The 55,275-nt window shown below is 60.2% G+C and carries 60 protein-coding genes and 1 tRNA gene (2 of these 61 running past the window's edge); 28 read left to right on the forward strand and 33 right to left on the reverse strand.

Annotated features, from left to right (window positions below; genetic code table 11):
• Positions 1-862, reverse strand: partial view of a COX15/CtaA family protein gene (locus tag CV013_RS08170; RefSeq protein WP_102154781.1) — the 5' portion only. The gene continues 215 nt to the left of window position 1, outside the view; only the first 862 of its 1,077 coding nucleotides appear in the window; it begins with the start codon at positions 860-862; its stop codon lies off the left edge, out of view.
• A 105-nt stretch (positions 863-967) separates the two neighbouring features.
• On the opposite strand from CV013_RS08170, the gene CV013_RS08175 reads away from it, so the two are divergent.
• The 4 genes from CV013_RS08175 (at position 968) to CV013_RS08190 (ending at position 3,774) form a co-directional block, all read left to right on the forward strand.
• Positions 968-1,399 carry a MerC domain-containing protein gene (locus CV013_RS08175; protein ID WP_102154782.1) on the forward strand — a complete coding sequence of 144 codons (432 nt, stop codon included), beginning with the start codon at positions 968-970 and terminating at the stop codon, positions 1,397-1,399.
• Complete coding sequence (thiS, locus tag CV013_RS08180; protein ID WP_102154783.1) at positions 1,371-2,363, forward strand: sulfur carrier protein ThiS; 993 nt, start codon at positions 1,371-1,373, stop codon at positions 2,361-2,363. Before CV013_RS08175 ends, thiS begins: the two co-directional genes overlap by 29 nt.
• Before the next feature lie 397 nt (positions 2,364-2,760).
• On the forward strand, positions 2,761-3,105 hold the full coding sequence (locus tag CV013_RS08185) for a POTRA domain-containing protein (protein ID WP_102154784.1): 345 nt from the start codon (positions 2,761-2,763) through the stop codon (positions 3,103-3,105).
• Between the two features lie 141 nt (positions 3,106-3,246).
• Positions 3,247-3,774: a hypothetical protein gene (locus CV013_RS08190; protein ID WP_102154785.1), complete on the forward strand. Its 528-nt coding sequence runs from the start codon at positions 3,247-3,249 to the stop codon at positions 3,772-3,774.
• 24 nt (positions 3,775-3,798) lie between these two features.
• Here the strand turns inward: CV013_RS08190 and CV013_RS08195 are convergent, their stop codons facing one another.
• The 3 genes from CV013_RS08195 to CV013_RS08205 form a co-directional block, all read right to left on the reverse strand.
• Positions 3,799-5,604 (reverse strand): AMP-dependent synthetase/ligase, encoded by a 1,806-nt coding sequence (locus CV013_RS08195; RefSeq protein WP_102154786.1) that lies wholly within the window; start codon positions 5,602-5,604, stop codon positions 3,799-3,801.
• 88 nt (positions 5,605-5,692) lie between these two features.
• The gene (gene ggt, locus CV013_RS08200; RefSeq protein ID WP_102154787.1) at positions 5,693-7,510 is read right to left on the reverse strand and encodes a gamma-glutamyltransferase; all 1,818 of its coding nucleotides are present in this window, start codon (positions 7,508-7,510) and stop codon (positions 5,693-5,695) included.
• Between the two features lie 11 nt (positions 7,511-7,521).
• Positions 7,522-8,562: a quinone-dependent dihydroorotate dehydrogenase gene (locus CV013_RS08205; protein WP_102154788.1), complete on the reverse strand. Its 1,041-nt coding sequence runs from the start codon at positions 8,560-8,562 to the stop codon at positions 7,522-7,524.
• 436 nt (positions 8,563-8,998) lie between these two features.
• On the opposite strand from CV013_RS08205, the gene CV013_RS08210 reads away from it, so the two are divergent.
• From CV013_RS08210 to CV013_RS08260, 11 genes are all read left to right on the forward strand, one after another.
• The gene (locus CV013_RS08210; protein WP_102154789.1) at positions 8,999-9,409 is read left to right on the forward strand and encodes an SUF system Fe-S cluster assembly regulator; all 411 of its coding nucleotides are present in this window, start codon (positions 8,999-9,001) and stop codon (positions 9,407-9,409) included.
• A complete protein-coding gene (gene sufB, locus CV013_RS08215; RefSeq protein WP_102154790.1) occupies positions 9,406-10,887 on the forward strand; it encodes a Fe-S cluster assembly protein SufB in 1,482 nt (493 codons plus the stop codon). The genes CV013_RS08210 and sufB overlap by 4 nt, the downstream gene beginning before the upstream one ends.
• A 71-nt stretch (positions 10,888-10,958) precedes the next feature.
• Positions 10,959-11,468, forward strand: a complete 510-nt coding sequence (locus CV013_RS08220) for an endonuclease domain-containing protein (RefSeq protein WP_102154791.1) — start codon at positions 10,959-10,961, stop codon at positions 11,466-11,468.
• Positions 11,465-11,860 (forward strand): hypothetical protein, encoded by a 396-nt coding sequence (locus CV013_RS08225; RefSeq protein ID WP_223805173.1) that lies wholly within the window; start codon positions 11,465-11,467, stop codon positions 11,858-11,860. Before CV013_RS08220 ends, CV013_RS08225 begins: the two co-directional genes overlap by 4 nt.
• 19 nt (positions 11,861-11,879) lie before the next feature.
• Positions 11,880-12,623: a Fe-S cluster assembly ATPase SufC gene (gene sufC / locus CV013_RS08230; protein WP_102154792.1), complete on the forward strand. Its 744-nt coding sequence runs from the start codon at positions 11,880-11,882 to the stop codon at positions 12,621-12,623.
• Entirely contained in the window at positions 12,620-13,036 is a 417-nt protein-coding gene (locus CV013_RS08235; protein WP_102154793.1) for a hypothetical protein, read from the forward strand. Before sufC ends, CV013_RS08235 begins: the two co-directional genes overlap by 4 nt.
• Positions 13,033-13,791, forward strand: coding sequence for a SufD family Fe-S cluster assembly protein (locus CV013_RS08240; RefSeq protein ID WP_102154794.1), 759 nt, complete (start codon positions 13,033-13,035; stop codon positions 13,789-13,791). The genes CV013_RS08235 and CV013_RS08240 overlap by 4 nt, the downstream gene beginning before the upstream one ends.
• Positions 13,788-14,975, forward strand: coding sequence for an aminotransferase class V-fold PLP-dependent enzyme (locus tag CV013_RS08245; RefSeq protein WP_102154795.1), 1,188 nt, complete (start codon positions 13,788-13,790; stop codon positions 14,973-14,975). The genes CV013_RS08240 and CV013_RS08245 overlap by 4 nt, the downstream gene beginning before the upstream one ends.
• The gene (locus CV013_RS08250) at positions 14,972-15,451 is read left to right on the forward strand and encodes an SUF system Fe-S cluster assembly protein (RefSeq protein ID WP_102154796.1); all 480 of its coding nucleotides are present in this window, start codon (positions 14,972-14,974) and stop codon (positions 15,449-15,451) included. Before CV013_RS08245 ends, CV013_RS08250 begins: the two co-directional genes overlap by 4 nt.
• A complete protein-coding gene (locus tag CV013_RS08255) occupies positions 15,448-15,951 on the forward strand; it encodes a GNAT family N-acetyltransferase (RefSeq protein ID WP_190276456.1) in 504 nt (167 codons plus the stop codon). The genes CV013_RS08250 and CV013_RS08255 overlap by 4 nt, the downstream gene beginning before the upstream one ends.
• A complete protein-coding gene (locus tag CV013_RS08260; RefSeq protein ID WP_102154797.1) occupies positions 15,948-16,310 on the forward strand; it encodes a HesB/IscA family protein in 363 nt (120 codons plus the stop codon). The genes CV013_RS08255 and CV013_RS08260 overlap by 4 nt, the downstream gene beginning before the upstream one ends.
• 76 nt (positions 16,311-16,386) lie before the next feature.
• Here the strand turns inward: CV013_RS08260 and CV013_RS08265 are convergent, their stop codons facing one another.
• Positions 16,387-16,830, reverse strand: coding sequence for a hypothetical protein (locus CV013_RS08265; RefSeq protein ID WP_102154798.1), 444 nt, complete (start codon positions 16,828-16,830; stop codon positions 16,387-16,389).
• The gene (locus CV013_RS08270) at positions 16,827-17,525 is read right to left on the reverse strand and encodes an EI24 domain-containing protein (RefSeq protein WP_102154799.1); all 699 of its coding nucleotides are present in this window, start codon (positions 17,523-17,525) and stop codon (positions 16,827-16,829) included. The genes CV013_RS08265 and CV013_RS08270 overlap by 4 nt, the downstream gene beginning before the upstream one ends.
• 121 nt (positions 17,526-17,646) lie before the next feature.
• On the opposite strand from CV013_RS08270, the gene CV013_RS08275 reads away from it, so the two are divergent.
• The 3 genes from CV013_RS08275 (at position 17,647) to CV013_RS08285 (ending at position 20,728) form a co-directional block, all read left to right on the forward strand.
• Entirely contained in the window at positions 17,647-18,657 is a 1,011-nt protein-coding gene (locus tag CV013_RS08275; RefSeq protein WP_102154800.1) for an adenosine kinase, read from the forward strand.
• A 134-nt stretch (positions 18,658-18,791) separates the two neighbouring features.
• Positions 18,792-19,919 carry a GNAT family N-acetyltransferase gene (locus CV013_RS08280; protein WP_123639896.1) on the forward strand — a complete coding sequence of 376 codons (1,128 nt, stop codon included), beginning with the start codon at positions 18,792-18,794 and terminating at the stop codon, positions 19,917-19,919.
• Positions 19,916-20,728: a proline dehydrogenase gene (locus CV013_RS08285; RefSeq protein ID WP_123639897.1), complete on the forward strand. Its 813-nt coding sequence runs from the start codon at positions 19,916-19,918 to the stop codon at positions 20,726-20,728. The genes CV013_RS08280 and CV013_RS08285 overlap by 4 nt, the downstream gene beginning before the upstream one ends.
• Here CV013_RS08285 and CV013_RS08290 read toward each other — a convergent pair.
• Both CV013_RS08290 and purD read right to left on the reverse strand, forming a co-directional pair.
• Positions 20,725-22,026: an MFS transporter gene (locus CV013_RS08290; protein ID WP_232806571.1), complete on the reverse strand. Its 1,302-nt coding sequence runs from the start codon at positions 22,024-22,026 to the stop codon at positions 20,725-20,727. The two genes, CV013_RS08285 and CV013_RS08290, sit on opposite strands and share 4 nt — an antisense overlap.
• 19 nt (positions 22,027-22,045) lie before the next feature.
• Entirely contained in the window at positions 22,046-23,329 is a 1,284-nt protein-coding gene (gene purD / locus CV013_RS08295) for a phosphoribosylamine--glycine ligase (protein WP_102154803.1), read from the reverse strand.
• Here purD and xseA point away from each other — a divergent pair.
• From xseA to CV013_RS08315, 4 genes are read left to right on the forward strand one after another with little or no spacing between them, the layout of a single operon-like run.
• Positions 23,328-24,827 (forward strand): exodeoxyribonuclease VII large subunit, encoded by a 1,500-nt coding sequence (xseA, locus tag CV013_RS08300; protein ID WP_102154804.1) that lies wholly within the window; start codon positions 23,328-23,330, stop codon positions 24,825-24,827. The genes purD and xseA overlap by 2 nt on opposite strands.
• A gap of 18 nt (positions 24,828-24,845) precedes the next feature.
• Positions 24,846-25,046: a DUF2093 domain-containing protein gene (locus tag CV013_RS08305; RefSeq protein WP_102154805.1), complete on the forward strand. Its 201-nt coding sequence runs from the start codon at positions 24,846-24,848 to the stop codon at positions 25,044-25,046.
• Positions 25,043-25,981 carry a M23 family metallopeptidase gene (locus CV013_RS08310; RefSeq protein ID WP_223805174.1) on the forward strand — a complete coding sequence of 313 codons (939 nt, stop codon included), beginning with the start codon at positions 25,043-25,045 and terminating at the stop codon, positions 25,979-25,981. Before CV013_RS08305 ends, CV013_RS08310 begins: the two co-directional genes overlap by 4 nt.
• Before the next feature lie 32 nt (positions 25,982-26,013).
• On the forward strand, positions 26,014-26,994 hold the full coding sequence (locus CV013_RS08315; RefSeq protein WP_223805244.1) for an esterase-like activity of phytase family protein: 981 nt from the start codon (positions 26,014-26,016) through the stop codon (positions 26,992-26,994).
• A 118-nt stretch (positions 26,995-27,112) separates the two neighbouring features.
• On the opposite strand, the gene rpmB is transcribed toward CV013_RS08315, so the two are convergent.
• Positions 27,113-27,400 (reverse strand): 50S ribosomal protein L28, encoded by a 288-nt coding sequence (gene rpmB, locus CV013_RS08320; RefSeq protein WP_102154807.1) that lies wholly within the window; start codon positions 27,398-27,400, stop codon positions 27,113-27,115.
• A 98-nt stretch (positions 27,401-27,498) separates the two neighbouring features.
• Here rpmB and tadA point away from each other — a divergent pair, with 98 nt between their 5' ends.
• Complete coding sequence (tadA, locus tag CV013_RS08325; RefSeq protein ID WP_102154808.1) at positions 27,499-27,954, forward strand: tRNA adenosine(34) deaminase TadA; 456 nt, start codon at positions 27,499-27,501, stop codon at positions 27,952-27,954.
• A gap of 22 nt (positions 27,955-27,976) precedes the next feature.
• Here tadA and CV013_RS08330 read toward each other — a convergent pair whose 3' ends face one another.
• From CV013_RS08330 to CV013_RS08345, 4 genes are all read right to left on the reverse strand, one after another.
• Positions 27,977-28,687, reverse strand: a complete 711-nt coding sequence (locus CV013_RS08330; protein ID WP_102154809.1) for a ribonuclease T2 family protein — start codon at positions 28,685-28,687, stop codon at positions 27,977-27,979.
• A gap of 8 nt (positions 28,688-28,695) precedes the next feature.
• Positions 28,696-29,559: a carboxylating nicotinate-nucleotide diphosphorylase gene (gene nadC, locus CV013_RS08335; RefSeq protein ID WP_102154810.1), complete on the reverse strand. Its 864-nt coding sequence runs from the start codon at positions 29,557-29,559 to the stop codon at positions 28,696-28,698.
• Between the two features lie 83 nt (positions 29,560-29,642).
• On the reverse strand, positions 29,643-30,440 hold the full coding sequence (locus CV013_RS08340) for a LytR/AlgR family response regulator transcription factor (protein WP_102154811.1): 798 nt from the start codon (positions 30,438-30,440) through the stop codon (positions 29,643-29,645).
• Entirely contained in the window at positions 30,437-31,663 is a 1,227-nt protein-coding gene (locus CV013_RS08345) for a sensor histidine kinase (protein WP_102154812.1), read from the reverse strand. Before CV013_RS08345 ends, CV013_RS08340 begins: the two co-directional genes overlap by 4 nt.
• Positions 31,664-31,763: 100 nt before the next feature.
• On the opposite strand from CV013_RS08345, the gene CV013_RS08350 reads away from it, so the two are divergent.
• Positions 31,764-32,369: an HD domain-containing protein gene (locus CV013_RS08350; protein ID WP_102155147.1), complete on the forward strand. Its 606-nt coding sequence runs from the start codon at positions 31,764-31,766 to the stop codon at positions 32,367-32,369.
• A 25-nt stretch (positions 32,370-32,394) separates the two neighbouring features.
• Here the strand turns inward: CV013_RS08350 and CV013_RS08355 are convergent, their stop codons facing one another.
• From CV013_RS08355 to CV013_RS08390, 8 genes are all read right to left on the reverse strand, one after another.
• The gene (locus CV013_RS08355) at positions 32,395-33,393 is read right to left on the reverse strand and encodes a PDZ domain-containing protein (RefSeq protein WP_102154813.1); all 999 of its coding nucleotides are present in this window, start codon (positions 33,391-33,393) and stop codon (positions 32,395-32,397) included.
• Complete coding sequence (locus CV013_RS08360) at positions 33,390-34,103, reverse strand: DsbA family protein (RefSeq protein WP_102154814.1); 714 nt, start codon at positions 34,101-34,103, stop codon at positions 33,390-33,392. Before CV013_RS08360 ends, CV013_RS08355 begins: the two co-directional genes overlap by 4 nt.
• A 9-nt stretch (positions 34,104-34,112) precedes the next feature.
• Positions 34,113-35,489, reverse strand: coding sequence for a M48 family metalloprotease (locus CV013_RS08365; protein ID WP_102154815.1), 1,377 nt, complete (start codon positions 35,487-35,489; stop codon positions 34,113-34,115).
• A gap of 74 nt (positions 35,490-35,563) precedes the next feature.
• A complete protein-coding gene (locus CV013_RS08370) occupies positions 35,564-37,309 on the reverse strand; it encodes a PAS domain-containing protein (protein ID WP_102154816.1) in 1,746 nt (581 codons plus the stop codon).
• Positions 37,310-37,431: 122 nt separating this feature from the next.
• Positions 37,432-37,848: a DUF2141 domain-containing protein gene (locus CV013_RS08375; protein ID WP_223805176.1), complete on the reverse strand. Its 417-nt coding sequence runs from the start codon at positions 37,846-37,848 to the stop codon at positions 37,432-37,434.
• A 17-nt stretch (positions 37,849-37,865) separates the two neighbouring features.
• Positions 37,866-38,579 carry a sterol desaturase family protein gene (locus CV013_RS08380; protein WP_102155149.1) on the reverse strand — a complete coding sequence of 238 codons (714 nt, stop codon included), beginning with the start codon at positions 38,577-38,579 and terminating at the stop codon, positions 37,866-37,868.
• A 33-nt stretch (positions 38,580-38,612) separates the two neighbouring features.
• Positions 38,613-39,137, reverse strand: a complete 525-nt coding sequence (locus CV013_RS08385; protein WP_102154818.1) for an MmcB family DNA repair protein — start codon at positions 39,135-39,137, stop codon at positions 38,613-38,615.
• 74 nt (positions 39,138-39,211) lie between these two features.
• Positions 39,212-39,652, reverse strand: coding sequence for a hypothetical protein (locus tag CV013_RS08390; protein WP_232806572.1), 441 nt, complete (start codon positions 39,650-39,652; stop codon positions 39,212-39,214).
• Positions 39,653-39,717: 65 nt separating this feature from the next.
• On the opposite strand from CV013_RS08390, the gene CV013_RS08395 reads away from it, so the two are divergent.
• Positions 39,718-39,794 (forward strand) — tRNA-Arg (locus tag CV013_RS08395).
• 64 nt (positions 39,795-39,858) lie between these two features.
• Here the strand turns inward: CV013_RS08395 and CV013_RS08400 are convergent.
• From CV013_RS08400 to CV013_RS08425, 6 genes are all read right to left on the reverse strand, one after another.
• On the reverse strand, positions 39,859-41,259 hold the full coding sequence (locus CV013_RS08400; RefSeq protein ID WP_190276457.1) for an MFS transporter: 1,401 nt from the start codon (positions 41,257-41,259) through the stop codon (positions 39,859-39,861).
• 78 nt (positions 41,260-41,337) lie between these two features.
• Entirely contained in the window at positions 41,338-41,568 is a 231-nt protein-coding gene (locus tag CV013_RS08405; protein WP_102154820.1) for a hypothetical protein, read from the reverse strand.
• Between the two features lie 189 nt (positions 41,569-41,757).
• Complete coding sequence (locus CV013_RS08410; RefSeq protein WP_102154821.1) at positions 41,758-42,174, reverse strand: hypothetical protein; 417 nt, start codon at positions 42,172-42,174, stop codon at positions 41,758-41,760.
• Between the two features lie 115 nt (positions 42,175-42,289).
• Positions 42,290-43,153: an AraC family transcriptional regulator gene (locus tag CV013_RS08415; protein WP_102154822.1), complete on the reverse strand. Its 864-nt coding sequence runs from the start codon at positions 43,151-43,153 to the stop codon at positions 42,290-42,292.
• Positions 43,154-43,280: 127 nt separating this feature from the next.
• On the reverse strand, positions 43,281-44,822 hold the full coding sequence (locus tag CV013_RS08420) for a PepSY-associated TM helix domain-containing protein (protein ID WP_102154823.1): 1,542 nt from the start codon (positions 44,820-44,822) through the stop codon (positions 43,281-43,283).
• Positions 44,819-45,364 carry a hypothetical protein gene (locus CV013_RS08425; protein WP_123639898.1) on the reverse strand — a complete coding sequence of 182 codons (546 nt, stop codon included), beginning with the start codon at positions 45,362-45,364 and terminating at the stop codon, positions 44,819-44,821. The genes CV013_RS08420 and CV013_RS08425 overlap by 4 nt, the downstream gene beginning before the upstream one ends.
• A gap of 368 nt (positions 45,365-45,732) precedes the next feature.
• Between CV013_RS08425 and CV013_RS08430 the strand changes: the two genes are divergently transcribed.
• Positions 45,733-46,191 carry a hypothetical protein gene (locus tag CV013_RS08430; RefSeq protein WP_102154825.1) on the forward strand — a complete coding sequence of 153 codons (459 nt, stop codon included), beginning with the start codon at positions 45,733-45,735 and terminating at the stop codon, positions 46,189-46,191.
• 55 nt (positions 46,192-46,246) lie between these two features.
• On the opposite strand, the gene CV013_RS08435 is transcribed toward CV013_RS08430, so the two are convergent.
• On the reverse strand, positions 46,247-48,601 hold the full coding sequence (locus CV013_RS08435) for a TonB-dependent siderophore receptor (RefSeq protein ID WP_102154826.1): 2,355 nt from the start codon (positions 48,599-48,601) through the stop codon (positions 46,247-46,249).
• Between the two features lie 208 nt (positions 48,602-48,809).
• Here CV013_RS08435 and CV013_RS08440 point away from each other — a divergent pair, with 208 nt between their 5' ends.
• Together CV013_RS08440 and CV013_RS08445 are read left to right on the forward strand one after the other, a co-directional pair.
• Entirely contained in the window at positions 48,810-48,959 is a 150-nt protein-coding gene (locus CV013_RS08440; protein ID WP_102154827.1) for a DUF736 family protein, read from the forward strand.
• Positions 48,960-49,109: 150 nt separating this feature from the next.
• Positions 49,110-49,529, forward strand: coding sequence for a hypothetical protein (locus tag CV013_RS08445; protein WP_102154828.1), 420 nt, complete (start codon positions 49,110-49,112; stop codon positions 49,527-49,529).
• Positions 49,530-49,588: 59 nt separating this feature from the next.
• On the opposite strand, the gene CV013_RS08450 is transcribed toward CV013_RS08445, so the two are convergent.
• The 5 genes from CV013_RS08450 to CV013_RS08470 form a co-directional block, all read right to left on the reverse strand.
• A protein-coding gene (locus tag CV013_RS08450) for an IS5 family transposase (protein WP_102154829.1) occupies positions 49,589-50,346 on the reverse strand; the annotation gives its coding sequence in 2 pieces (ribosomal slippage) (positions 49,589-50,010 and positions 50,010-50,346; 759 coding nt in all).
• 156 nt (positions 50,347-50,502) lie between these two features.
• Complete coding sequence (locus CV013_RS08455; protein ID WP_102154830.1) at positions 50,503-52,077, reverse strand: aldehyde dehydrogenase (NADP(+)); 1,575 nt, start codon at positions 52,075-52,077, stop codon at positions 50,503-50,505.
• Positions 52,078-52,106: 29 nt separating this feature from the next.
• Positions 52,107-53,246 (reverse strand): fumarylacetoacetate hydrolase family protein, encoded by a 1,140-nt coding sequence (locus tag CV013_RS08460; protein ID WP_102155155.1) that lies wholly within the window; start codon positions 53,244-53,246, stop codon positions 52,107-52,109.
• A gap of 35 nt (positions 53,247-53,281) precedes the next feature.
• Positions 53,282-54,577, reverse strand: coding sequence for an MFS transporter (locus CV013_RS08465; protein ID WP_102154831.1), 1,296 nt, complete (start codon positions 54,575-54,577; stop codon positions 53,282-53,284).
• A gap of 67 nt (positions 54,578-54,644) precedes the next feature.
• Positions 54,645-55,275, reverse strand: partial view of an FGGY family carbohydrate kinase gene (locus CV013_RS08470; RefSeq protein ID WP_102154832.1) — the final stretch only. The gene runs 905 nt beyond the window's last position; the window shows 631 of its 1,536 coding nt (coding positions 906-1,536); its start codon lies beyond the right edge, outside the window — the gene reads right to left on this strand; the stop codon is at positions 54,645-54,647.

Consider the following 55,275-nt stretch of genomic DNA (forward strand, 5'->3'; position numbering starts at 1 on the left):
CGATCAGGAAGCCCAGAACGCCCCATGCCCACCAGCGATGGAGGAAGTGAATCAGGAACGGATCATGCGCCGCCGCCCACAACACACCATGAACATTATTGAATTCAGGAATGAAACGCCCTTGCATCAGTGGCCAAGTATCTGAAGCAAGGCCAGCATTCAGCCCGGCAACCCACGCGCCCAGCAGCAACTGGATAAACAGTGCGACCGCAGCCGCCGCGCCCAGCATAGTCATGCGAGCTGGCTGAGCATTCGGGTTACGCGCCAGTGCGCGCAGATCGAGTGCGGTCCACACAAGACCTGCCAGTGTGAACAAAGCTGTCAGCAGGTGGATGGAAAGCCAGAAATGGCTGACATCGGTGACCTGTTCCGACAGGCCGGAGCGGACCATATACCACCCGAAAACGCCCTGCAGTCCGCCCAGAGCAAGCAGCGCACCCAACCGCCAGGTATAGCCACGTGGGATCTGCCGCCGGATTGCAAACCATGCGAACGGGACGGCGAAGGCCAGCCCGATCAATCGGCCAAGCAGCCTGTGGCTCCACTCCCAGAAATAGATGAATTTATAATCCGCCAGCGTCATTCCGGCGGGGCCGTTGATCTGCTTGTACTCACCAATCTTCTGATAGTTGGCGAATTCCGTCTGCCATTGCGCCTCGCTCAAAGGGGGGAGGGCGCCGGTCACGGGTTTCCATTCTGTGATGGACAATCCTGACTCAGTTAACCGGGTTACTCCACCGACGACGACCATCGCAATCACCAGCGCAGCGACGAATAGCAGCCAACGGGAAATAGCCGCCGGACGCGGATTGCGGGCAGCGGCTGCGGCAAGCCGGGGCGAAGGGGATGCTGTTGCGACCATAAGGCGCGATTTTGCGGCGAATAGGCGTGTTTCGCAAGCAGGAACTGAATTTGGCGCGGCAAGCCTTGCGAAAGGATATGCTATAACATAAATGGCAGACCACAGATGACCAGCCTTTCCCTTTCTTCGATTCGTGCGGCGATATCCGAACGCATAGACCGCGTAGGCGTTATCCTGTCTGCGCTGTGCGCGGTCCACTGTCTTGCCAGTATCGTGCTTGTCTCTGCATTGGGAATCGGCGGGGAATTTCTGCTCGCACCTGCTATTCATGAAGTCGGTCTCGCGCTGGCGATGGTAATCGCAGCAGTGGCCATAGGGGCAGGGGCGTTGCGTCATCGTCGCGCGGCGCCTTTCGTTACTGCGATGACCGGGCTTTCGTTCATGGGCGCCGCGCTGGCGGTTGGGCATGGGTTTGAAGAAGCTGTGTTGACCATCATCGGGGTCGCATTGGTATCTGTCGGACACATACTGAACTTGCGTCGTTGTAGCTGTTCGCTATCTGGCGGGCATGACTGCTCCCAAAACGCTGACCGTTAACGGCGAGTCTCGCCGTACTTCCGCTCCGACCATCGCGGCACTTGTCCGCGAACTGGATCTTGTTCCTGAAAAGGTGGCGGTGGAACGGAATGGTGCAATCGCGCCGCGTTCGCAACTCGAACAGATCGTGCTGAACGATGGCGATTCACTCGAAATCGTGCACTTCGTCGGGGGGGGCGACGATGGCAATACATGGGGCGACACATGGAGTGTGGCAGGGCGCACGTTTCGCAGTCGGCTGATCGTGGGCACTGGCAAGTACAAGGATTTCGCGGAAAATGCGGCTGCATTGGAAGCGTCCGGGGCGGAAATTGTCACGGTTGCCGTGCGCCGGGTGAACGTCAGCGATCCCAAGGCGCCGATGCTGACCGATTTTATCGACCCGAAAAAAATCACTTATCTGCCAAACACCGCAGGGTGCTTTACGGCCGAAGACGCCATTCGCACTCTTCGTCTGGCCAGAGAAGCTGGGGGCTGGGATCTGGTCAAGCTGGAAGTGCTGGGCGAAGCGCGCACACTTTACCCCGATATGCGCGAAACCCTGCGCGCAACCGAAGTATTGGCCAATGAAGGCTTCCTGCCAATGGTCTATTGTGTGGACGATCCCATCGCGGCCAAGCAACTTGAAGATGCCGGGGCGGTTGCGATTATGCCGCTTGGCGCACCGATCGGCAGCGGACTGGGTATCCAGAACAAGGTTACTATCCGGTTGATTGTTGAGGGGGCCAAGGTGCCTGTTCTGGTCGATGCAGGTGTTGGCACCGCCAGCGATGCGGCCGTGGCGATGGAACTCGGCGTCGATGGCGTGTTAATGAATACAGCCATCGCAGAAGCGAAAGATCCGATTCGCATGGCCCGCGCGATGAAGCTGGCAGTGGAGGCCGGGCGCGATGCTTATCTTGCCGGGCGCATGGCTACTCGCAAATATGCAGATCCCAGCAGTCCGCTTGCCGGGATGATCTGATGGCATGCAGGCCATTACCTTCGCGGAGCACCGCGGGCTGAAGGGCGCTTAGGTGGGCTGACAATGATTAATTTTAATAAAACGTAAATAACGATATCGATCTGAAATCGCTATTTGACATAATGGCCGTAATCATAGTACATATGCGTATTATGAGAAATATTTCAAGTAAAAATGATATTTTTTTGGGCTTGCATTTTTTCTGTCAGCTGGATTAATTTACTTTCCCGCTTCTGCCCAGAATTCCTCTGTATCAAATGTCGACGCAATTTTAAAGAAGAGCGAAGACATAAAGAGGGGCGAAAATATAAAGAAGGGCATAGAGAAGACTGTAGTTGACCCTCAGCCGCCGCAGAAGTCGCCTCCAACCTTTTTTGCGAAAGATCCTACCGACGGGATGAAGCGCGAACTCCGAAGTGAGCGCTATTTCGACAACAATTACTGGCGGGATGACTCTGTTCCGGTTTTCGTGGGTGGTGGCGATTGTAATCAATTGAAAGGTGCACGAATAGTGGGCATGACTCACTATAAGGCGAGGGAATTTTCCAGCGTGCTGAAACGGTTGAAGGGTTCGTGCGTAAAAGCCGGCACTATTCAGTTGGCGCTTGAGGATATCACGCAGCGGTTCCGGGCTGATGGCAATCAGGATTGGCGCGCAGTTGTGCTTCCTGACAGTATTGATGACGCCGGTATCATCACTATCACCGTGCGTGAGGGGGAAGGGCAAACTGTTCAGCAATAGAATTAGCCCACATTGCGGATGATTCCATTATTGGCCAGTCGCCAAGGCTGAAAATAGCGAAACAAGTTCCATTTTTCCTTATGGGTAACTCGGAATTAACCATCATGGTGGAAGCTCGTCTCTGCAACAGGGGACGATGTTATGGCCACCACGGGAATTGCTTCGCTAACGATTAATGAGATGCGGGAGTTCGCGGGCTTCACCGGTGCCGAGCAACGTTATATCCGCCGCAGTCTGGACATCGGGCTCGGCCGACAGGATGCGTTCAAGCTGTGGGCGCGCGATGCTGACGAAAACGCTGCAATCCGTAGCCAGTATGTCGCCTATCAGGATCTGAAGGTGCTGCGTTCGGCGATACCGGAAGAAACCGGCTTCGAATGCGTTGAGGCGTTTATCGGCAAGCTGACGCGGGTGGCGGCATTCGATCTGGCGCAGGAGCGCATCGATTGCTTCTCGGCCTTTCGGTTTCTCTATGAGCGTCTGCTGGGCCCCGATGTCCGCCCATGGTTGCCAAGCGGATTTTGTGCGGCCAGTGCGTTGCCTCAGATCAAGCCAGGACGTCGCAAAATGTTGCTGCAGAGCCTCAGCGAAGCTGCGGCTACTGCGCCGGGGTGGAGCGACCGGCCGCCTGTATTCTTTCCGGAATTCATCGACGAAGACGCGCCCTGAACAGGGGTGGGAACGTAGCCCCGCCTAGGTTTTATATAGTCCGTCGAGGCGATCGCCGTATCGTTCGCGAATCTTGTGCCGACGGATTTTCATACTGGGCGTCATTTCTTCATTTTCGATTGTGAATGGTTCGTCGGCAAAAGTGAAGCCGCGCACCTTCTCGACTACCGAGAGCTCGCCATTCGTTCTGTCGATTGCGTCACGCACTGCGCTGCGAAATGGTGGCAATTCCATCAGCGCGCTGAGGTCGCATTTTTCGCCATGTGCCTTGGCCCATTCGGCGGCCCATTCTGCATCGGGAACGATCAGCCCCACCAGATAGGGGCGCTTGTCTCCGCTCACCATCGCCTGCCCGATCTCCGGCTGCAATGTCAGCATGCCTTCCACTTTTTGCGGGGCCACATTGTCGCCTTTGTCATTGACGATCATGTCTTTCTTACGATCGGTTATAACGATGCGCTCGCGCTCGTCGATGTGGCCGATATCGCCGGTGTGCAGCCAGCCATTCTGCAACGTGCGCGCTGTTTCGGCGGGATTGTGCCAATAGCCGTGCATCACCAGTTCGCCGCGACACAGAATCTCGCCATCTTCCGCAATCTGGATTTCTACACCTCTCATCGGCGGGCCGACGGTATGCATCGCGATCCCTGCGGCAGGTCGGTTGCAACTGATGACAGGGCCGGCTTCGGTCTGTCCGTAACCTTGCAACATGGTCAGGCCCATCGCCTGAAAGAACACGCCGACTTCCGGGTTCAGAGGCGCTCCCCCCGAAACCATAGCCTTGATGCGACCGCCGAATTTGGCCCGGATTTTGGGGCGCAGCAGCCGTTCGAGCATAAAGTCGAGGGTCTTATCGCCAACGCGATAGCGCCCTTCCGCTTTTCTTGCGCCCAATGCGAGGGCACGGTCCATCAGCTTTTGCGCCAGCCCACCCTGCTTGGCCACCTGCTTCATGATCCGTGTGCGAAGCACTTCGAACAGGCGGGGAACCACGACCATGATCGTCGGGCGCACCTCTTCGATATTGCTGGCAAGCTTTTCCAGCCCTTCCGAATAGAAGATTTGCGCGCCAACGCTGATCGGCAGAAATTGTCCGCCCGTATGCTCGTAAGCGTGGGACAGGGGGAGGAATGAAAGAAAGCGCTCGTCTTCCTCCAGCCCGAAATCGTCGTTGAGGATTTCGGCCGCTCCGGCAGAGTTGCACAGGATTGCACCGTGGTGTTGCAACACTCCGCGTGGGGCGCCGCCGGTGCCGCTGGTGTAGATGATGCAGGCCGTATCATCGCGCCCGATATTCGCGATGCGGGCTTCGACAGCCTGGCGCGCTTCAGCAGGGCTGCCTTCCAGCATCGATTCCCAGGTGTGAATCGTGTGGTTCCCGCTTTGGTGCGCGCGTACGCTATCGATCGCGATGAGGTGTTCCACCAACCCGGTGTGAAGGATGGCCGGGATCAGCGGAACTGACAGTTTGTCGTTCGAAACGATGACTGCCCGTGCCCCCGAATTATCGAGGATGTGGACGTGATCGCGCTCGGTATTAGTGGTATATGCCGGAACTGTGACACACCCTGCGGCCATGATCGCAAGGTCCGCGATGCACCATTCGGGCCGGTTTTCCGACACCAGAGCAACCCGGTCGCCCGATTCCAGCCCCAGCTTACGGAGGTTTTGGGCCAGCAGGCAAACCTGATCGGCAACTTCGCGCCAGCTTTGCGTAACCCATTGCCCGTCGCGTTTGGCGCCGAGGAAAGGCGCATCGGCCCGCGCATCGGCGCGACTGAGAAATAATGCGACGAGGTTATGGACCGTATCAATGTCGCTTAGCTGCAAGGCTTCACCTGTTCCTGATCCCAAGACTTCTGATAACTCTTATGGTTATCTATAGTTTAAGGCTGGCCGGCCGTAGCGGCAAGCGGTCTTATTCGACGATGGCCACCCCTTCGCTGCGCGGGTCGCCCGCACCGGTCCAGCCATTGGCGGTGAGCAGGGCTGCATTGGCCTTCAAGGGGAGTGGGCGGACGGTAACCTGCTTATGACCGAGTCGCTTCAACTCCGGAATCATGGCTACCAGAGATGTGTCGGGTTCAATTGCGACGATATCGCCGGGCGAAAACAGCACCGGCAATGCCAGAGCTTTGTCGATCGGCAGACGGAAATCGATCACTCCGATGATCGCACGCGTCGTTTGCACCGGGATTGTCGCCCCTCCCGCAGCACCGACTGCCATCAGCAATTTGCCATCGGGTGAGAATACCAGTGTGGGCGCCATCGAACTGCGCGGACGTTTGCCGCCTTGCACGCGATTGGCAACAGGTTGGCAATCCGTGCCAACGGCCATTTCCAGCTTCCCATCGGCAATGTCGTCCATCCGAGCTTTTGAGGAACCGTCCGCACGGTCACCGCAGTTTTCCCGTGGAGTCATGCTGAAATCGGTCAGCTCGTTGTTGAGATAGAACCCGCCAAACATGTTGCCTGATCCGAACACACTTTCGATGGTCGATGTGTAGGATACGGCGTTGCCCCATTTGTCGACGGTCACGAAATGGGAGGTGCCATGTTCATCCGGTTCCTGCCCGTCGGGCGGCGGAAGTGGCAGGCCTGGCTTTACCTTAGCCATTGTGGAAGTCGGGCTGATCAGCGCGCCGCGTTTGGTCAGATATGCATGATCGGTAAGCGCCTTGACCGGCACCGGGAAGAAATCGGGATCGGCAAGGAACCGTTCGCGATCGGCATATGCCAGTCGCTGCGATTCGGCGAACAAGTGCCAGAATGTGGGCGAATTTGGGCCGAGTGCCGACAGGTCGAACCGCTCGAGCTGATCGAGCATCGCGATAACGGTTGTTGCGCCCGATGACGGCGGGCCCATCCCGCAAATCTTGTAGGTGCGATATGTGCCGCAAACCGGAGCGCGATCGGCGGCGCGATAGCTTTCGATATCAGCGACTGTCATCTTGCCATCGCTGGGGGTGTCGTCGGCAATCGTCTTCGCTAATGCGGCGGCAGTTTGCCCGGTATAGAGCCAGCTTGACCCGTGCGTAGCGATCTGTTCCAGCGTATTTGCCAATTCAGGGTTTTTGACCACTGTGCCAACAGGCTTGGGATTGCCAGCCGCATCGTAAAACAGTGCCAGTCCGGCCTTTGTCCGCGCGCCAGTGCTTTTGGCGCTCTTCAGCGAGTTGTACAGGCGGGGCGTAATCTCGAAACCATTGCGGGCAAGGCGGATCGCGGGTTGGAAAACATCGGCCCATGCCAGCTTTCCGTCGCGCTTCATCGCGTCTTCGGCCAGACGCAGGCTACCGGGTACACCGATGCTCAGCCCGCTTTCGACAGCGGTGCGGAAGTCCATCGGTTTACCATCAGGGCCGATGAAACGTGTAGGGGTGGCAGCCATCGGCGCCTTTTCCCGACCGTCCACTGTGTCGACAGTGCCGTTGGGATCGGTGTGCAGATAGAACCCGCCCCCGCCGATGCCCGAGCTTTGCGGCTCGACGACAGTAAGCGCGAGCATGACTGCGATGGCGGCATCGGTCGCGCTGCCGCCTTTACGCAACATGTCGATGCCTGCCTGTGCGGCACGCGGATCGGCGGCGCTGACAATCCCGTGTTCATAGCGAGTTTGTGTCGCCGGTGGCGGTGCTGCGGTAGCAACCGTCTCGGCGGGGACCGTAGCGCAGGCTCCCAGCGCGAGGGGGAGAGCCAGGGGAAGGGCGAACGATATGGAAAAGCGCTTGAGCATGGCGCTATCAGCTAACCGCTCCCGACCGCCTCGGCAATCGTCGAAAACCCTTCGGCGCGCATTCGTTGCTCCAGCCCACGGACAATTCGCCGGGCGAGGCCCGGTCCTTCATAGACCATCGCACTGTAAAGCTGGACTAAACTTGCTCCGGCTTTGATCCGCTTCCAAGCGTCGTCCGCATCGGCAATTCCGCCGACTCCGACCAGAGGTAAAGCGCCGCCTGTGGCAGAGCGGAAGTCCTTGAGGCGTTGAAGCGCGAGATTCTTGAGTGGTTGACCGGATAGCCCCCCACTTTCCCCGGCATCCCGAGAGACAAGGGGCGGGCGCGAAATAGTGGTATTCGACACGATCAATGCGCCCAGTTTCTTCTCAATGGCAATACGGGAAATCGCATCGATATCCGTGGGTTCGAGGTCAGGGGCGACTTTCAGGAAAATTGGCGGCCGGGCATTGTTTTCGCTTTCGTCGCGGGCCGCAATCACTGCATCGAGCAGAGCGATTAATGCGCCTTCGTCCTGCAAGGCGCGCAGGCCGGGCGTATTCGGGCTGGAGATATTCACCGCGAGATAGTCGGCCAGCGGAGCCATTGCCCGGGCCATCGTCGCATAATCTGCGATACGATCGGTGGAATCCTTGTTCGCACCGATATTTATGCCAACCACGCCGGGTCTGCCCGCGCGTTGAGACAACCGGCGATGCGCGGGTTCCAATCCGCCATTGTTGAAGCCCATGCGATTGATAACCGCACGGTCTTCTTTCAATCGGAAAAGCCGGGGCCTGGGATTGCCCGCTTGCGGCAAGGGGGTGATCGATCCGACTTCCGCAAAACCGAAGCCAAGCCCCAGTAAAGCATCGGGAACTTCCCCGTCTTTGTCGAAGCCTGCCGCCATGCCGAGCGGGTTAGGGAATGAAATGCCTGCAACGGTCGATGTCAGCGGCCCAGGGCTGGCGGGCCTGCCGGCAGGGCGCAATTTCAGCGCTCTGAGTGCAAGCCCGTGTGCGATTTCGGGGTCGATGGCAAACAGGGCGGGGGAGAGCAGACGGTAAAGCATCGTGGCGCGCTATGGCGCGGTAACGGATCGCTGTCGAGACTGTCCCAGTTTGGTCAGGAAAGTATGAAAGGCGCTCAAAAGGCGTGAAAAATTGCCTGAAATTGCGCCAGATTGCCGCAAATCCGACTGAACTGACGTGATGCGTCGATTTCCTACAATTGGCGAATCGACTCATCGTGTATCAAACAAGGGCGACCCGAAGGGCTCGAAGCTTTTGGCAACGAGTACCTCTACTTAACAGGCGGCCCCGGATAATCTGGGGCTGCCTGTTTTTTCATTGAGCATCCAGCGTCCCGCATTTTCAGCTTGTAACTGCCGGAATTGTACAGATAGGCGCCCGGAATAGCGTGACAGATCGCTTTGGCCCCTTCGGCGTGCTTGAAAAGATCGCAAACCCCTCCTAGGTGCAATTCGGAATGAATCGGTCCGAATAGAAATGCGTCTGTCCAATCTTGCTGACTATGCCGTGGTCGCGATGGCCGCTGCCGCGCGTCGTTGCGGTGGCGGGCGTGTGTCTGCCGGCGAGCTGGCGGCGGAAACCGGACTGCCTGCGCCGACAGTCGCGAAACTGGTCAGCAAGCTGACGGCGGCGGGACTGTTGCGGTCGATGCGCGGGGCGCATGGCGGCTTGCAACTGGCCCGACCGGCAGCTGCGATCACCCTGGCCGACATCGTGGAAGCGGTGGAAGGTCCGATTGCACTGACTGCCTGCGTCGAAGGCGATAGCTGCGCGCTCGACCACGATTGCACCGTTCGCGCGCACTGGCCCGTGGTCAACGAAGCGGTGCGCGGGGCATTGGCGGGGATCACTTTGACGCAGTTGGCATCGAGACGAGAAATAGCATGAGCGAAGACATACAGGTGACCGATCGCGCTGCCCGCGATGCCGCTGCGAAAGCGGCAGAGTACGAATTCGGCTGGTCGAGCGAGATCGACACCGAATTTGCGCCCAAGGGACTGAACGAGGACACCGTTCGCTTCATTTCCGCCAAGAAGGGTGAGCCGGAATGGATGCTCGAATGGCGGCTCAAGGCGTTTCGCCTGTGGCAGACGATGGAAGAGCCTGATTGGGCCAAGCTCGGCTATCCCCCGATCGATTATCAGGATGCCTATTACTACGCCGCTCCGAAGAAGAAGACAGAGCTGGAATCGCTCGACGAACTCGATCCCGATATCAAGGCGACCTACGACAAGCTGGGCATCCCGCTGGCCGAGCAGGAAGTGCTCGCCGGGGTGAAGGGCGCACGCAAGATCGCGGTGGATGCTGTGTTCGACAGCGTTTCGGTGGCGACCACTTTCCGCAAGGAACTGGAGAGCGCGGGCGTCATCTTCCGCTCGATCAGCGAGGCGATCCGCGAATATCCCGATCTGGTGAAGAAGTGGCTCGGCAAAGTGGTGCCGCAGCACGACAACTACTTCGCCACGCTGAACTGCGCGGTCTTTTCCGATGGCACCTTCGTGTACATCCCCGAAGGGGTGCGCTGCCCGATGGAACTGAGCACGTATTTCCGCATCAACGCGGAAAATACCGGACAGTTCGAACGCACGCTGATCGTGGCGGAAAAGGGTAGCTATGTCAGCTATCTGGAAGGATGCACCGCGCCGATGCGCGATGAAAATCAGCTCCATGCTGCCGTAGTCGAACTGGTCGCGCTGGAAGATGCGGAGATCAAGTATTCGACCGTGCAGAACTGGTATCCCGGCGATGCCGACGGCAAAGGCGGGATCTACAACTTCGTGACCAAGCGAGCGCTGTGTCAGGGTGCGCGCAGCAAAGTGAGCTGGACCCAGGTCGAAACCGGCAGCGCGGTGACGTGGAAATATCCATCCTGCGTGCTGAACGGCGAAAATTCGGTTGGCGAGTTCTACTCGGTAGCGGTGACAAACAACCACCAGCAGGCCGATACGGGAACCAAAATGATTCATAACGGCAAGGGCAGCCGCAGCACGATCATTTCCAAGGGGATCAGCGCGGGCAAGTCGAACAATACCTATCGCGGATTGGTGCGCGTGGCGGCCAATGCCGACGGGGTTCGCAATTTCACGCAGTGCGACAGCCTGCTGCTGGGCGATACCTGCGGCGCACACACCGTGCCCTATATCGAAGTGAAGAACCCCTCCGCGCAGATCGAGCACGAAGCGACCACCAGCAAGATCAGCGACGATCAGCTGTTCTACGCGATGCAACGCGGGCTGGGCGCGGAAGAGGCGGTGGCACTGATTGTCAACGGCTTTGCCAAGGAAGTGCTGAAGGAACTGCCGATGGAATTCGCGGTAGAGGCGCAGAAACTGCTGGCGATCTCGCTGGAAGGAAGCGTCGGATGACGATCCTCTCCCCCTTTTCCCCTGTCTCTAACGCCCTTGGTGGCTTCGTGGCCCTCGTGTGAACCAACCCTATGACCGACCGTAAAACTCTCCAGCTCCGCACTCCGTCCGAAACGGCGGACACCCCCGCGCTCAAGAAAAAGGGCCGCGGCTGGGAAATTTCCGAAAAGCGGCTCGATGCTCTGCACGAACGCGCGCGCGATATGCGCCGCCATTCGAGCGAAGCACACAAGGCGCTGGCGGAACGCTTCGCCAAGGCCGATCTGGGCCGGTACAAGTTCACCCGCCATGCTGTCGTCGGCAGTGCGATCGTCGATTTCAACTGCCACCTCCTCGGCATGGCGATCGCTATTGACGAAGACGGCGCAGACGAAACGCTGGCCAAGCGCCGCGACAAGAGTCTGGAAGCGGTCGGCATCCGGGTGATGCGGATCAAGGCGCGGGACATTATCGACAATATCGACGATGTGCTGGCGCGCATCACTGCGGGCATGCGGATGCGTATTGCCGACAAACAGGACGCGCGCCGCGCCCATCGCGTCAATTCCGCCCCTCGGCGGCCACGGCGGGACGACGCATGACAACGTCCACCGCGCCTGTTTTTGCAATCGCAGCGATTGCCGCGACGGCGATGCTGGCGCCGGTTGCCCCTGCCCGTGCCGCGCCTGAGCAACTGACCACGGCGCAGGCGATCAAGCGGCTCGACGCATGTCTGACGAGCGGAGCGCCCGGCGCGCCGCGCAGCAGCCTTCAGGCGGCGGTGATCGCATTGCGTACTCTATGCCGCCCCCAGATCGATCGTGTGCTGGATCATCGCTATGCCGAAATCGATACCGCTTACGGTCTTCCGGGCGCGAAGTTGACGCAAAGCCAGCAGGCCGATCGGACAAAACGCCGCGATGCGGCCCGGAAATTGCTCGACCGCCAAATCGCCGTGGCGGTTTCGCGTTACACCCAACTCCTCCCGAACTGACCCGGATCGACCAGATAATATGCTGATAATCGATAATCTTCACGCCGAAATCGACGGCAAGAAAATCCTCAACGGCCTTTCGCTGACTGTGAACGCAGGCGAAGTTCATGCGATCATGGGGCCGAATGGCGCCGGCAAATCCACGCTGGCCTATGTGCTCGGTGGCCGTCCGGGGTATGAAGTGACCGAGGGATCGGTCATGTTTGCCGGGCAGGATCTGCTCGCGATGGAACCGCATGAGCGCGCTGCGGTCGGCCTGTTTCTCGGTTTCCAGTATCCAGTGGAAATTCCGGGCGTTTCGAATGTCCAGTTCCTGCGCGAAGCGCTCAATGCCCAGCGCATTCAGCGGGGGGAAGAGCCGCTGACCGGCGGCGAATTCCTCAAGCTGGCGAAAGAGAAAGCCGCTCTGCTGCGGATGGATATGGAAATGCTCAAGCGGCAAGTGAACGTCGGCTTCTCCGGCGGGGAGAAGAAGCGGGCCGAGATGGTTCAGATGGGCATTCTCAACCCGTCGCTGGCGATCCTCGACGAAACCGATTCCGGGCTCGATATCGATGCGCTGCGGGTGGTTGGCGAAGGTATCAACGCGATCATGCGCGCACCGGACAAGGCGGTGGTACTGATCACCCATTACCAGCGCCTGCTCGATTACGTGAAGCCCGACCGGGTCCATATCCTCGCCAAAGGGCGCATCGTCAAAAGCGGCGGCCCTGAACTGGCGCTGGAACTGGAGCGTGAGGGGTATGACGAGGTGATGGCATGAAGCGCCTCACAACATTTCTGTCCTTCGCCGCTCTGATTGCGATGAGCACTGCACCTGCTCAGGCCGCGCCGCAGCAACGCCAAGTGCCGCCTGCCGTGGCCAAGCAAGTGCCGATCATCGCGGGCAAGCTGCGTAACTGGCGCGGGGTGTGGGGCGCTGTCGATGGCAAGCTGGCCTGCAAGACGGTGAAATCGACCGGCGATAAGGACATCGACAAGATCGGCTGCGCCGCGCTCGTCGCCTGTATCAAGCCGCATTACAAACAGCTCAAGACAATCGCTGACAGCAAAGCGAGCGAAGCGGATAAGAAGCGCCGCATCTCGGCCAGGCTCAAAACGCTCGACCCGTGCCTGCACGAACATCGCGGCAATGGGATCGCGGCGCTGGCCGTGGCGCGGGGGACAGGGAAGTGACTTTGATTGCACGTCCGACTAATCGAGAAGAGGACTGGCGGTATGCCGATGCCGCATTCCTTTCGACCGCCCCTATCGACACGTTTGACGACTGGCGCACCGTCACGGTCGCGCCGGGCGATGTGCTGCGTGAAACCGTGCAGGCCGACGACGCTGCGCCATCGGCCGTGGCGCGGTGCCGCGTGCATGTAGGCGCCGGTGGACGGTACGAATATTTCGCCACTATCGTCAGCGGCCCCTATCGGCGGATCGAACTGGAAGTGACGCTGGAAGAAGGCGCGCATTTCGAATTTGGCGGGGTAACGCTGGGCGGCGATAACAAAGTGCAGGAATTCGTGACCCGCGTTATTCATGCCCAACCCGGCGCGACCAGCAATCAAGTCGTGCGCGCGGTCCAGTGGGGCAAATCGACCGGCAATTTCCTTGGCCGGATCGAAGTCGTGCGCGATGCACAGAAAACCGATGCGGCGCAGAACTTCCGCGCGATCCTGCTGGAAAAGGGGGCGAGCGCCAACACCAAGCCGGAACTCGAAATCTTCGCTGACGATGTGAAATGCGCCCACGGCGCAGCGATCGGTGCGCTCGATCAGACGGCTGCATTCTACATGGCTGCACGCGGCTTATCGCCGGAAAAGGCGCGGGCGTTGCTGGTGCGGGCATTCATCGCCGATGCCTTCGCTGCCATCGATGACGAAACGCAGCGCGAAACCATGCTGGAAGATGCACTGGCTCATCTGGACGAGGGCGCGTTATGACCGACACAGCAACGCTTTCGCGCAAGGCCGACTTTCCCGGTTTGCTGAACGATACCGGGCAGGTGTGGCACTATCTCGATACTGCCGCGACCGCGCAGAAACCGCAGGCAGTGATCGACGCCTGCAGCCGCGCGATGGGCGCGGATTATGCCACCGTGCATCGCGGGGTCTATTCGCGCAGTGCGGATATGACACTGGCTTACGAAGCGGCGCGGCGGCGGGTGGCGGCATTTATCGGCGGGGCGGAAGCGGAAATCGTCTTCACCCGCGGAGCGACCGAAGCGATCAATCTGGTCGCCTATTCCTATCCGAACAAAGGGCGGGTTCTGCTCAGCCAGCTGGAACACCATTCCAATATCGTGCCCTGGCAACTGGCCGGGTGGCAAGTCGATGTCTGCCCGTTGACCGAAGACGGACGGATCGATCTCGATGCTGCGGAAGCGATGCTGACGCCGGATCACACGATGGTGGCATTCGCGCATGTGTCGAACGTGCTCGGCTCCACTCTGGATGCCGCACGTGCGGCGCGTCTGGCCCATTCGGTAGGCGCAAAGCTGTTGCTTGACGGATGTCAGGCAGTGCCGCGGTTGCCGGTCGATGTCGCGGAAATCGGATGCGATTTCTATGCTTTCTCCGGCCACAAGCTCTACGGTCCGACCGGGATCGGGGCGCTGTGGGGGCGGGCCGATCTGCTCGATGCCATGCCCCCGTGGCAGGGTGGCGGATCGATGATCGATCAGGTCACGTTCGAACGCACGACCTATGCCCCGGCGCCGCAGCGGTTCGAAGCGGGCACCCCGGCGATTGTCGAGGCACTCGGACTGGCGGCAGCCTGCGACTATGTCGCGGCTATCGGGCTGGACGTGATCCACGCGCATGAGGCGGCTTTGGTCGCTCGCTTGCGCGATGCCCTGCAACCGATGAATGATGTGGCGGTGTTTGGCCCGGAAGACAGTGCCGGCATCATCAGTTTCGCGATGCAGGGTGTCCATCCGCACGATCTGGGCACCATTCTCGATGAAGAGGGCGTGGCGATCCGTGCCGGGCACCATTGCGCGCAACCTCTGATGGCGCATCTGGGTGTGCCGGCAACTGCGCGCGCCAGTTTCGCGCTCTACAGTGACGACAGCGATATCGATGCGCTCGTGAAAGGGATCGAGCGCACGCGGAGGATTTTCGGATGAACGAAGAACGCAATATCTCGGTTGAGGAAGTCGATACGGTCGATAAACCGCGCCGCGCCAGCGTGGACGATGCCCAGCAGGAAAGCCCGGCGGAGAAGCTGGAGCGTAAGCGCGATTATCTCGAAGGATTCCTCGCGCAGAAGCCGCAGCCAACTCACGAGGGAGAGCCGGGCGGTGCCGTGTATGAATCGATCATCAGTGCGCTGAAAGAGATCTATGATCCCGAAATTCCGGTCAATATCTACGATCTCGGCCTGATTTACGCAGTTGAAGTGACCGACGATGGCGATGCCAAAGTCACTATGACACTGACGACTCCGCATTGCCCGGTAGCCGAATCGATGCCTGGCGAAGTGGAGCTGCGTGTCGCCACGGTACCCGGAGTGCGCGATGCCGAAGTGGCGCTGGTGTGGGATCCGCCGTGGGGGCCGGATAAAATGACCGACGAGGCCCGGCTCGAACTGGGCATGTTGTGAGCGTTTCTGTCGTCCCCGAAGTGGCGATCGCGATCGTCGACTATCGCAATTCGGTGGATGCGGCAGCTATTGTTGCGCTGCTCGATGCCTATGCCCGCGATCCGATGGGCGGTGGCACACCGCTGGCCGAAGATGTGCGCGAACGGCTGGTTCCTGCGCTGGCTGAACAGCCCGGCGCATTCACACTGATCGCGCGGGTAGCGGGCGAGCCTGCCGGGCTGGCCAATTGCTTCACCGGGTTTTCGACTTTCGCTGCGCGGCCGCTGGTCAATATTCACGATATTGCGGTTCTGCCGCAATATCGCAGCAAAGGCGTGGGCCGTGCGCTCCTTAATGCGGTCGCGCAGGAGGCGCATGCGCGTGGTGCGTGCAAGATCACGCTGGAGGTGCTGTCGGGCAACGAGCCCGCCATCGCAGCATACCGGCAGGCCGGATTTGTTCAGTATGGACTTGATCCGGCAATGGGCACTGCCCAGTTCTGGGAGAGGAAACTGCCATGACCGATACCGTTACAACCCTTCGCCAGCGCCCCGCCGCCGTTACGCTCACCCCTGCTGCGGAAGCGCGGGTGGCAGACCTGATGGCCAAGGCGCCGACCGATGCCATTGGCGTGAAGCTATCGACACCCCGGCGGGGGTGCTCCGGGCTGGCCTATTCCGTCGATTATGTGACCGAAGAGACTGCGTTCGATGAAAAGATCGAAACGCCCGGCGGCACCTTTTATATCGACGGGGCCAGTGTGCTCTATCTGATCGGCAGCACGATGGATTGGGTGGAGGACGATTTTACCGCCGGTTTCGTGTTCGAAAATCCCAATGCCAAGGGTGCATGCGGTTGCGGCGAAAGTTTTATGGTCTGACCGCGCTTCGCATTACGGGCGGAGCATTCGATTTGGCCGTTTTGGGGCCTGAACCTTGTTCTGGCGGTGCTCCGGCTTAACGATGCAGCGCTTTAGCGCAGGCAGCCTTATCGACATCCAGTCCGTCGCTTGCGCGCCGCGCATCGACATATGTCGCGGTCGGTTCCGCGCCGGGACGCAGCGGGTAGAGGTAGATGTCGAGCACACAGGCCTCGCCGCTGAATTGTAACTTGCGCGCGTCGCCTTCCCACACGTCGAGCCGGGGGGCGCCGAAAGTGCGTTCCAGTGCTGCCTTGTTCTGCCCGATGACCGACTCCAGTCCCGCGCTGTTCATCACCTTGGGCACACGGAAACCTTCCGAAGCCGGTGGTGGCGGGCGCGTGGCAGGCACGCGCACTGCTTGCGAAGTGGCTGCGGGGGCCCGAGGGGGCGGACTGCTGCCGGCCCGCCCTTGCGGAACTGCAGAGGCGCAACCGGCAAGCAGAATGGCAATGGAAAGCGGCAGAATCGTGCGGATCATGGACGAACCCCGGTTGAAATCGGTTTGCGCGAATGGATCAGATGTGCGGTTGCAGCGGCGCCGATCACGGGGGCCAGAAGATTGGCAAATGGGATCAGCAGCATAGCGGCCACGATCCCGCCCAGTGCAAAACGGGTCAAGCCAGACAGCGGCAGGGCGCTCTCTTCCGGCGTCCGGTGGCGCAACCAGATCATTTCGGTCAGCTCGCGTCCCAGCAACCATGCGTTCACGGCCCAGAACAGAATAGCCGTGCCAGCCCCGGTCACCAAGAGTATCGCCGCGAATGGCAGAGCGACGATGTTCGCGATTACCGCGCGCACAAGTCCGCGCAGCGATGCCTTGAGATCTTGCGCGAATGGCAAATCGCGCCGTGTGGCAAGTGCGGAGGGATAATGCCGCGCCTCCACCGCTTCCACCACTTCGTCGGCAAAGAACTGCACCACGGCCAGTGCAACCAGCCGGAACAATAGCCAGCCACCGATGATCGTTATCACTATCGCACCCAACGCACTGAGCGATCCGCCGCCGCCCACGCCGTAGTGGGCCAGCAGGGCTGCAAGACCATACCATACTGCCACGCCCAGCATGGCGAACACCGCCAGCGTGATCGCAACCGATCGTGCCAGAACAGCAAGAATAGCGCGGTCGCCCAATTGGCCGAAGGCAAGGGCAAAGGCGTGGGGGATGCGGTTCATTGCTTCATCATGTCGGTGAGCAAGTGATCCAAGTCAATCTATCGCAAACCGCACTTGGCGTGGCGTTCCCCAGCCGCTAGGCGCACCGCACGCAGATCTTCCATCCAATTTCAGGACTTTCATGACCCAGACCACGACCGAGCCGCGCTATGACGTGATTGCGATCGGCAATGCCATCGTCGATGTGATGGCCCCTTGTTCCGAAGACCTGATCGAAGAACTCAATCTCAACAAGGGCGGGATGACCCTGGTCGATGCCGAAGGGGCGGAGCGGTTGTATCAGGCGATGGGCCCCGCGCGTGAAATTTCGGGCGGATCGGCGGCGAACACACTGGCAGGTCTGTCCGCGCTGGGCGCGCAATGTGCATTTATCGGGCAAGTGGCTGACGATCAGCTTGGAGCAGTGTTCGCGCACGATATTCGCGCGGTAGGGATCGATTTCGATACACCTGCGCGCACGGGGGAGCCTTCCACGGCGCGGTGTCTGATTTTCGTGACCCCCGATGCACAGCGGACGATGAACACGTTTCTGGGGGCCAGCCAGTTTCTGCCGCCGGAATCGCTCGATGATGAGGCCGTGGCTGCTGCCAGTGTGCTCTATCTCGAAGGGTACTTGTGGGATCCCGAAGAACCCCGCGCTGCAATGCGTCGGGCGATAGAGGCGGCACGTGCCGCCGGGCGCAAGGTCGCCTTTACCTTGAGCGAAGTGTTCGTGATCGAACGGCATGGCGACGATTTTCGTGCGCTGATCGAAGACGGGATGATCGATATCCTGTTCGCCAATCATCACGAACTGGAAGCGCTAACCGGCACGGATGATTTCGAAGCAGGGATTGCAGCGCTCGATGGCAAAGTGCCTACGCTGGTGGTGACCCGCAGCGCCGATGGGGCAGTGGCGATTTCCAATGGAGTGCGCGCCGAAGTGGCCGCCGAACCGATCGATGCCGTCGTCGATACCACCGGGGCTGGCGATTTGTTTGCCGCCGGGTTCCTTTATGGCCACGTTAACGGCGAACCGCTGGAAACATGTTTGCGTCGCGGAGCAATCGCAGCAGCTGAAATCATCAGCCATTATGGTGCCCGCCCGGAAACCGATCTGGTGCGACTGATGGCGGAAAAGCTCGCCCGATAATTTGCCGTGTGCTGTTGCAGGACGGCGGCGATTCGTAGGAACGGCGCCGTGCGGGCATCCGCCCCGTGCGGCAGGCTTCGACTATTTCTTTAGATTTGTGCGCTATTCCTTCCATTCGAGAAGGAAGCGCACCGTTGTATCATTCAGTCACACCTCTCAGTCTTGAAAACGCCTGGCTTGCAGTGCCCGATCGCCTGCGAACAGTCGGTTGGTGGCAACTGGCAAATTGCGCCACGTTGCCGACGCAGAGCGAGGAGTTCATTTCTGCGCTGGAGCAGACGATGCTCGGCAATGGCGAAGTGGAACTGTTTGAAATCACCGCAGACCAAGGCGCTCTCGCATGTGTGGCCATGTGTCGGAAGCCGGGTCCGTTGGGGCGGTGGCATATGCTGGGCGATGAGGAGCTGTTCGAACCATTCGATGCGCTGGTCCGTGATGCCGCAGCGGCACAGGCTTTGGCGGAACGGCTGGCAGCAGAGGCCAGACCGATCGAATTCGCCCGTCTGCCGGATAACTCTCCGCTCATTCCAGCTTTGCGTGCGGCGATGCGTGGGCGAGGGTTGATGCATGTCGGCCCTGCGATGGCCAGCCCTTACATCGCCCTCAATGAAGGATGGTACGATCCTTTGCTTCGCCTTTCCTCCCGCCGCCGATCCGATTTCCGTCGCGCCCGGAAGCGGGCAGCAGAGGCCGGGGCGGTAGAATTTGTAACCCACCAGCCAACCCCTCGCGAATTCGATGCGTTGTACGATCAGGCCGTTGCCGTTGAAGCGCGTAGCTGGAAGCTGGCGGCTGGCAGCGCATTGGCTGCAGATCGGGCTAAGCGGGCATTTTTTCGCCGCTATCTCACCGCAGCAAGTGCCAAGGGGCAATGTCGCATTTCGTTTATGCACATCGGGGGCGAAGCGGTGGCCATGCACCTCGCGGTGGTGTGGGACGGGCGATACTGGCTCTACAAGATTGGTTTCGACGAAGCTTATGCCCGTTGTTCGCCGGGTAACCAGCTTATGCTACATACCATTGGAGAGGCCGCTCAGGCGGGCCTTTGCGGGTACGAGATGATGGGTGAAAGCGAGAGCTGGATTTCCGACCTTTGGACTCGCGATGAACATCCACGTGTCCGAGTGAGGACTTACCCTTATTCCGCTCAGGGACTGGCGGCACTGGCCGAAGATGGCGGCCAATGGGTTCAGGGCCGGGTACAGGAAAAAGTGTCGAGTCGGTTGCTGGGCCTTGCCCGTCGCCGGACTCTGGCGGCGTGACCTCGGCTGCTTACGCTCGCTTGCGTGGTATCCGCTATGCTTTGCCCGACCGCATCGGTCAGGTCATGCCAGTGGCGACAATCGATAATGTCGTGAGAGCATGCGTCGAGGTTGGCCGCGGCGGCATGTCGAGCAGCGTTGGATTGTTTGCCAGCGACGATGCGTCTGCCGGTGACGTAGCTATGGAATTGATCGAACTGGCTGACAAGCTGAGAGCGACAGGTTGCGATGCGGTGATCGCTCTCAAGCCGCCACAACTCGCATTCGATGCCACATTAGTGGGGCAGATCGCTGATAGCGGAATGCCGGTGGTGCTCGATGCGTTGCGTCTGGATCAGGTCGATCGTATTCACGCGTTGGCAGTTGAGAGCGGGGCAGGGATTGCCATTCCTGCGCGCTGGCAGCGGAGTACGCGCGATGTGCAGGGTTTGCGCGATTTGCCGTGCCGCATCCGACTGGTGAAAGGGGAATGGGCCGATCCGGTGCACGATGCAGAGGATATCGGCGCTGCCTACCTCTCGCATGTTCGGGTGCTGGCGGGGCGCAAGGCCGTGGTTGGTGTGGCGACGCACGATCCGGCGCTGGCTCGCGCAGCGCTGGGCATTTTGCGCGCGGCGGGCACGCCGGTGGAGTTGGAACAGCTGCGCGGTCTGCCTGCGCGACGCACGATCCGTGTGGCGCGGGAAATGGGCGTGCCGGTGCGGCGATATATGGCATTTGGTCCCGGTTGGTGGCCTTACGCCATCGAACAGGCGCTCCGCCGACCCTATTTACCGGTCTGGGCATTGCGCGATTTGGTTGGGCGTTAATCTGCCGCAATTCCTTCGCCCTTCACCGGCATCGGCGCCAGCAGGCGTAGCAGTACCAGCGACAGAGTAAGCCACGCACCGGCTCCCGCCAGTGTAAGAGGTATCGTGGTGTAATCGGACAGTGCCCCCCACCCCCATGCGCCCAGCGCCATCCCGCCGAATGTCGTCGCCTGATAGATCGACATGCAGCGTCCAAGAATCTCTTCAGGCGCGCGGACCTGCATCGCCACGTTGATAGTCGTCAGCGCGAGCACCCATCCCGCTCCGGCGGCAAAGGCGGCGGGTATCGCGGCGGGCATATTGCCTGCCTGCATCAGGATCAGATAGCCGATAATGAACGCAATCGTGCCGATGCCGACTACAGCTTCGCTGCCGATCCGTCGCCGCAGGTTAGAAACGAAAAGCGCAGCCAGAATCGACGCGATGCCGAAACCGCCCAGCATCAGCCCATAGTCGATCTCGCTTCCATGCAGACGGTTGCGGACGATCACCGGCAGCAATGCGGCATAACCGGCAAAACCCACGCCCAGACAGAATCCACGGATCAATATGCGGCGTACCGACCCCGACCCCGCACAGAAACGCAGGCCGATTGCGATGGAAGCCATCATCGGAATGCGACGTGGCGGACTGACCTGGGGCCTCCACCGCAGCAGCACGACGATCAGCAGCGTATAGCTAAGCGCATTGAGTGCGAATGCGAGCGACGTACTCCATAGTGAAATCAACACGCCGCCCAGCGCAGGCCCGACGCTGCGCGCAAGGTTGAACGCAACCGAATTGAGACTGATAGCCTGTGGCAGATCGCGCTTGCCGACTTGCGCGCGCACGGATGCCTGCCACGCGGGGGAATTGAGCGCGGTGCCAATCCCGACGAGCAGAGTGAACAGCAGCAGACTCCATGGTCCGATCATTCCTGCCCAGCTTACCAGTGCGAGCGCAGTGGATACCAGCAACATTCCGCTTTGCGCGGCCAGCATCACGCGGCGGCGGTCGAAATTATCGGCAATCGCGCCTGCGAATACCCCGAATGCCATGATCGGCAACGTAGTCGATGCCTGAACCAGAGCGATCAGCACGTGGGAATTGGTCAGATCGGTCATCAGCCACGCGGCAGCGACCGATTGGATCATCGATCCGAGGTTGGATACCAGATTGGCGATCCATATCGCCCGAAACGCCGGATAACCGAATGGAGCCAGTGTCTTGCCGGGGGCAAGCAACCCTTTGTGCGCGTGGGATGAATCGGGGTTGGGTGGCATTTGATCTGCCTTGGGGCCGATGTCAGGGCCGGTCAAGCGAGCAAACTGTGCCCCCTCAGCTCTCCCGTGCGATTTCCCGCCAGCCGATATCGCGGCGGCAGAATCCGGTCGGGAAATCGATCGCATCGACTGCACGATAGGCGGCCTCCTGCGCTTCCTGAACGCTGCTGCCGAGCGCCGTCACGTTCAAGACACGTCCGCCGTTGGCCACCAGTTTTCCATCGGTCAGTGCCGTACCCGCATGAAACACCTGCGCGCCATCGCCTTCGGCATCGTTCAGCGCGATCGCGCCGCCTTTTTCCGGGGCGCCGGGGTAGCCATCGGCTGCCATCACCACCGTCAGCGCGAAACGCTTGGCCATATGGACGCGGGGAATCGTCGCGAGCCGGTTCTGCGCGCAGGCAAGCAGCAGTTCGCCCAGATCGTCTTGCAGGCGCATCATCAGCACCTGGCATTCGGGATCGCCGAAACGGCAGTTGTACTCGATCAGCTTCGGACCGTCTTCCGTCAGCATCAGTCCGGCATAGAGCACGCCCGAATAAGGCATTCCTTCTTCCGCCATGGCCCGTACTGTCGGCGCGATGATCCGTTCAAGAACCTGCCCACGGGTAATCGGATCGAGCACGCGGGCCGGGCTATATGCGCCCATCCCGCCGGTATTGGGCCCGGTATCGCCTTCGCCCACTCGCTTGTGATCCTGCGCGGAACCGAATGTCAGCACGATGGCCCCATCTGTCAGGGCGAAGAAGCTGACTTCTTCCCCTTCCATGAATTCTTCGATGACGACTTCGGCACCGGCATCGCCGAATTGCCCGCCGAACATATCGGTCAGCGCTTCTTCTGCTTCGGTGCGGGTTTGCGCGATGACGACGCCTTTGCCGGCAGCCAGCCCATCGGCCTTGAGGACATATGGCGCGGAAAATCCGTCCAGCGCGGCAACTGCTTCGGGTAAAGAGCGTGTGCGGGCATAACCGGCTGTCGGGATGCCCGCGCGGTCGCACAGTTCCTTGGTGAAGGCTTTGCTGCCTTCCAGTTGTGCGGCGGCCTTGCTCGGCCCGAATACTGCAATTCCCGCTTCGCGCAGCGTGTCTGCCAGCCCGTCGACCAGCGGAGCCTCCGGCCCGATCACGACGAGGCCTATGCTTTGACCTTCGCAGAATGCAATCACTGCACCGTGATCGGCTGCGTCGAGATCGACCAATTGTGCGTGCTCGGCAATCCCCGGGTTGCCCGGCGCGGCATAGAGGGTATCGTCATCGTCCGCGAGCAGCCGCGATTGCGCCAGCTTCCACGCCAGCGCGTGTTCGCGTCCGCCACCGCCGAGCAAAAGGATATTCATGGCCGCTCCTGATAACTACGAAAATGATGCTGCCGGGCTGGTAGCGAAGGGGCGCGCCGGGGACAACGCCGAGCCGCTATCGGTCAGCCAACTATCCGCCATCCTGAAGCGAACAGTCGAAGATCGCTTCGGTTTTGTCCGGCTGCGTGGTGAACTGTCGGGCGTGAAGCGCGCCGCCAGCGGGCACCTTTATTGCTCGCTGAAAGACGAGAAGGCAGTAATCGACGGGGTCATGTGGCGTGGCAGTACGCAGCGGCTGGCCTTTGCGCCCGAAGATGGGCTGGAAGTGATCGCTACTGGCAAGCTGACGACATATCCGGGCCGCTCCAAGTATCAGATCGTGATCGAATCGCTCGAACTGGCAGGCGAGGGGGCTTTGCTCGCTCTGCTGGAGAAGCTCCGGCAGAGGCTGGGTGCGGAAGGGCTGTTCGATCCGGCACGTAAGCGTGCGTTACCATTCCTGCCGCGCACTATTGGGGTGGTCACCAGCCCGACCGGGGCGGTGATTCGGGACATCCTGCACCGGCTGGCGGATCGATTCCCCAGCCATGTCGTCGTCTGGCCCGTTCTGGTGCAGGGGCAGGGCGCTGCCGAGCAAGTCGCCGCCGCGGTGCGTGGCTTTTCCGATTTGCCTCCGGGCGGGCCGGTTCCGCGCCCTGATATCGTAATCGTCGCACGTGGCGGCGGTTCGATTGAAGATCTGTGGAGCTTCAACGAAGAAATTGTGGTTCGCGCAATTGCAGAATGTACCATCCCAGTTATTTCGGCAGTAGGGCATGAGACTGACACCACGCTGGCCGATTATGCAGCCGATCGCCGTGCCCCGACACCGACCGCTGCGGCGGAAATCGCAGTGCCGGTGCGGGCTGACCTTGCGGCGACCCTGCATGATTTTACTGGTCGGCAACGACGCGCGATTGCCCGGCCAGTGGCGCTCGGTCGCGAACGGCTGGCGGCGCGGGCAGATCGCTTGCCGCGCATTGAGGCGTTGCTCCAGCCACAGGCGCAAAAGCTGGATGAATTGACCGAACGCCTGCGGCGCGGGCTGGCTGATCGCGCGGCAAATGGGCGCGAAGCACTGGGTCGTCTGCGTTTGACGGACGCGGTGCTGACCAGAACGTTGCGCGATGCCCGTCAGCGATTCGCACAAGCACGGCTATCGCCGCAATTGGTGGAGAATCGTGTGCTGCGCGAGCGCGAGCGTCTTTCTGCGCTGGAGCGACTGCATATCTCGCTCAACCCACGCGCACCGCTGGCACGGGGCTTTGTCCTCATACGCGGAGAGTCGGGCCAGTTGATACGCAAGCGCAAAGACGCAGGCAGGGAGGCACGTCTGTCTATCGAATTTGCTGATGGAACATTGGATGTTGCGCCGGTTGAAGGCGCTGTGCCGCCTGCTCCGCCCCCTTCATCTTCAGCGAAACCCAAGCGGCGAACGACGCGCTCTGTCGCACCTGAACAACCGCCCGTACAGGATGATTTGTTTGGCGGAGCATGACTTGCTAAGGCGCATCGCATGTTGATGAAATCCGGCGACCCTACCGCGCAGCTTATCTATGGCCCCAATGGTTTTCGCGTAATGCGTCCGGGCAATCATGTTCTGTGCGCGGTCAGCGGTGTGCCGATCCCGCTGGAAGAATTGCGTTACTGGAGTGTGCCGCATCAGGAAGCCTACGCCTCTGCTGAAATTGCGAGTCGACGGCTGACGGGGCAGTGACGCGCAGCGCAGCGCTGGCTGCGGGGGCATTGCTGGCACTGTCTGGCTGTGCCACTGGTGGAGGTGCTGCCAAACCGGCGAGCACCGCTGTTGTTCAGCCTGTCGCTCTGCCCACTGCGTCACCTGCTCCAACACCCACACCGAAGCCCGGCCAGTCCGCCGTTATACGCGGACCGACTACGTTCACATATCAGGGCGAAACCGAACAGGGCGGCTGGATTCGCGGACAAGTGCCCGGCGGCGCTGTTTCCGCGACGTTCGATGGTGAGGAGCTTTCGTTTGACAGCGCAGGCAAATTTTTCGCCGGATTCGATCGCGATGCCGGGCCAATTGCGACGCTCAGCGCGACTTTGGCCGATGGTCGGATCGTTACCAGCCCCATTACCGTCCGGCCACGGGCCTGGCAGATCGAACGGGTCAATGTGGCGCGCCGCACAGGCGTGCCGAGCGAAGCGTTCATGGCGATCCGGCGCCCTGAGCTGGCCCAAATTGCCGAGGCGCGGAGCCAACGGAACGATACCGATGGCTGGAAGCAAGCCTTTATCTGGCCGGTAAAGGGGCGCATCTCCGGCCGGTTCGGCTCACAACGGATCTATCGCGGAGAGCCGGGTGCGTATCATTCGGGCCTGGACATCGCGACGGGAGAGAGCGGTACGCCGTTTGTCGCTCCGGCAGACGGTGTCGTGGTGCTGGCCGCTGGTGACAAGCCTTTCAGTCTGGAAGGGCAGCTCCTGATTATCGATCACGGCAATGGGTTGAACAGTGCGTTTCTTCATGCCTCCCGTCTGGCGGTGAAAGACGGCGATGTGGTGAAACGCGGGCAGTATATCGGCAATATCGGCAGTTCGGGCCGTGCGACTGGCCCGCATCTGCACTGGTCGATCAAGTGGCGCGATGCCCGGCTCGACCCCTTGCTATTCCTCCCGCCGATGTAGGTGCAATGCCGATCAGGTTGCGTTTTCGTGCGATGCAGTTCGGGGCAATTGCTATTATCGCGCTGGGCCTTTCACCAGGGACATGGCTGCGGGATACGCCGGCAAAGGGTGTGGATTCGCCTGTGGTTGTATTCCGGCCGATCGCTCTCGATGAACGCGTGTTGGGCTCGTTTGCAATTGAAGGTGCATGGCACCTTGATAGCAGCAACTTCTGGTTCGGGGGCTACTCGGGGCTCGTTGCGCTCGACAGCGGGACGTTGTTGGCTGGGGCAGATCGCGGATGGACTCTGCGCTTCACGGTTCCGCCCGCAAATCGTGTCTCGCAGCAGTCGGCGCGGTTCTCTCCTATCGGCACGAAATACGCGAGAAAACACATGTCCGACCTGGAGGCCCTCACTCATGATCCAGTGACTGGCGGAGTTTGGGGGGCATTCGAGTATCGTAACGCCATAGCGCGCTTTTCCCGGGATGGTCGTATGCAGGAGGTGGCTTTCCCGCGAGCGATGCGTGGCTGGCCATCCAATGCCGGGCCAGAAGGCATGGTGCGGCTTGCAGATGGGCGCTTTCTGGTTTCTGCCGAAGCAGTGTGGCGATCGGATGCGGAACACGACCTGCACACTCTGCTGGTGTTTTCGGGCGATCCGTTAGGCGGTGCCGGATCATGGAAGGCGCGTATGGAAACCCCTCCCGGTTATGCGCCGGTGGATATGGCGCAACTGCCCGATGGCCGCGTACTGGTTCTGATGCGGAAGGTGAATTATCTGCCACCGCGTTTCACCGGGCGTATTGCCGTTTACGACCCGCGAACGCTTACGGCAGAAAGGCCTTGGCGGGGACAAGTGGTGGCAAAGCTCGAACTGCCGCTACCAACGGACAATTACGAGGGGATTGCCGTTGTTCCCGACGAGTCGGGTAAGGGCGCTGCGGTGTGGGTGATGTCGGACGATAATCGGATGCGGACGTTCCAGCGCAACATCCTGCTTAAACTGCGATGGTCGCCGTCGGAGCAATGAGGCGTGCGGCTGACGGACAGCCGCCGACACCCCTGCTCCGGACGCACGAAAGGCGCGCGAGGGTCTTGCCCTTCGCGCGCCTTTTCGAATCGCACACCCCGTTTCGGGGCGGCGGCAATCAGGCGGCCTTCGCAGCCTTCTTCAGCTCACGCTTCACTTTGAGAGCGCGATTGCTGAGCTTGCTGTCGTTGGTCTTCAGCAGCCAGTTATCCAGACCGCCGTTGTGTTCGACCGAACGCAGACCCTGCGTAGAAACGCGGAACTTGAAAGCACGGTCGAGCTTTTCGCTCAGCAGCGTGACGTTCTGCAGGTTGGGCAGGAAGACCTTCTTGGTCTTGTTATTCGCGTGGCTTACGTTGTGGCCAACCTGGCGGCCCTTGCCAGTCAGTTCGCAGATGCGCGACATGATAAATCTCGTTCGTAAAAGGTTGCCGGTGTTCCGGGAAAGGCGCGCGCATAGCGAGAGGCTCGCGAATCGTCAAGCTTCGCGCTACCGCATCTGCAATGACTCGCTGGCCTTTACCCCCCCATATGAAGCGCGCGCTCGCTCTCGCTGCCGAAGCGGCGGAGGCTGGGGAGGTGCCTGTGGGTGCGGTAATCGTCAGGCAGGGCCGAATCGTGGGCGAAGGACGCAATGCGCCACGCGAGTTGCATGATCCTACCGCCCATGCAGAAATCGCTGCGATTCGTGCCGCTGCGGGTGTGCTGGGGAGTGAGCGACTGACGGGGTGCGAATTGTTCGTGACGCTGGAGCCGTGCGCGATGTGCGCGGGCGCTATCGTACATGCCCGAATCGCGCGCGTGACCTATGGTGCGCCCGACCCAAAGGGGGGCGCTGTGGCACATGGGGCGCGGGTGTTCGATCAGCCCGGCTGTCTGCACCGGCCCGAAGTGATCGCAGGATTGGGCGAACGCAAGGCAGCGGAGCTGTTGCGGGTGTTCTTTCAGGAACGGCGGTAATCGGTCTTGGGTTAGGGAAAACTCAAAGGCCGCGCCAGATCTTCACGTTTGTCCCGTCTTTCGGCCCGAAACGCTGCCGATTGCATGCGGTCGGCATGAAGTTCTTGGCATAGCACAGCCGCAGTTCTTCCAGCCATCCGCGCTGATTGATCGATAGGCCCACCGCGCTGCGTGGCCAGTCCGGGTTCGCGAGGACAAAAGCATCGCGAATCTTACCTGCTGTGAGCGCGCGGTCGTGTGACAGGCGGTCGAGATCGGGTTTGCGTAGCCCATCCCACAAGATGCGGGTGACTTTGAAATAGGCTTCGGGTGTACGCACCATGCAAGCGCCGTGTTTGGCCCATTCGGTCGCCTGAATGCGAGCGGATGGCATCATGCACAGGTTGCGGCGTACCTCTGCGGGAGGCACACGTCGCGGGTTCGCGCACCATTGAGGCCAGCTATTGCGGCCATCGGGCCATAAGCCATGGACGATCAATCCGAAATCACCGTTTCGGCCAGAACATTGTGTTGAGTGTGTAGGGCTCGATTTGCGGGGTTTGCAGAATTCCGGGCTCCAGCTCAGCGCCAGAGTGTAGCCGGTGACTGGCATTTTGCGTTGCGGCCCATCGGGTCGCACGTGAGGTACAGCTACTGTGCTGGGCACTCGGCACTGATAGGCCTGGGCATGAGCGAGCGAAGGCAGCGCCAGAATCGCCAGAATTGGGGTGCGTCGGAATGCCCGACAGCGCATAGGCACGATCACAATGCGGTGAAGTCCAGCCCGATATCGGCGGCAGGCGCGCTTTGCGTGAGGCGTCCGACCGAGACGTAGTTCACCCCCGTTGCCGCTTTGGCTTTGATCGTATCGAGATTGATTCCGCCGCTTGCCTCTGTCGGTACGCGACCGGCCACCAGCGCGACCGCTTCGCGCAGAGTCGGCGGTTCCATATTGTCGAGCAGCAGGCGGGTTGCCCCGGCGGCGAGCGCGGGTTCGATCTGATCGATCCGGTCGACTTCGCAGATGATTTCTTTCACTCCGGCACTGACTGCCCGCTGTACTGCTTCGCGCACTGAACCAGCGACAAGGACGTGGTTATCCTTGATCATCGCGGCATCCCACAATCCCATGCGGTGATTGCTGCCCCCACCCATGCGGACAGCATACTTTTCCAGATGACGCAGGCCGGGGATCGTCTTGCGAGTATCGAGCAATGTGCAATCGGGATTGTCCATCGCCTGCACATATTCGCGCACCAGCGTGGCGACCCCGGACAGATGCTGCACTATATTCAATGCACTGCGTTCGGCAGTGAGCATCGCGCGGGCGTTGCCCTTCAATCGCATCAGATCGGTGCCAGGGGCGACCGGATCGCCATCGGCCACCAGCAATTCGATCTCCATACCGGGGTCCAGTGCGCGGAAGAATGCCATCGCCACCGGCAACCCCGCCACTACAATGGCGTCGCGGCTGTCCATCACACCCGAAAACCGCGCATCGGCCGGGATCACGCTCTCGCTGGTCACATCGCGTCCGCCATTCGGCAACCCGATGCCAAGATCTTCGGCGAGCGTTTCCGAAACGAAGCGGGACAGGTCGAAGCCGGGAAGAGCGAAATCGGTCATGCGCGCGGTGTGGCGCAATATCTCTTCCGCCTCAAGTTACACGTACGATCATATGGAGTGCGGTGGGGCCGGTTGAGCAAGGTTCAGTGGACGAAGCGAGCCACGACATCGCGATAACTGCGCGAAACCTTTACCTCGGCACCGCTTTCCAGCACGAGGAAGCACTCGCCGTTGGTGTGCGGTTTGACCTGACGCACCTGATCGAGGTTGACGATGGTCGAGCGATGCACGCGCTGGAACTTGCGCGGATCCAGACGCCGTTCGAGGTCTTTCATTGTTTCGCGCAGGATCAGCGAGTTATCGCCGGTGTAGATGCACATGTAATCGCCAGCAGCTTCGATATGCTCGATGGTTTCGATCTCCACACGGAAAATCTGCCCGCGATCCTTGATATTGATGAGCTTTTCATAGCGATCGGTACTTTCGCCATCGCCTTCTGCGAATTCTTCGGCGGCATCGGGGGCGACTTCGTTGAGCACATTCTTGAGCTTTTCCGCCTCTTCCGCGCTGCGCTTTTCCGCCATGCGGACGCGAACCCGCTCGATCGTATCGGCCAGCTTGTCCTCGTCGACCGGCTTCATCAGATAATTGACGGCGTTCGCTTCGAATGCACGAATGGCATGTTCTTCGAATGCAGTGACGAATACGAACAGCGGGGGCTCAATTTCCATCACCCCTTTCACCACCGAAAACCCATCGAAACCGGGCATCTGGATGTCGAGAAAAACAAGGTCGGGCTTTTCGGTTTTGATCGAGCGGATTGCTTCGCGCCCATTGGCGCACGTGCCGATTACCTCGACGTCTTCAAACTTCTCGAGGCGCAGTTGCAGCCCCTGGATCGCGAGCTTTTCATCGTCGACGATGAGAGTACGGATGGTCATGCGGGTGTTGTTCCAATCGGGCGCGACGAATCGCGCGTAAGGGGTATGGGTGTAGCGCTAACGGATGGCGGCGCGGCAGGTTTCACCTGTGTGCCACTCTGCGCTGCATTTTTGGCGGTTTCGTATGGGATTTCGATGATCACCGTGAAACCCCCATCGGGTGGATTGCGAATTTCAAAACGGTGGTCGTCACCATATGCTTGAGCGAGTCTGTCGCGGATATTGGCAAGACCTACGCCAGTCGACACGGTCCTGCCCGCACCTGCGAGAGCGAGCGGCAAATTGGCTCGCTCCTTCCTGTCGCGCAAGCCGGGGCCGGTGTCGGACACGGCAACGCGCAGCCGTTGTCCGACGAGTTGCGCGGTCAGGCTGATCTGCGCGCCTTCTTCCTGCGGACTGACGGCATATTTAATCGCATTTTCAACCAGAGGTTGCAGCAGCATGGAAGGCAGGCACGCCGTCGCCGCTTCCGGTTCGACATTGAATTCGGTGCGCAGACGCTCTTCGAAACGCATCCGTTCGATGTCGAGATACAGCTTCAGGGTTTCGACTTCCTGCGCAACGGTGACTTTGCTGCCGGGCTGACTGACCAATGTGTGGCGGAGAAAAGCGGAAAGCCGTGTTAGCATCGCATTGGCCGGCTCGGTCTGTTTTAACAGAACGAGTGTTGATATCGAATTGAGCGTATTGAACAGGAAGTGCGGATTGAGCTGATAGCGCAGCATCGCCAGTTGCGCGCTGGTTGCCTGTGTTTCCAGCCGTTCGAGCCGATCGGCCTGTTCTTCGACTTTGAGGAAAAAATTGATCGCATAATAAAGCGCTGACCAGGCGCCCAGCAAAGTGCCATCGAGGTAAGCCAGCGCAACCATTCGCTGCACGAACGACGTCTCGCGGATGCCTGAATAATAGATACCCTGGAACCACGAATCGATGGCTGCGTATGCTGCGACGGATCCCATGAGAACCAATGCGGTCACGCCCCATGTCACCAGTGCAGAACGGCGGATAAGCTGGCGATAGATAACCGACAGGATCAGACTTATGGCAAAGCCGGTCACGATCTCCACGATCACCAGCAGCAAGAGTTCGACCGGTTGATCGTTGGCCAGCACCGACATTGCACGCAGTACCAGCACACCGCCCCATCCTGCCAGTTGCAGGTGCCAGAATGCCCGGTTCTTGTTCGCAAAGAACGGCGCGGGAGAGATGGGCAGCATGGCCATGATATGCCCCTTAAACTAATCGCACTGCATCGGGAGACAAGTTTTGTCGTGCAATGCGAATTGCGATATGCTGCTCGGTGAGAGAGGTGGCACTATGAATATGAGCCAGGACGCCGTGAGCGACACAGCGGAGCGGGCGAAGTTCCGCGAAATGAAAGAAGGCACAGCGCAGGACTGGGCGATTATCGGTGGCGAGTATATGGCATTTGCCAAAGGGTTGCCCGATCGTGTGCTTGACCACCTGCGTTTGCTCGATGGCGATTTCGGCGGGTTTCCGGTCGATCGTTTTGAACATTCATTGCAGACGGCGACACGTGCTCATCGCGATGGGCGGGACGAACAATATGTCGTGATGGCTCTGCTGCACGATATCGGCGATACGTTGGGCAGCTACAACCACCCCGAAGTCGCAGCGTCGATTATCAAGCCGTTTGTCAGCGAGGAAGTGCACTGGATCTGCCAGAACCACGGGCATTTCCAGGGATATTATTATTTCCACTTCCTGGGCATGGATCAGAATGCCCGCGACCAGTTTCGCGATCATCCGTATTTTGGTGCCTGCGCCGAATTTTGCGAGAAATACGATCAGGCTGCGTTCGATCCCGATTATCAGAGCGAGCCACTGGAGTTTTTCGAACCAATGGTGCGTCGCGTAATGACGCGCCCCCTCAATTCGCTTTACGCGAAAGCGGCGGAGGCGGCCTGATGCGAATCCTGGCTGGTACAGCCAGTTATTGACTGCCCACTGGCACGCTACGTTTGAAATGTGTCTGCCAGTCGGCCTTTCCCTCGCTCGCCATTAGCTGTTCGATTTCCGGTAGCTCTGCGGCGACGAATTCGGCGCGCTCGTCCCAGCCATCGTGTGTCCGGGCGCGGAATATCCATCCGTCGTTGCGCGGCCCCCATTTCTTGAAGAAGTCAACGGCGGATTGCGGATCGTAACCTGCATTGGCCAGCAGCCAGGGCATGAGTCGGTCGGCTTCGCGCTCTGTCAGTCGGATATTTTTCTGTTTGCGCCCCACGTGTCCCAGCCACGCACGGTGAGCGAACAGATTATGCGCCAGTTCATGCGCTACGGCAGCGGCAAACAGAGGTTCGCTATAGCCAACACCGGAGAACTTCCGTCCGATCAGCACACGCCTGCCATCGGCTTCTGCAGTGCCCCCTTTGGCGAGCAGCTCGAAACGACTTGGGCAAACCGGGACACCGGCGATCTGAGCGGTATGAACTGTGCCATCGCTGGCACGGCGCCATTCGATATGGACGGAGCCATCTTGCGCCAACACCTGATCGACCAGATCGTGCAGCCCGGTCAATCGTTGCCAGTCTCCTGGGGGCGCTGCGGACAGATCGGCCATGCGCTGCGTCCCGATGGAGAGAATTTCATCATTCGGCGCCAGCCCTGCTTCACCTGCGGGTGATCCGGGCACGACAGCTTCGACCGCGATATCTCCGGTAATTCCAGCGGCGGCGCGCATGGCATCGGGGTCGCCATAATTGGCCATATCCTGCAACAGCAGCCCAATTGCTGGATGCGCGTGTATACAGAAAGGTGCATTGGCTTGCGCCAGTCGCCAGCCGACCGTTTGCAAACGCAAATCGCCCGCCTGCAATTCAGACAGCGCTTGCCGGTCTTCCTCTATCGCGGCGTGTGCGGGACTGCCTGCAATCGGAGCTGCAATCGCGAGAAAGCAGGCGAATGCTCGTTTAGTGATCCGGGAGACGATCATTTATCGGAGATCGCTTGGCGCGCAGCCTCCACTGCCTTCGCCAGATTCGCTTCACCCACCGCACCGCCGATGACCTGATTGCCGACCACCCATGCGGGCGTGCCTTCGAAACGGAGCTGTTGTGCCAACTGATGGTTCTTCTGCAGTTCGTATGTCACGTCTTGCGCTACACCCTGTTCCCTGGCGGCTTTCATATCGATTCCGGCCTTCTCCGCAGCGGCGGCAATCGTCGCTGTGCTGGGCGGGCCGCTTGCGAACATCGCATCGTGGAATGCTGCGAACTTGCCCTGCTTTGCGGCCACCAGCGCCATGCGCGCGGCAGCTTCGCTTCCGTCAAAGATCGGCCATTCGCGGACTACAACCCGCAAATCGGGATTGGCGGCGATCAGTTTCTTCACATCTTTGACCGAGTGGCGGCAGAACGTGCAGCCATAGTCGCTGAATTCAACCAGTGTGACAGTGCCATTGGGGTTGCCCAACACTGCACCGGGGAACGGTTTTTCCACTTCGCCACGAATGCCCGCCAGTTGGCGCGCGCTGTCACGCTCTTGCAGGGCCTGCGCCATTTCCGGCAGGATATCGGGGTTTTCCACCAGCCATGTTCGCATGGCTGAACCGTGCAGCGGCGTGAGGGTGAAAGCCCACGCGCCAAGAAACCCGAAGATCAGCGCCACCAGCGCGATGGGGACGAAGGATAGAAGCCTGTTCATGGATGTCCGCTAGTTGCGCCTTTGCATTCGTTCAAGCGCCTGACGCGCTTCGAATTCGATATCCTGCGCGCGCAGCCAGTCTGCAGAATTCTCCGGCAACCCTGCTTGTGCTGCTTTGGCGCTACGCATGGCCTCCATGTACTGGCGGCTCATCACCTGCTGTTCTGCGCTGGCCAGACGGGCGCGGGGCATATCGCCTTTAGAGGCGTATATCGTGCCAAGCTGATACCAGGCGAAAGGATTGTATCTGTCGCGAGCGACGGCATTGCGGAGGACTTGCTCTGCTTCGTCGTAATGTGCGGGATCTTCCGTCGCGATCAGGGCATGCCCAAACAGCGATGCGATCAACGGGGCATTGCCGGAAAGATCGGTCGCTTTGCGTAGGGGGGCGATAGCATCGGCAGGACGCCCGGATTCGAGAAGAACCTGCCCCTCCAATTCGAGGAAATAAGGATCGTCTGGCGCGGATTTGATCAGTGCATCTGTTTCTGCCAGCGCTTTATCCATCAGCGCTTCCTTGTGATAGGCATATGCGCGGGCATAGCGGGCAGGAACCGACAGATCGCTGGGCGGATAATCGCGCAGTGTCGCTTGCGGTTCTTCGATATAACCTTCGAGCTTGGCCTTTACACGGGCAAACCGGGCATCGAGTTGTGGGTCATCGGCCTTGGCCCATGCCGGATCGCGCCGATAGGTTTCCGTCAGTGTCGCGATGCGGTCGCTCGTTACCGGGTGAGTGGAGACGTATTCGTCGTCAGGCCGGGGCGAGTAGCCATAACGAAACGCCTGATTTTGCAATTTCTTGAAGAATTCTATCGAGCCGCGCCCGGAAATGCCCGCCTTGGAAAGATACTTTGCGCCTGCCGCATCCGCGGAGCTTTCCTGACCGCGGTTGAAAGCGAGGTATTTGCCCATCGCGGCACGTTGCCCCGCCATTGCAACGCCCATCGCCGCGTCCCCCGCGCCGGCGGCGGCGGCCATGCCCGCCAACAGCAAAGAAAGGATCGAGATGCCTGTCGCCTCTTTCGACCCTGCGCCGGAAATCACATGTCCGCCCGTGATATGGCCCAGCTCGTGCGCGATAACGCCCTGCACTTCATTGGCGTTGTCGGCGGCGGCAATCAGGCCGGAGTTGATATAGACGGCCTGTCCACCGGCAACGAACGCGTTGATCGACGGGTCGCCGACCAGCACGACATCGACATTCCTGGGATCGAGCCCTGCCGCTTTTATCAGCGGCACGGCCATGTCGTGCAGCAAAGCTTCGGTCTCACTGTCACGCAGGATCGATTGCGCTGCGACCGGCTCAATCGCCAGCGCGAACGCAGCCATCATGGCCAGTGCCGTGGCAGCAAGGCGAGTTAGTGAAGAGGAGAACGGGCGCATTGGCCCGGTGTCTAGCGGGTTTTGCCCTGAACCGGAACTGAAGCCTGCGTTGCGCCCGGATGCGATCTCGCAATTCAGGCGACGAGCTTGCGACCTGCCTTTTCGATCATGCCGATGTCATCGGCAATTTCGCCGAGGACGACGATATTGCCTTCGCCATCGCGGCGGATCATGACCAGCGAGAACTCTGGGCCGTCTTCAGCGATATCTTCAAAACCGAGGGGGGCAATGTCCCGCAGTTTGCGCGCCAATGCTTCTCGCGGGGTTTCTCGCTTTTCCGGCTCACCTTGTTCGGACCGCCTCAGTGCCCGTTCGGCCTGAACCACACCCTTCAGCCCACCTTCCGCTTCGCTCAGGAAGCGGGCAAGTGCACCACGTGCCACGCCCAGGCGCTGTGCGTGGCTGAGGACCGCGGCATATTCCGTGACACGTGTCTTGTCGTAATCGGCGCCGAAGACCAGCTTCACCACCGGGGTCATCGGTGCGCGATTCTGCACGGTCAGGCCGCTGTCTGCCAGAATGTCAGCGAAATCTTCCGGTGCCTCCGCCGCAGCCAGACTGACGTCGTAGGCCCGACCGACAGCGGCATAGAGCGCGCCTCGGCTGCGGTCTTCGCTGTTGCGGGCCGTCTGAGCAAGCTCGCGTGCTTCAGCGAGGCAATCGAAGAGGGAGGCGTCATTACCTCCTGCAAATCCCGGCTCTGATTCGATCGAGGTGTCGTCAGTTTCCATGTCAGATCGTCCGTCAGGGGCGATTTCCGTCATGGCTGACAGATCGAGCGGGGTTTTTGTTAGCGGCTTGGAGCGCAGCGAGGAAAGCGGATCATGGACGTTCCGATTTTCGGACCAGCTATCTGCACTGTCGCTTGTGTCCGGTATATCGAACGTATCTTCGTCGAGCGGTTCCTCGTCTTCTGCGGCAATGCCACCTAGCGACAATAGCGAAGCGAAGCGGATGTCGTCAGGCCCATCCTCGTCGGACGCTTCGATCGCATCATAGAGGTTGCCGCTCTGGTCCGCAGAGTCTGTGATCGGCCCGTCGTCGTTATCGGCATATTCGGCCGGTTCGATGCCGAATGAGGGCACAGGCAACGGATGCGCGCTTGCATCAGCGCCGCTATCGGCATCGATGTCGGCGGGGCCATCGGCCCATCCATGCACAGGTGTATGGGGTGTTGGCAGAGTGTCGCTTGCCGCAACTTCATCCGAGAAATCGTCTTCGTCCACTGCAAGCGCCTGATCGATTTCCAGCAGCAGCTCATCAGATGTGATCTGGTCGGCCAGCTCTTTCCAGTTGATCACGCCATATATGAAATCAATCGTGTCGTCATCGCTGGAATAGGGCAGGAGAATGCCGCGATAAAGAATCGTAGCTCCGCGCTGATTGACGAACTCCGCTTCAAAACCAATCGGTGCCTGATTGGCCAGAATCTGCATATAATGATCGGTAATCCGGCTCAACAACGAGCGGCTGGGGACATCCGACAATTTGTCATAGCCATTCTCTGTTCCGCATTCCTGAGCAAGCATGTTGCCAAGGAAACGTATCGAAGGGTCTTCGATACCGTTCGTAAAATCGAGAAGCACCGAGTAGGGGCCGAAATCGGGCAGGCCAGCCGGAGATAAATCCTCGATATCGGGGAAATTGCGTTCTGCAAGCTGGCTGGCCCAATGATTGTAGGCCCGCACCTGCATACGCCGTTCGTCCTGCCCGATAGGGCTTGGCGGCAACTCACGTCCCGTGTCGTCGCTGTCGACCGGATAGTCTTCCACCTCGTCGTCGAGCCCGAAACTTCCGAATTGTCCGCTAAGCGTATCCATGTCTGCGGCACTGCCCCCAAAAACTGATTAGAGGCACTTTGCCCGCCTGCGGTAAAAAAGGCGTTAAGTGAAGGCTTTGTATTCGCGATCTGGCCTGATCGAATGTTAACGGCCATCGTGACTTACAGCATGTAGCGCATGCGGATCGATACGGAGACGTCGTCCTGCGCCACAGCAAATGCAGCGTCATCGAATCGGGGCGGCCCAAAACGCACCGGAGCATCGCGTGAAAAGCCAAACCCCTCCCGTGGGATCATCAGGGCCTTGTCCGCTTTGCCGTTGCTGTTCTCATCGTGGAGTACGGCAATTGCCCATGATCCCGACGGAACATGGGTGAACGTCAGTTCGAGCGCTTTATCGGCAGCGACGGACATTTGCCGGGAGGCCGGGTCGCCCTTGCATTCGGGAAATGATTTGGGGATGCGTGTCATGCAAACCCGAATCAGCCCTTTGGTTGAACGCAGGCCGGTAATCTCCACACGCACGTTACCGAACGGTTCGATAGTCACTGGCGCGGCCCGCGGGCTGACTGGAATCATCGCTGCGCCTGAACACGTTATGGCTGCGATAAACCACCATCGGTATGGCATAGGCGGTCCCACACGCGGAAATAAAGCCCGAAATTGCATCTATACTGCTCATGATGGCGATGGTGATGGCTGGCGGTTATCAGCCATGCCCCCAACTGGGAATGAATGATTCTGCGGGGGACGATTTCCCAACCCATATGATTGATGATCCCCATCACCGTCATGACCAACAGTACGACGCCCAACATGGCGACGTGAATTGGCACTATGAATACCAAAAGGGGTATCACAACTGCGCCGGTAATTGCCTCGTAAGGATGGAAACTCATTGCCGCCCATGCGGTCGGTGGCCGACTTGCATGGTGGACTGCATGCATGGCCCGAAACAATGTCGGTCGGTGCATCAGTCGGTGTGTCCAGTAAAACCAGGTGTCGTGGAGAAAGAGATAAATTAGTGGGGCAATTGGCAGGTACCACAGGGGGTAAGCATCCCAGCGAGTATAAACCAGGGTCCATCCGTGCGCCTGCCATCCCCATGCCACGATGCCGGCCGGAATGCCGTAAATCGCTGCGGATAGCAGGGACCAGCCGATTTCCTGCCGAATCTGGGGATTCTGGCCATCGTATATGCCTGGTTTCATCCGCATACTGATCCACGCGAACAGTCCGCTTGAGACGATATAGCGCAAAGCAATTATTACAGTCATCGCCAGTGCGGACAGGAAAATGGCAGACCACATCATCATCTGCTTATGCCTTGCCTGTACTGGTGACTAAAGCCCTCCATTATCGGGTTGCCCCCAGGCAGCGCAAGATGGGTCGGCGGCGACTAATTGCCGCCTCAGGGCTGCGCGGGCGAGCCGCTCCACTTCGACTCTCCGTCGGGCAGTGGCCAGTGCATGAGTAGTGGCGGGGCGAATTATCTCCGCATCATAGCTGTCGGCCACGATTACACCGCACCGATCTGGCCGGAAATCGCCGCCGTCGAGCACTGCCCAATCGAGCGCCGGAGGCAGGCCCCAATAGAAACGGTCGCAAAAATCGAGATAGTCCGGCCACTTGCTGTCACCCAAAAGGTCCGCACGGCTGACTTTGATTTCCACAATGATGATTTGTCCCTTTGGGTCGATTCCCAGCAGGTCCGCTCGCCGCCCGTTGCGGAGAGGCATTTCAGGCAAGCACCAGATTTCATTACGGGCAAGCAGCCGGCAGATGCCGCGCGCAACGGACGCCGCATCGGACCGGCCTGCATCTGCCTGATGCGATAACGAAACGGCTGGTGAATCACGTGGAACCATTCCTGTAGAACTGGAACATAGCGCGAACTTCGTCAAGCGTCGTGAGGGCGACCTGCCTCTTGAAGTCAGACTCTTTACGAAGACTCAGGACAATCGCTGTCCGGGACCAGCGACAGCAGCGCGCTTCGCGCTTCGCGAAATTCGCACCAAAGTGAAAAAGCTGCCGCAGTAGGATCCTGACCACGATCTGCGACAGCCAGCAAAGCTTTTACGCCAGGCTCCATCATCGCGGCCATGTCGGAAATGCCTTGCATCGCCAGATCGAATCGCCATCCACCCGCATCACGGATCATTGCAGGAAAGCTCTGTACCCGCGCATCTTGCTTCTCGGGCGTTAGCCCCGCGAGTGCTGCAACCGCCAATCCGGCGTCCTGCAGGGCGGCCCATTGAGCACCCATTGCACTTGCGCCAGACAAGTCCTTCTCAGCGAATCGCCGCTTGTATGGGATGTCGGTTATTGCGTTCATCCCTTTTTGGGTACTGCTGACGACTTGCCAAATCCCTAATATCGCCATGCTCGCGGTACGATAGGGGCTGGTGTACAACGAATCGCAATGCTAAGCGCCCGCCTCCCGGCCTTGCACCCGTAGCTCAGCTGGATAGAGCGCTGCCCTCCGAAGGCAGAGGTCACAGGTTCGAATCCTGTCGGGTGCGCCACTTCCGAAAAAATCAGTACCCCGTGCCCCGTTCAGTCTGCTTCTGAACGCGGCCATTGCTGCACTTAATCATTGCAGGCTGAATCCTGTCGCCTCGTCCCCGTGATCAGAAGAAACGACACAGCCAATGCAGACATCCCGCCCCACAGCACAGCGGCGTTGAATCCCTTGGCGGCTGCTTCTGCCATGCTGTCCCCCATGGCGATAGCTCGGGAACTGGCACCGGCCATGAGTGACCCCAGCAGAGCTATGCCGATCGTCATGCCGCTTTGTCTCATGGTGTTGAGGGTTGCTGATGATGCGCCGGTACGCGTGCGGGGTGTAATGGCCATGATCACGGCGCTCGTGGCAGGCACGGAAAGGCCCATTCCCGCCCCGAGAAGCAAGAACATAGCGAAGAGCAAGGCGTAGGACGTATCGGGTTCGAACGTTGTCATGCCTAGCATTGCAACCCCCATGGCTGCGTAGCCGCCAATCATCGGACGGATCATACCGAAGCGACTGGAAATCATGCCAAAACGGAAGGAAAATACTGCCATAGACAGGAAAACCGGTGCCATGCGGAGGCCGGCCTGGCTCGCGGATACCCCCTGCGCATTTTGGAGGAAAAGGGAAAAGAAGAACAGACTGCTGTATCCCATAAAGCCGAGCACGAAGGAGGCGATATTCACGGAGGCGAAGGTCAGGTCACTAAACAGGTCCACAGGAAAAACTGGCTGCGCAGCTCTTGCCTCGACCACCAAGAATAAAAGGAAAGACACTCCGGAGGTGAAGAATCCGGCGAGAACTAGCGGCGTGTCCCAACCACTTCGCCCGGCTTCTGTCAGGGCAAAGGTTAGTGACGCCAGCAATGTTATGCTGAGCAATTGTCCGGCTGGATCTAAAGCTGTGTGATCAGGATCTGCGCTTTCCGAAACGCCGATGCTGCCAAGTATGAGCGCTGCGAAGCCGAGCGGCACATTGAGCAGGAACACGCTGAACCAGCCGAAAAGATCGATGAAAATGCCACCGACAAAAGGACCGAGGATCAGGGAGACGGCGCTGACCGATGCCCAGCCACCGATGACGCGGCTGAGTTGTCCGGGGTCGTGATAGGTTTGCGAAAGGATGGAGAGCGCGCCGGGGATAACCAGGGCGCCAGCCACCCCCTGAATCGCGCAACCGGCAATCAGCATCGGTAATGTACTGGCCCCGGCGGCCAGCGCTGACCCCAGTGCGAAGATCGCGACGCCGATCAACCAGACCCGCTTTCTCCCGTATCGGTCACCCAGTGGTCCAGCCGACAGCATGAAGGCCGACAGGCACAGTCCATAGCTGCCAACGATCCATTGCAGTCCGGTCACATCCACTTCCAGGTCGCGTTGGATTGCCGGTAGGGCGACAGTCACGATGCTGATGGCGATCGTGGCCATACAGGTGCCAAGATAGACCGCTATCGTGCCAACGGTTCTTCGGGAGAGTGGCATGAGAAAGTTTCCTGCGTTGGGCAATGTCTGCCGCCGGCAACAGCGCTTGGACGCTCGGTGCCGACGCGGTGGTGAAGACTAGAAGGATGAAGGGCTTGCGTGGTCACGGCTCTTGATGCCCGTCACATTTGGAACAAGCCGCATGAAGTACCAGATCGCCAGGGCGAAGGTGGCCATCACGGTGATCTGAAACGTGGGCCAGCCGATAGTCTCGATCATTCCCGGCAGTGCCATTAGCGAAACGGTCGCGATCAATCGGCCCAGCCCGTGCAGCATTGCGGCCGATTTGGGATTGAGCTGCCGATCCATAACGGAGGCGGAATGCCAGCTCGTTCGTGCCGGGTTCGTCAAGCGTGAGACGGGCCGACAGGGCTTTCGCAAAGGCGCGCGCATCGACGGCATCATTCGCTGGGCCTTCATTTGCGCTATCGGGCGAAGGTGATGCTTCGTTATCGCTGATGACATACTTCCGGCGGCCAGCTGGACATGGTCGTCGCTCTAGCTTGCCTGATCTTCCTCGATTTGGCCGGCGTGCTCGCCTGCGAGCAGCTGCGCGGCAACGCTTTCCGCTTCCGCTTCTGAGGCGGTGAAGAGCATCGGAAAGCCCCAGAACTTTTGGAAAATGGGAGCCGACGTCTTGGCCAGCAAGCGTTTTGCCTTGCTCGGCTCGATATAGACCATTGCCCGGACATAGCTGTGCAGCGCCTGACGATTGCGCTTCATCCACAGCGTCACCCGCTTGCGTTCCTCGACCGACTGATCGTGATCGGCGTCCTCACCGACGCCGATCAAGATAAAGGTCTGCTCACGCTGCAAGAGATCTTCGAAGATCTGGAAGCTAGCATCATCGCCCCGCTCGTCGGTGCGATTATAGTACATGTGTACGATCGGGAATTTTGCGTCATCTACCAGCATGGTCGTAATCCAACACTTTCATCAATTATATCCACCTTAGGCCCTCGCTGCTGCTTTGAATTTGGCCAGTCAGGCAGATGGTTTCTCGAAACCGCCAATCTTTGCCCCTCGCGCATCACAGCCCCAGCGCTTGCTGCGCCTCCCTCATCGAGGTTATGAAATTAGCCCTGCGTTGCCGCGCCTGCGGGACAGCTGCACTGCGCCGCGCGGCCAGGAACTGCCCCGGTGGCTGGCCCATGACCTTCTTGAACATCGTGATGAAAGCGCTGGCACTTTCATACCCCAGATCGAACGAAACGGTCTGCACCGATGCCCCCTCGGTCAGCCGCTCGATCGCGAACATCACCTGAAACTGCTGGCGCCACCGCCCGAAATTCATGCCGGTGTGTTTCATGATAAGCCGGAACAGGCTGCGCTCGCTCATGGCGACGATCCGGGCCCATTCGCCGATGGTTGTCCGATTGGCCGGATCAGACGATAGGGCCGTCGCGATGGTTCTCAATCGTGGGTCCGCCGGCATCGGCAGGTGGAGGCTGCCCATCGGTGCGCGCTCAAGCTGGTCGAGCATGGTCTGGATCAGACGGCCATCAGCGCCATCGGCATCGTAGAGCGCAGGCAGGCGGGTCACGGCGATCAGCAACTCCTGCAGCAGTGGCCCGGTCGAGAAGGTGCTGCACTGCGCAGGCAGATTGTGGGCCAGATCGGGGTCGATGAAGAGCGTGTAGACCTCAAGGTCGCCGACGCAGCGCACGCTGTGTTCCATGTCGCTGGGAATCCACAGAGCGCACTGCCGGGGCACCATCCACAGGCCCTGTGCCACCTCGCAGGTGATGAGGCCGCGGACCGCCAGGATGAGCTGCGCTTCGCGATGCCGATGCGGGGGCTGCTCCAGGCCTTCGGTGAACAGCTCCATCCCCACCGCCGAAACGGGGCGGGGAATCTCCGCTGGTTCAAAGTCCTCGTAGTCGTCGTTTTGCATCGTTCTGGTCCATTGGGGCGACCTTGTATGTAGCACCATAGCTCCAGAAATGCGAATCATTCTCAATTGACTGGCCATATAGCGAAATATTTTGGCGGTATTGCGCAATCCGGCGGCCTAAGACGCCTCAGGAAGATGCGGCCTGAGCAAGCCTCGCGGGGGCAGCGCGCCGAGGCTTGAGCATCGGTCGGGCGACAAAGACAGCGGTGACGAGCAGCGCGGCATCCACCGCCCAGCTCATCGGATCGACGGCGGAAACGCCTTTCGCGGCGCTGATCGCGGCATGGAACAGCGCCAGTCCAGCCAGCGCCAGGGCCGTCGCTGCACGCAGCCACGCTCCCAAGCGCGTCTGCATCGAAGGCAAACATGCCAGACTATAGGCCGCTACGGTGCCCGCGCCCCAAGCCAGCAGCGGCGCGCCCTTCGCCTCCGTTATCAAAGACGGAATCGCCGCCAGCGTAAGCGCAAGCGGTTGGCCCCAGATAGTGGCCGTCCATAGCCGCTCCATGATCGGCGCGGGCCGCCCCTTGTCGCGTCGGCGCGTCAGCCAGATCTGGAAGCCCGTCGCCGTAATGCTGCACATCGACAGGCCAAGCAGGCCATAGGCAAGCTTGACAAAGAGCCCGCCAAACCAGCCAAAGTGAAGCGGCTGGATAGCGAATATCATCTGCTGGGCGAACGACCGTTTGGCCACGTCGGATGCGAAGACATTGCGGCCAGTGCTGTCATAGACAACGCTTTCGCTGAGCGGGAGGCCGCGCGGGTCGCGCAGGCCGATCGCGATCATTTGCCCCTCGGCGCCCGGCTGCTGGATGGAGACCGACTGGAGCGTGAAGCCGGGCGCGGCTGCGGTCGCAGCGGCGATGAACGGCGCGCTCGGCGGAACCGGATCGGTGCGCGGCGCATCCGCCGCCCCTCGGGCGGAAGGTCCGGCAAACTCGGAAAAGGCCCTGGTCATGTCCCCCTTATAGGTGGTCGCAGCGACACTGCCCAAAACGATGAGGAAGACGCCGAGGAAAGCGCCGGTGAACGCGATGATGAAGTGGAAGGGCAAGCCCCAGGTGCCGATGCGGTTATGCAGGTCGGCCTGACTCAGGCGAGCAGACCCGCCGCTGCGGAGCCGAAACGCGTCCTTGATGATGCGCGGATGGGCAAGCACACCGGAAATCACCAGCGCCAGCAAGGCCAGCCCCGCCAGCCCCACGATCACCGTGCCGATGCCATAGGGCAGGTGAAGATTGATATGCAGCCCCACCAGAAAGTCGCTGACATCGTGGCGCACCTTTATCGCCGGCTGCCCCGCTGCATCGGCGAACCAACCTCCGCTGTGCGTGCGGTCGCCACTTCGGGCGGAGAGCACGAGATGCGGATTGGCGGGCGATGGAAGGTTCGCCGAAACCGAACGCACTTCGTCCTTCGGCCCCATCTCGCGCAGCGCGGCCAGCCCCTTATCGATCACCTCAGGCGCTACGGCGACCACCCTCGGGGCCTCGGGCTGTTCCCAGCGTTCCAGCTCCTCGACGAACACCACGACGCTTCCCGTCAGGCAGATAAGGTAGATTGCCGCGCTGAACGCGAGGCCAAGGGCGGAATGCCCCGCTAGCACCGCGCTCACCCAGCCTTTGGAAAACAGCGGCTTGCGCGTTTTGGGGCGAAGAGGATTGGTCATGACAGCAAGGTCCAGGCAATGGCGGCGCCAGCGATTACGGATGCTCCGGTCATGCCGAGGACCGGGCGCAGCATCACGCGGTCACTCAGCATCCAGATGACGAGGCACGCCCACAGCAGCGGCACGACAACCACGGCGGTAGCGAAGCGGTCGGCCTGCGCCCCCGGCACCATGCCTGCCACCCCTGCCCCGATCGCATTGGCGGCGATCGCGGTGAGAAGGAGCGCCGCCGCGCCCCTCGCCCAGCCGCGCCAGCGCGCCCCGCGTCGCTCTGCAGGATCAAGCGCCTTTTCGCCTCTGACCCGCGACTTCGCGAGGCGGGCTGGCCGACGCTCCTCGCCGAACTTGACCACCACCATCGCGCAGAGGCTAAAAGCCAGCAGCAGCGCGGCCAGACCGACGACCACCCCAAGCCAGAAGGCAAACAGACCGGCGGCCGGGATCAGCATCAGCCACCCTCCTGCCGCCCATAGTTTGCGCTGCATTCCTGCGCTGCTCCATGCTGCCCGCAACATCAGGACCGACGCAAGACACGCCGCCATCCCGAAGGCCCATGCTACCTGTCTGATCAAGGAAACCCCGTGCCTCTCTGAAAACGCGAATTGATTGCAATAAGCAGTAGTGCGGTTCGCTGGCGAGCGCGTTGCGCGAGTCCGCCAAAGAGTTTCGCAATGCCGCCAAGCCCCCCCCCCCCCCCGCTTCGCCAGCCGGAAAAGAGCGGCGCCTGAACGCCGGGAAATGGCAGAATAGCGCAAGAATCTGGCCGATGCGTCCGATGCGGAAAAGGCGCGCCTGACCTAGCTCTGCAATGTGACTGAATTGCGTGTTCCGTCGCAAGTCTCGGGGGAGCAACAGGACACAATGCTATGAACCGAACTCTACCGATCCGCACCCTGCCCCGGCTCCGGTAATGCACGCCAAGCCGATGACCATGCGGGCGCGCCACTACCACGAGCGTCTGATCATCAAGGCGATGCGCAAGCTGGCAGCGCCTGCCCCCGCGCCATCCACAGGCGGAGAGTTGTTGCGCCGTGCGGGTGTAGATGAAGAGGGAATATCGGCGCTGGCTGCCGTAGTCGCGCTGTTGCCACGGCTGCTGCCTGCGGCGCGCCTTCACGACATTGGCTCCCCCTATGTCTCGTCAGGCGAAATTCTGCTGCTGGGCGAGCTCGCCCGCCGTCAGCGGCAGCGCTCCGTGCCGATGTACGCCGCCGATCGCTGGCCGCTCAAGCTCGCGCCATCGCTCGATCTGCTGCTCGATGCCTCGGCTTCCGCGCTCAGCGCAGCCGACCTCTTCCTGTTCCATCGGACCATTACCGCCGCGCTCGACCGCGCCCGCGAAATGCCGAGCCAGCAAACCACCCTGTGACCTGAATACGGCGGACCGACCCCATCAGGTCGATCCGCCGCAACAAGGCGATACGTTAGTACCGCAAGTTCACAGTAAATGTGGCATTGCGCGGTGCGCCCACGGCCGCCGTGTCGTAGAATCCGGCGCGCATCCAGTACCGCTGGTCGAACAGGTTGTTGACGTTCACCGAAGCAGACAGCCGATCGCTGAAGGCATAACGAGCCAGCGCATTCACCAACGCATAGCTTCCCTGGACGACCGTCTGATCCTTCAAGATTCCGCCCTGCCCATCGGGCCGGTTGATCCCATTGAACAGGATATCGCTTTGCCAGTGGATCCCGCCGCCAATCGTCAGCCCGTCCAATGCGCCCGGCAAACGGTAGCTGGTGAAGAGCTTGACCGTCTTGCGGGGCTCCTGCGGGTTGAGGCGTTCGCCATCGGGCCCTTCGCTTTTCAGCAAGGTGAAGCCGCCCGAGATGCTCCAGCCCGGAAGAATCTCGCCATTCGCTTCGAGATCGAAGCCGCGGGTCTTGGTCCCGTCGACCGCGATATAGGCGCTGCTGAGCGGATTGTTCGGGTCGAAAAATCCGACATCCTCCTGTGCCAGCTTGTCCAGCCGCGTGTCGAACAGCGTCAGCGAGAGGTTGAGGTCGCCGCCGAAGAACTCACCCTTGATGCCCACTTCCCGGCTGTTGCCCTTGGTCGGCTCAAGAATGTTGCCGTTGCGGTCGCGCCGATCTGTCTGTGGCTTGAAGATCTCGGTATAGCTTGCGAACAGCGTGAAGTTTCCGGTTATGTCATAGGTCACGCCAGCATAGGGCGTGACCCTGTTCTGCCGATAGCGGAGACTGTCGGACCCGACCTCGTCCTCATCCAGCTCATAGCGATTGAACCGGCCCCCAAGAATGACCTTGAGCTCATCCGTGGGTGACAGACGGGCTGCCGCATAGACCCCGTATTTCCTGGCCTTGACGGTCGAAGCCGCACCCCAGGGGAGGGCGTTGTTCTCAAAGTCGAGGCGCGGAATTTCGCCCACCTGGTCAAGCGATGGCGCAGGCGTTGCCGAGAACGGAAAATACAGGTTGGTCGCAAGGAGAGATCCCGGCGAGGTCCGTTTCATCCACGAGAGGGTGGTGCCGACAACCAGCTGGTGCTCCCTGCCAAACAGTTCGATCGGCCCGTTGCTCTGCAGGTCAATCGTATCCTGCTTTGTCTTGCTGCTGAATTTCGTGCCCGCGCCCATCACCGCGACGCTGGAGAAACCGGTCTGCCGGTCGGGATAAAAGCCGATATTGCGCCGAGGATTGGTGGGATCGACCCCCGTCAGCGCAAACAGCTCCGCATCGGAATCCAGCTGCGAGTGGGTCAGCGCGCTCTTGAACTTCCAGCCATTGGCGAACTCGTGCGACAGGTTGACGAAGGCCGTCTGGGATTCGACGTCGAAATAGGTCCATGGCGGCGACAGGTTTGCCGAACGGCGCAGATCGGTCGTCAGCGAACCATCGCTGTAGAACAGCGGGGCAGCGCCCCAGGATGATCCCTTCGGCTGGCTGTGCTGATATTCGAAGCCTGCGGTGAGGATCGTGTTATCGGTCAGATCGGCTTCGACCACGCCATAACCAATGGCCTTCTTCTGCTCGTAGAAATCGAGATAGGATTTCTGATCCTGATAGACACCGATGGCCCGCGCACGGATGCTGCCGTTGCTTGTAAGCGGCGCGGAAACATCCAGCGTGCCGCGGTAGTTTTCCCAGGATCCCACCATGCCCGATGCGCCGATCGCCAGGTCCTGCTTGGGGCGCTTGCGGATCAGATTGATCGAGGCCGAGGGATTGCCCGAACCCGTCAGCAGGCCGGTCGCGCCCCTCACGACCTCGACGCGATCATAAAGCGCGGTGTCGATGAACCCGATGCCGTTATCGAGCGAACTAACCACGCCGTCATACATGATGTTGTCGACGCTAAAGCCGCGCGACGAATATCTGACACGCTCGGAATCGATATAGTTGCGCGTCACGCCGGGCGCGCTTTGCAGCACGGTATCGAGACTAGTGAGGTTCTGATCCTCCATGTTCTGGCTGGTAATGACCGTCACCGCCTGCGGAATTTCTCGCGGCTTGAGCGGCATGCCGAGCGCCGCACCCGTTGAGCGCGTGGTGTAGGAGCCGGAGTCTTCCGTGGTCTGCCCTTCCTGCACACCGGTGACGATGATGACGGTATCGCCCGTGGTCGTATCCGCATAATCTTGGCGCGACGCGCGTTGCCGTTCCTGCCCGTTATCCTCTGTCTGTGCATGGGCAGCACCACTTGCTGTAAAGATTGCGCATGCGATGAGAGATCCCGCCCCTCTTGCGATTGCTCGCCTGCGTCTGCCTTTACGATTCAACCACTCTGAGCGATTGCTGGCGAAACCGTTCACCCCAGACATCTGGAACCCCTTTTCTAATTCATGCGAATGCCTCGCATTACCAATTCTGGGCTCCGTACAGTGCACGCCACGATCTGCCACATCTCAGATCCGCCAATTGATTTCGCGATTTAGACAAAAATCGCGAAATGCCGGCAGGGCTGGCGTTCAACGGGCTTTGGTGACGGCCTGCTTTCCAAGCCCGACTGCTCGCTCCAGGCGTTGCCGGATGCGCTGGACTGTCGAGGCCGCGACCAGTCGCGAAGGCCGTGACTATATCTCGGTCAAGCTGGACGATCTGAGTTTTCCGGTTCCGGTCTATGCCACGCTCTGCGAGACCGACACTGCCGGCGAATACGTCCTCATCTGGTCGCGCTGACGGTCAGCAGAGCCCGTCCGTTCGGGCGGGCGCATCGGTCATCGGATGGATCGACCGGCTTCCTTCTTGAGGTCATCGCCATCGTCAGCTAACACTTGCGAGTTAATCGCAATAAGCGACATGAGGGGATAGCGCAGAAAGGACAGATCGATGACCCGCCACTTCCCGCCGCCAAGCCTCGACGATGCCGCGCATCGCTCATTGCTGGTCGAGGCGGCACGGTGCTGGCGCAATGCGCGTGACACAGGTCAGTCTGTCCAGCCCTGTCTCTACAAGATCCTGGCGTCCCATAATTGCGAGATGCTTGCTCCTGTGTTCGATAGCCTGATGCACCTGTGCGAAGATGCACTTGGGCGCGCGGTCGCTACCGGTGAAGACGCGGCACTTTCGGGTGACGAGCATTTGCTGCTCGGGCTGCTCGACGGATCGAAACCGCGCCACGCCTGCATCGAATGCGCTGAAGGTGCGGCCTTGGCCCTCGATTGTGCCATCTGCTCGACACGGATCATGATGGGCTATACGACTCCGTATTGGATCGGCTCGTGCTGGCGAAACACTGCCGTCGAATGACCCCGAGCATCGGTCCCGGCATATCCAGCTGCAGTCACTTTAGGCTCAGGACTCGTTTATCACAGCCACAAGATGACGGTAGCGGCGAGCGCTATGGCGGAGAAGAAGACCGTAGGGCGCCGATCGTAGCGGGTGGCGACGCAGCGCCAGTCTTTGAGACGGCCAAACATGATCTCGATGCGGTTGCGACGTTTGTGCCGGCGCTTGTCGTATTTGACGGGTTGAAGCCGGGATTTTTGGCCCGGAATGCAGGGCTCGATACCCTTCGCCTGCAAAGCCTCCCTGAACCAGTCGGCGTCATAGCCGCGATTCCCGAGTAGCCATTTCGCTTTGGGCAGATCATACAGCAGAGCCGCAGCGCCGGTGTAGTCGCTGAACTGCCCCGCGGTTATGAAGAAGCTGAGCGGGCGGCCGTTGGCACCGGTGACGGCGTGAAGCTTGGTGTTCATGCCGCCCTTGGTGTGACCGATCAGCCGCCCGAGTTCCCCTTTTCTACCCGCAGGCTCGAAGCCGTACGGTGCGCCTTCAAATAGGCCGCATCAATCATGACGGTCCCTGGCTCGGCGCCTTCAGCAGCCAGCCCTTCCATCATGCGAAGGAACACGCCCATATCGCCCCATCGCTTCCACTGGTTGTACAGCGTCTTGTGCGGACCATACTCCCTGGGCGCATCGCGCCAGCGCAGCCCATTGCGGTTGACGAACACAATGCCGCAAAGCACCCGCCGGTCGTCAACGCGCGGCTTGCCGTGGCTCTTGGGAAAGTAGGGCCGCAGACGATCCATCTGCTCGTCGGTTAGCCAATACAGGCTCCTCACGGAGCCCGAGTCGCATCGCGCGTCTCACATCAATGGGTCCTGACCCTAGGGGAATATCGGATGGCAAGTCGCCGCTCTTGTTGGCGGCAATGAGCTGTCACCATGCTCCGACCACGACCGCCAGATATCAGTTGCGATGTCTCGGATATCCAATTTTCACATTGTCCAGATACCATCGATCATTCTGATCGTGCCTTCCTGTCCAGCCCCGATCAACTGTGTGGGCAGCAGTTCGGAAGGGAAATCCTGATAGCAAATTGGTCGCAGGAAGCGATCGATGGCCAGCGTACCGACCGAAGTCGATTTCGGCTCCGAGGTTGCCGGATATGGCCCGCCATGAACCATCGCATGGGATACTTCGACCCCGGTCGGCCACCCGTTGGCGATGATGCGACCCGCCTTGCGTTCGAGCACGGACAAAATCTCGCCCGCCATGGCAAAGTCATCTTCCGCCATATGCAGTGTCGCGGTCAGCTGGCCTTCGATTTCTGCAAGCAGGCCAAGCAACTGATCGATGTCGTCGCATTCGATGATCACGGAAGAGGCGCCGAAGTTTTCCTCTCTCAACAGAGGGTTTTTGACAAATTCGGCGGCGCTGGTGCGGAATATGGCTGCGCGGGCCAGACGGTCATTGGTGGTGGGTGCCCCTTCGCCGATAAGCGCAACGCTGTCGCTGTCGGTCAGGTTGGTCTTACCCTTTCCAAACTGTTCGCGAATGCCTTGCGTAAGCATGACTTGCGGTGCGGCCTGCCTGATCGCCTCGGCAACTCCAGCGACAAAATTGTCGAGCGCTTCACCGCGTACAGCGAGAATCAGACCGGGATTGGTGCAGAATTGCCCCGCGCCCATCGTGACGCTTCCGGCATAATCTTGCGCGAGCGTATCACCGCGCGATGCGAGGGCAGCGGGCAGCAGGATTACGGGATTGATCGCGGACATCTCTGCATAAACCGGGATCGGCTGTTTCCGGGAAGCGGCCACTTTCATCAACGCCTCGCCACCCATGCGCGATCCCGTGAAGCCGACTGCCTGAATTCGATGATTGCTCACCAGCGCCGTTCCCAGTTCGTGCGAGGTTCCGTTCAGAAGGCTGAACACGCCTTGCGGCAAGCGAGTCCGTTCCACCGCGCGCATGATCGCGCTGGCGACGAGTTCGGATGTGCCGGGGTGGGCAGGGTGCCCCTTTGCCACTACGGGGCATCCTGCGGCCAATGCCGAAGCGGTGTCGCCACCTGCAATCGAGAAGGCGAGCGGAAAGTTGGAAGCGCCAAACACCGCGACCGGCCCCAACGGTATTTTGTGCAGGCGTAGATCGGGCTTTGGCGGAGTGCGCGCAGGATCGGCGCTATCGATGCGGATACCCTGCCATGCGCCATCGCGCACTACCTGTGCGAACAGGCGCAGCTGCCCCACGGTTCGGCCGCGCTCTCCGTTGAGGCGCGCTTCCGGCAAGCCGGTTTCGCTATGGGCCCGTTTCGTCAGCGCTTCGCCCAGCGCGTCGATTTCCTCGGCAACCGCTTCCAGAAACTGCGCTCGCATTTCGAGAGAAAGGCTGGAATAGACAGCGAATGCAGCTTCGGCTGCCGCGCATGCGTCATCGATATCGCGCGGCCCAGCGATGGCAAAGGCGGGTTCGGGGATGGCCTCGTCTGTCGAAGGATCGAAGGCATGGAACCGGTTTTCGGAATCGCGCCGTTCCCCGGCGATGAAGAGTTTTCCGGTGAGTGTCATAATGATCTGTCCGTTCGAATGGATGATGGTCAGGCAGCGGCGACTGCGTGCCGCTGGCGGATTGACCGGTAAAATTCGCGAATGCCGAATTCCCATGCGGGCGCATCGCACGAATGGACGACCTCGTTGGTTAGTGTGCCTAACCTCGCGCTATGGATATGCACTGTGTCGCCGACATTGTGAGTGAATCCTCGGCCCGGTTCGTTGCGATCCTGAACCGGAGCGAACAGAGTGCCCAGCATCAGAACGAAACCGTCGGGGTAATGGTGTTCGGACAGGGTCTGGCGAACCAGTTCCAGCGGGTCGCGGCTGATTTCCTTCATCGAGCTGTGGCCTTCGAGCCGGTAGCCGTCCAGCCCTTCGACCTGAAGGTCGAGTTCTGCCGAACGAACGTCGTCCATGCTGAAATCACCGCCGAACAACCGGATGAACGGGCCAAGGGCACAGGCGGCGTTGTTGTCCTTCGCCTTGCCCAGCAACAGAGCGCTGCGTCCTTCGAAATCGCGCAGGTTTACGTCATTACCCAGCATCGCGCCCACAGGTTTGCCCGACGCGTTCACGGCCAGCACTACTTCCGGTTCGGGATTGTTCCAGCTGGAATCGGAGCGGATCCCCACTGCCGCCCCCCATCCGACGGTGGATAGGACTGGCGCCTTAGTGAAGACCTCTGCATCGGGGCCAATCGCGACTTCAAGATATTGGGACCACATGTCGGCATCGATCAACGCAGCCTTCAGTTCAGCCGCGCTGTTGGTGCCCGGTGTGACGTTGCGGATCCCGCTGCCGACTCTGTCCTCCAGATTGGCGCGGATGTCTGCGGCGTGTTCCGCGTTGCCGCGAGCACGCTCTTCGATCACCCGCTCGATGGCGGACACCGCGAACGTCACGCCGCACGCTTTCACACATTGCAGGTCGATTGGGGAGAGCAGCGCATAGTCGCCCCCTCCGACGGTCAATTCGCCTACCCCACAGATATCGCGACCAGAAACACCGGCCGGATCGCCCAGGTCCAGCAGGTCGGAGATCGTGTCCACTTGTCCGGAGACGTCGAACACCTGACCTGCGCGAACGATAACAGGACGCGGATCGCCTTTTATCGAAACGCGACCTGCCAGAACGGCACTTTCGTGATCGACAGGCAGAGCCGATACGTCGAAACGCTTTACCATTGCATTCTCTTCCTTTGGTCGGCGCGCGCGGCGCATCATGCGGTGAGCCGCTCGTCATCAAGTTGTTCGAGCGACTTGCCTTCGTTTCGCGGTGCCCAGACGAACCCGATCACACCGCTGATCGTCAAAAATCCAACGAGTATCCATGCCAGCGTGGTGAACCCGGTCGCTGTCAGGAACGGTACGAAGAAAGTGAAGACGCCCAGCACAATCCGAACCACCGCGAACATCACGCCCTGAGCGGTGCTCCGCAGCAAAGTGGGAAACATCTCCGAGCTCCAGAGCTGGAAGAAGCATTGCGCTCCGAAACCCTGGCCGAATGCCATCAGGAACACATGCGCCAGCGCGACGGGCAACGTCAGCGGGAAGATAGCAAGCAGCGACATTCCGATCACTTGTATCACCGCGGAAAGGCCGAAAAGCATTCGCTGATTCAGCTTGTCCGCGTATTTCATGAACACGAAATAGATCGACGCCATCCCGATCAGGAAGCTCAGCGCCTGAATTGCGACCGACATCGCCTGCGACTGGTTGCCGACTGTACGCAGGATGTAGGGGAAGAAGAAACCATTCGTCCCCGCCCACAGATTCCAGAATAGGTACATACCGGCCAGAAACGCCATCGAGCGGATATGGCGGCGGGTGAACAGATCGCGCCAGCGCCCCCGTTCGAACGGAGCGCCATCGTCCGGTTTTGTCGACTGAGCATCAAGCCAGCGCTGCGATTCCTTCATGCGTGATCGCAGAAAGGTCAGAGCTACAGCCAATATCGCAAGATGGGCAAAAACCAGTCGGGCCGCCATCAGGCCAAGCGGCTCGAGCACCAGAAACATCAGCAGGACGACGACCGGGCCCAGATACCATAACACCTGCGCGACTCCGCTGTGTTTTCCGCGCTTTTTATCAGGGGCCATTTCCGCGATCAGCGACCACGATGCGGGGATATCCGCTCCAACCGCCAGACCGACCAGGAAAAACCCCAGTACGATCATCCACGCGTTCATCGCGAACACCAGCCACATCATGCCGAAGGCGTAGAACAGCATATCATACTGGTAGATCTTCTTACGACCCAGCTTGTCGCATAGCCGCCCGCCGATCAGCGCGCCGATACCGGCGGCGATGGCGTTGGGCCCGAATGCGCCGATCAACCCGACAAGGTCGGTGGACAGGCCATACGCCTCTACCCACAGCGCCAGCGCCGCCGATCCGGCTACGATCGATCCAGCATCGATATAGTTGGCCAGTCCGGCGAGGATGGTGTTTTTCCAGTCCTCCTTGCCGGAAGGGTCGGGTTGTTGGCCCTGAGCCAATTTGCCTTCGGCTGTCATTGTTTGTTTCCAATCCCTTGCGGCGTGCCGGATATTTTCTGTTCGGCGTTCAGTTCCTCGGTGGTGTTCATGCGGCGACCGATGCCGGCGCAGCATTTGGAGATGCGGCTGCGGTTACCTGTGCGATCGCGCGTTCCCATTGTTGGCGCGCGTTCGTGCGGTCGCCTTCGCTGATTTGCGGCATGAATTGCTGTGCGGGCGCTCGGTCGGCGGAGCCCGCGATACCGATTGCGGCAGCTGCCATCAGTGCCGCGCCGACTGCACTGCTTTCCTCTTGCGGCGCCTGCACGATTTCCTTGCCGCTCAAATCTGCGAGTATTTGTGCGAGAAGCGAATTCCTGCCCGCGCCACCGTCAATTGTCACCGAGGGGAAGGGGCGGTGCAGATCGCCTTCCATCGCTTCGATCACGTCGCAGATCTGATGCGCGATCGCCTCCAGCGTAGCGCGCGCCAAATGGGCGGGGCGCGTTGCCAAAGTCATGCCCATGATCGTGCCGCGGGCACCTGTCCGCCAATGCGGTGCGCCCAGCCCGGCCAGAGCTGGCACGAAGATGACGCCATTGCTGTCCGAAACTTGCTCGGCAACGGTGCTTAGCGCTTGCGCGTCGGGCAAACCCATCAATTCGGCGGCGAAGGCCGCGGCATGTCCTGAAACGCTGATATTGCCTTCGAGTGCATACCGCACACCGCCATCCTCG

The organism is Tsuneonella flava (genome assembly GCF_002870965.1).
Taxonomy (GTDB): domain Bacteria; phylum Pseudomonadota; class Alphaproteobacteria; order Sphingomonadales; family Sphingomonadaceae; genus Tsuneonella; species Tsuneonella flava.

What these genes read in the sequence shown, in the direction of transcription:
- thiS (WP_102154783.1), top strand. Translation starts at nt 1,371, where the DNA reads ATGACTGCTCCCAAAACGCTGACCGTTAACGGCGAGTCTCGCCGTACT.
- sufC (WP_102154792.1), top strand. Translation starts at nt 11,880, where the DNA reads ATGCTGATAATCGATAATCTTCACGCCGAAATCGACGGCAAGAAAATC.
- CV013_RS08330 (WP_102154809.1), bottom strand. Translation starts at nt 28,687, where the DNA reads ATGCGCTGTCGGGCATTCCGACGCACCCCAATTCTGGCGATTCTGGCG.
- CV013_RS08250 (WP_102154796.1), top strand. Translation starts at nt 14,972, where the DNA reads ATGAACGAAGAACGCAATATCTCGGTTGAGGAAGTCGATACGGTCGAT.
- CV013_RS08185 (WP_102154784.1), top strand. Translation starts at nt 2,761, where the DNA reads ATGAAGCGCGAACTCCGAAGTGAGCGCTATTTCGACAACAATTACTGG.
- CV013_RS08385 (WP_102154818.1), bottom strand. Translation starts at nt 39,137, where the DNA reads ATGGTTCCACGTGATTCACCAGCCGTTTCGTTATCGCATCAGGCAGAT.
- CV013_RS08405 (WP_102154820.1), bottom strand. Translation starts at nt 41,568, where the DNA reads ATGGATCGGCAGCTCAATCCCAAATCGGCCGCAATGCTGCACGGGCTG.
- CV013_RS08275 (WP_102154800.1), top strand. Translation starts at nt 17,647, where the DNA reads ATGACCCAGACCACGACCGAGCCGCGCTATGACGTGATTGCGATCGGC.
- xseA (WP_102154804.1), top strand. Translation starts at nt 23,328, where the DNA reads ATGGCCGCTCCTGATAACTACGAAAATGATGCTGCCGGGCTGGTAGCG.
- CV013_RS08445 (WP_102154828.1), top strand. Translation starts at nt 49,110, where the DNA reads ATGACCCGCCACTTCCCGCCGCCAAGCCTCGACGATGCCGCGCATCGC.
- CV013_RS08220 (WP_102154791.1), top strand. Translation starts at nt 10,959, where the DNA reads ATGACCGACCGTAAAACTCTCCAGCTCCGCACTCCGTCCGAAACGGCG.
- CV013_RS08205 (WP_102154788.1), bottom strand. Translation starts at nt 8,562, where the DNA reads ATGCTTTACCGTCTGCTCTCCCCCGCCCTGTTTGCCATCGACCCCGAA.
- CV013_RS08455 (WP_102154830.1), bottom strand. Translation starts at nt 52,077, where the DNA reads ATGACACTCACCGGAAAACTCTTCATCGCCGGGGAACGGCGCGATTCC.
- CV013_RS08270 (WP_102154799.1), bottom strand. Translation starts at nt 17,525, where the DNA reads ATGAACCGCATCCCCCACGCCTTTGCCCTTGCCTTCGGCCAATTGGGC.
- CV013_RS08265 (WP_102154798.1), bottom strand. Translation starts at nt 16,830, where the DNA reads ATGATCCGCACGATTCTGCCGCTTTCCATTGCCATTCTGCTTGCCGGT.
- CV013_RS08425 (WP_123639898.1), bottom strand. Translation starts at nt 45,364, where the DNA reads ATGGCGGCGTGTCTTGCGTCGGTCCTGATGTTGCGGGCAGCATGGAGC.
- CV013_RS08245 (WP_102154795.1), top strand. Translation starts at nt 13,788, where the DNA reads ATGACCGACACAGCAACGCTTTCGCGCAAGGCCGACTTTCCCGGTTTG.
- CV013_RS08435 (WP_102154826.1), bottom strand. Translation starts at nt 48,601, where the DNA reads ATGTCTGGGGTGAACGGTTTCGCCAGCAATCGCTCAGAGTGGTTGAAT.
- CV013_RS08345 (WP_102154812.1), bottom strand. Translation starts at nt 31,663, where the DNA reads ATGGCCATGCTGCCCATCTCTCCCGCGCCGTTCTTTGCGAACAAGAAC.
- CV013_RS08410 (WP_102154821.1), bottom strand. Translation starts at nt 42,174, where the DNA reads ATGCTGGTAGATGACGCAAAATTCCCGATCGTACACATGTACTATAAT.
- CV013_RS08340 (WP_102154811.1), bottom strand. Translation starts at nt 30,440, where the DNA reads ATGACCATCCGTACTCTCATCGTCGACGATGAAAAGCTCGCGATCCAG.
- CV013_RS08430 (WP_102154825.1), top strand. Translation starts at nt 45,733, where the DNA reads ATGCACGCCAAGCCGATGACCATGCGGGCGCGCCACTACCACGAGCGT.
- CV013_RS08415 (WP_102154822.1), bottom strand. Translation starts at nt 43,153, where the DNA reads ATGCAAAACGACGACTACGAGGACTTTGAACCAGCGGAGATTCCCCGC.
- CV013_RS08235 (WP_102154793.1), top strand. Translation starts at nt 12,620, where the DNA reads ATGAAGCGCCTCACAACATTTCTGTCCTTCGCCGCTCTGATTGCGATG.
- CV013_RS08365 (WP_102154815.1), bottom strand. Translation starts at nt 35,489, where the DNA reads ATGCGCCCGTTCTCCTCTTCACTAACTCGCCTTGCTGCCACGGCACTG.
- CV013_RS08465 (WP_102154831.1), bottom strand. Translation starts at nt 54,577, where the DNA reads ATGACAGCCGAAGGCAAATTGGCTCAGGGCCAACAACCCGACCCTTCC.
- tadA (WP_102154808.1), top strand. Translation starts at nt 27,499, where the DNA reads ATGACTCGCTGGCCTTTACCCCCCCATATGAAGCGCGCGCTCGCTCTC.
- CV013_RS08360 (WP_102154814.1), bottom strand. Translation starts at nt 34,103, where the DNA reads ATGAACAGGCTTCTATCCTTCGTCCCCATCGCGCTGGTGGCGCTGATC.
- CV013_RS08315 (WP_223805244.1), top strand. Translation starts at nt 26,014, where the DNA reads ATGCAGTTCGGGGCAATTGCTATTATCGCGCTGGGCCTTTCACCAGGG.
- CV013_RS08400 (WP_190276457.1), bottom strand. Translation starts at nt 41,259, where the DNA reads ATGCCACTCTCCCGAAGAACCGTTGGCACGATAGCGGTCTATCTTGGC.
- CV013_RS08350 (WP_102155147.1), top strand. Translation starts at nt 31,764, where the DNA reads ATGAGCCAGGACGCCGTGAGCGACACAGCGGAGCGGGCGAAGTTCCGC.
- CV013_RS08390 (WP_232806572.1), bottom strand. Translation starts at nt 39,652, where the DNA reads ATGGCGATATTAGGGATTTGGCAAGTCGTCAGCAGTACCCAAAAAGGG.
- CV013_RS08460 (WP_102155155.1), bottom strand. Translation starts at nt 53,246, where the DNA reads ATGGTAAAGCGTTTCGACGTATCGGCTCTGCCTGTCGATCACGAAAGT.
- CV013_RS08190 (WP_102154785.1), top strand. Translation starts at nt 3,247, where the DNA reads ATGGCCACCACGGGAATTGCTTCGCTAACGATTAATGAGATGCGGGAG.
- CV013_RS08305 (WP_102154805.1), top strand. Translation starts at nt 24,846, where the DNA reads ATGTTGATGAAATCCGGCGACCCTACCGCGCAGCTTATCTATGGCCCC.
- CV013_RS08355 (WP_102154813.1), bottom strand. Translation starts at nt 33,393, where the DNA reads ATGATCGTCTCCCGGATCACTAAACGAGCATTCGCCTGCTTTCTCGCG.
- CV013_RS08380 (WP_102155149.1), bottom strand. Translation starts at nt 38,579, where the DNA reads ATGTGGTCTGCCATTTTCCTGTCCGCACTGGCGATGACTGTAATAATT.
- rpmB (WP_102154807.1), bottom strand. Translation starts at nt 27,400, where the DNA reads ATGTCGCGCATCTGCGAACTGACTGGCAAGGGCCGCCAGGTTGGCCAC.
- CV013_RS08175 (WP_102154782.1), top strand. Translation starts at nt 968, where the DNA reads ATGACCAGCCTTTCCCTTTCTTCGATTCGTGCGGCGATATCCGAACGC.
- CV013_RS08420 (WP_102154823.1), bottom strand. Translation starts at nt 44,822, where the DNA reads ATGACCAATCCTCTTCGCCCCAAAACGCGCAAGCCGCTGTTTTCCAAA.
- nadC (WP_102154810.1), bottom strand. Translation starts at nt 29,559, where the DNA reads ATGACCGATTTCGCTCTTCCCGGCTTCGACCTGTCCCGCTTCGTTTCG.
- ggt (WP_102154787.1), bottom strand. Translation starts at nt 7,510, where the DNA reads ATGCTCAAGCGCTTTTCCATATCGTTCGCCCTTCCCCTGGCTCTCCCC.
- CV013_RS08225 (WP_223805173.1), top strand. Translation starts at nt 11,465, where the DNA reads ATGACAACGTCCACCGCGCCTGTTTTTGCAATCGCAGCGATTGCCGCG.
- sufB (WP_102154790.1), top strand. Translation starts at nt 9,406, where the DNA reads ATGAGCGAAGACATACAGGTGACCGATCGCGCTGCCCGCGATGCCGCT.
- CV013_RS08440 (WP_102154827.1), top strand. Translation starts at nt 48,810, where the DNA reads ATGCGCTGGACTGTCGAGGCCGCGACCAGTCGCGAAGGCCGTGACTAT.
- CV013_RS08370 (WP_102154816.1), bottom strand. Translation starts at nt 37,309, where the DNA reads ATGGATACGCTTAGCGGACAATTCGGAAGTTTCGGGCTCGACGACGAG.
- CV013_RS08210 (WP_102154789.1), top strand. Translation starts at nt 8,999, where the DNA reads ATGCGTCTGTCCAATCTTGCTGACTATGCCGTGGTCGCGATGGCCGCT.
- CV013_RS08260 (WP_102154797.1), top strand. Translation starts at nt 15,948, where the DNA reads ATGACCGATACCGTTACAACCCTTCGCCAGCGCCCCGCCGCCGTTACG.
- purD (WP_102154803.1), bottom strand. Translation starts at nt 23,329, where the DNA reads ATGAATATCCTTTTGCTCGGCGGTGGCGGACGCGAACACGCGCTGGCG.
- CV013_RS08375 (WP_223805176.1), bottom strand. Translation starts at nt 37,848, where the DNA reads ATGATTCCAGTCAGCCCGCGGGCCGCGCCAGTGACTATCGAACCGTTC.